The organism is Clostridium vincentii (genome assembly GCF_002995745.1).
Classification (GTDB): domain Bacteria; phylum Bacillota; class Clostridia; order Clostridiales; family Clostridiaceae; genus Clostridium; species Clostridium vincentii.
In genome coordinates this window covers 1-57,671 of record NZ_PVXQ01000020.1, presented here as the reverse complement: position 1 = coordinate 57,671, position 57,671 = coordinate 1, and the positions used below count along the sequence as shown (strand labels likewise).

Here is a 57,671-nt window from a genome sequence, read left to right as displayed (position 1 = left end):
ATGCACTTGGCTATATATTTAAAAAATATTCTCAATCCATTTCCCCCTGCCTCATATAATTTAATTTTTTTATGAATTATTATCCATTAATACAATAATAATGTTATTTTCTTAATTCTATAATTGAATTTTCTTAATATTTCCTTAAAATTCCTTTAAAAATCTATACTTTTATTTTAGTAATAAACCTAGTCATATGATAGTTACCCCAGTCATAAAAAATCCTAAGGCTTTTATATAAACCTTATTAGAAAAACATTGTCATCAAATCTTTAATTGGCTCCCATAACTTCGGATATTCTTCATTAATTAGTTTTTCTACCTGAACAGCTGTAACATTAGCGAAGTTACCATTAGCTGATGTATCTATTATAGTTCTAACACCTTTAGCAGTGCTTCCTATTGCTATATGTCCTCTTGCATAATTACCAATTGCTATATCTGATGCAATTGAACAACCACCAACGGAATACATTCCAATAGACAAACCTCCAATGGTGACTACACCTATTGCTACTCCCCCTATGGCAATAGTACCAATAGCAATTCCTCCTAGAGCAAGTAAAATACCTAGTGCTATACTCGCTATACTTATTAGACCTAATGCTAAAACTCCAAAACTTAACACTCCTAGTGAAACTATACCTAATGATATTAATCCCTTTGAAATATTTCCTATAGCAATAATTCCTCTTGCTGTGTAAAATCCTAATCCAATATTAATATGAACTAATGGAATTCCAAAAGCTTTTCTCTTACTTTCATATTCGTAATGTAGCCTTCTGTTAGTCTCTTTAATTTCATCTGCTCTTTCTACTTTTTCGTCATTTTCTTTTAATAAAAAGTCTAAACTTATTCCATATACTTCACTTAGCATTATTAAATTATTGGTGTCAGGATTTGATTGACCTGATTCCCATTTTGAAACAGCCTGTCTTGATATTCCTAATCTACCAGCTAATTCTTCCTGAGAGAATCCTTTCTCTTTTCTTAATTTACGCAATCTTTCTGAAAAATTCATTACTACCACCTCCATATCCATCCTATAAAAATAGTCTCAATAAGGCTACCAACTCTAGCTTTCTTATTGTCAACTGTTGGTTGCATTTATTAATTTTACTAATATTATACTATATTTTATACGCCAATAACTTTAAGCATCCTCCTTAGGGCCATTGCTGCACCGGCACCAAGTATAAGATATGCAGGCGTTAGTACATCATAAACTCCTATTTTCATATATGTAATAATACCTGCTACGATTAATACCATTGGGTAAAGGCAACATTTAATCAAAATCACCGGTGTTAATATAAGCGCCCAAGGCTTTTTGGACTTTAAATATAACGTAAGTATAAAAAGTGGCGAAATTAAAAATATCAAATCTGTTGCAAAAACTACACCTGTAGGATGTCCTGTTTGAACTATCGCCGTCGGAACTTCTCCTGTAAAAAAATAAGTTGATGCCATTGCTATCCATGCACCTCCAAGTAATATTGCAAAAATATATAAAAATACCCTTACTGATTTAATGCTGGCTTCCGTTTTAACTTTTTCTAAAAAGTTCCCTACATCAATCAAAGTAAGTGCAAAAAACATAGCCAGCACCGACGAAATAATTATTGCAGTATACGGAAGAAAGAATACACTAAATGCTGCACCATATACATAGAAGACATAATTATAGATAAGATACCATAAACATCCGAGCCATATAAGAAAACTCCTTTTTGATTTGCCTCCTTCAGATACTTTTTTCATACTCCAAAACATTAGAGGTACTACGATAAACCCAGTTACAATATCATTTCCCTGCCATATGGCTCTAACAAATTCATTATCATTATATAGATTATTTAAAAAAGTACCTAGCATGCTTACTATTAAGGCAATTGAACCCGCAAAAATTGTAAACAAATTTGCTTTTTTAAATCTCATTTTTTTATCCCCCTTATTTGAAATGTATGATTTCCATTGAATATCAATAAAAATCATAGCTTTTAACTTTTTCTTATACTGCTTGTTCCGCAAGCTCTTCCCTATCTACTATTTCTCCATCAGACTACTAACTTTAGCTTTCTTATTATCAATTATTGGTTACATTTATTAATTTTACTAATATTATACTATATTTTAATAATTAAACAAAATAAAAATACCAAGATATGCTCTAGAGACACTTTTCAGTTCCCTATCCTTATCTTGGTATTTCTATTATTAATTATTTTCTTATGACTTCCACCTTATATCCATCTGGATCAGTTACAAAATAGTATCTTGGCTTTTCGCCTGGTAATCCTTTAAGATCAGTTACCTCATAACCTAATTCTATATTCTTTTCTCTCGTTTTTTCTAAATTTTCTACCTCAATAGCTGTATGACTAAAACCATTTCCTATCTCATAGGGTTTTTCTGTATCATAATTATAGGTAAGTTCAATTTCATATCCACCTATTCTATCTGATAAAAAAACTAAAGCAAATTTATTCTCTGGGAATTCCTTTCTCCTAGTTTCTATTAGACCTATTGCCTCTTTGTAAAATTTTAATGACTTTTCTAAATCCTTAACCCTTATACAGGTATGCAGCATTTTCACTGACATCTAACCACTCCTTAAGTTGCTAATTTGTATTCTTTCTTAATTATACTACTTAAAGTTATACTCAGTAACTATTTTTTCTCTGCCTGTTGTTATATCATTAAAATATTCATAAAGACTAATTCCAAGGAAGCTTCCAGTAATGTTAGCTACATTCTTATAGCCCATATTTTGTAATGCTAATACTGCATTATAACTTCTTTGCCCTGTTCTACAGTGAAGATAAACTGGCACATCCTTTGGTATTTCAGCAGCTCTATCTCTTAGTTCACTAAGAGGTATATTTACAGCAACTTTTAAATGTCCTCTATCAAATTCTACTTTTTCCCTTACATCTACAATATAAGCACCTGATTCAATAAGTTCTCTTACTTTATCCACATTAACTTGTTTAAAATCTCCCCTTAGTAAGTTTGAAGCTACATATCCTGCATAGTTTACAACATCCTTTGCTGTGCTAAAAGGTGGTGCATAGCATAATTCTAAATCTTTTAGGCTATTAACTGTTCCTCCAAATTTTATAGCTGTTGCAATTACATCTATTCTCTTATCAACATTCCCCTTTCCAATAGCTTGGGCCCCTAGAATTTTTCCTGTTGGTACTTCGAATAAGAGTTTAAAATGGATAGGTGAACTATCTGGCATTATTCCTACCTTATCTGATAAAATCACCCTTACTATTTCATAATTAATCTTTAGACCTAATACTTTTATCAAGCTTTCATTTAGTCCTGTTGATGCACCATTATAGTCAAATACCTTAATTGCTGATGAACCAATATATCCTGTGTTTAACACACTTATCCCATTTATATGATCTGCTACAGCACGTGCTTGCTTTAGTGCTGGACCTGCTAAGGATAACTTTGTCATGGAATGAGTTAAAGAATTATATACCTCTACAGCATCCCCAACTGCATATATATCTCTATCATTAGTTCTATAATTTTGATCAACCTTTATAGCCTTTGTTTCACCAAGCTCAATTCCAGCTTCTCTTGCTAAATCTGTTTCTGGAGCTACTCCAATAGCCATAATTACAGCCTTCGCATCTATTTTTTTCCCTGATGCTAATACAACCTTATTCTCTTCAAATCCACTTACCTTATCTCCAAAAATAAGATTTATACCATGATCATAAAGTTCTTTATGCAAAATTTGAACCATATCATAGTCAAAGGGTCTTAATATTTGTTCCATAGCTTCTATTAGTGTTACATTATATCCTGCATCTTTTAGATTTTCAGCTACTTCAATCCCTATAAATCCTCCACCTATTACTGTTACATCCTTAGAATCCATTGACTTTACAAATCTATTTAATCTATCAATATCAACTACATTTCTAACAGTGAAGACATTAACCTTATCAATTCCAGGGAAGTTAGGGACTATTGGTTTTGCTCCTGGAGATAATATTAACTTATCGTAGGATTCTATATAAGTTTTATCAGTTAATATATTTTTAACCATTACTTCTTTTTTATCTCTATTTATTGAGATTACCTCACTATTTATCTTTGCTTCTATTTTATATTGAGCCATAAATTTTTCTGGACTCATAAGAACTAACTTATCAGCAGTCTCTATAATCCCAGATAAGTGATACGGTAGTGAACAATTTGAGAAAGATACATGAGGTCCTTTTTCAAACATTATAATTTGATCTTCCTCACTATGCCTTCTTAATCTTGCTGCAGCAGATGCTCCCCCTGCAACTCCACCAATAATTAAAATCTTTTTCTTCATAATAAAATTACCTTCTTTCTCTATTATTTTTCCTCTAATAATTTCTTTAAATCTTTTATTACTTGTATTTTCCCTCTAGTTCTTTTTATATATCCACTATCTTCAAGTATTTTAAGCTTTCTACTTACAACTTCCCGTGCTGAATCTATTTCAAAGGCTAATTCCCCTTGAGTAGAATAAATAATTTTTGAATCTTTACTTAATAATAACTTTATTAGTCTTTTTTCTACAGATTCATGAACCCTCTCTTCCTTATTATCTAAGATATTTGTAAACTTTTTATATAAATCCTTATAAATCTCCTGTAAAAATCTAGAATCTTCCAGTAAATAATTTTTAACTACCTCCGCTGAAACCATGCCGACTTTGGAATTTTGAAGTGCCTTCCCTAATACATTTAAGGATTCACAATTAAAATAACAGCTTAAAGCCTCATGACAAAGCTCACCACTTCCTATATCATAAATATTAGTCTCTTCACCGTCTTCATTAAGCTTGTGTATTTTAATTTTCCCTTCTATTACAAATAGTAACCCTAAGCAATTTTCTTGAGATGTTTTTAAAAATTCACCTCTATATAACTCCCTAAAGATGGTATTACTTTTTATTACTCCATTATTTTTTATATCTATTTCCTTTAATATAGGATAAGTTTCATAAAGAGCCTCTATATCCATTTCCATATATTCCACCTCTTCTATTTAATATTAAACTTTTTTAATATATTTTTTTGTGACTTAATCACAAAGTTTATCGTATTATGATTATATAATTATATTACAATTAAAAGGGGGTGTTTGCAATTTTAGAAAAAAGAAAAACAAAAAAAGCTTATGTAGATAAAAACTTTTGTGTAGCCTGTGGGGTATGTCAAAAAATTTGTCCTGTACAAGCAATAACTATATTTAATGGGGTATTTGCAAAAGTGGACTTTGACAAATGTGTTGGCTGTGGCAAATGTGCTAAAGCTTGTCCCGCATCAACTATAGAAATTAAATAAATTGGGGTGAATTTTTATGAAAAATAAAAAAAAGTTTTCAGATTATATGTGGATTTTATCTTCTTTATATTTAGCATTAGGAATTTTTAATATTCTTTTTGCTTGGCTTGGGCTTATTTGCTTTATAGTGCCTTTATTAATATCATCAATAAAAGGAAACAAGGTTTATTGTAATAAATACTGTGGTAGAGGACAACTTTTAGATCTTCTTGGGAATAGACTAAAGCTTTCAAGAAATAAGCCTATGCCTAAATTTTTAAAAACTAATTATTTTAGATATGGTTTCTTAATATTCTTTTTAGTAATGTTTATGAATATGGTATTTAATACCTATTTAGTTTTTCAAGGTAAGAATGCTTTAAAGGAAGTTTTAACTATACTTTGGACCTTTAAGCTTCCTTGGAATTTCAGCGAATTATCCTATGCATCTCCCTTTATCTCACAATTTGCCTTTGGATTTTTTAGCCTTATGGTTACCTCTACACTCTTAGGCATAATAACAATGTTTTTATATAAACCAAGAAGTTGGTGTGTATATTGCCCAATGGGAACCATGACTCAAGGAATATGTATAATAAAAGAAGGATCTAACAAGCATTAAGCTTTTTAGATCCTTCTTTTCTAGATACCTTTTATCGTTCCATCTTTTATTTCAATTATTCTATCAGCTTTACTAGCAATTCTATCATCATGGGTAATAACTACTATAGTAGTCTTATCCTCCTTATTAATCTCTGCAAATAATTTATAAATTTCTTCTGCAGTATCTGAATCAAGATTTCCTGTAGGTTCATCTGCCAATAAAATCTTAGGATTATTCATTAAGGCTCTTGCAATCGCTGTTCTTTGTTGCTGTCCACCTGACATTGCATTACCTTTATTATTCAATACCTTTTCTAGTCCTACTCTTTTCATTAAATATATTGCTCTATCACGAGTCTCTTTATTTACCTTATCACCACTAATTAAATATGGCATTAATACATTTTCTAAAGCTGTGAATTCTGGTAGTAAGTGATGAAATTGAAATACGAAACCAACTTTTCTATTCCTAAACTCCGATATATCATCCTTTTTTAAGGTTCCTACCTCAATTTCATCGATAATAACTTCCCCACTACTCTTAACATCTAAAGTTCCAAGGATATTTAGCAATGTACTTTTTCCACTACCACTCTGTCCAATTATCGCATTTAAAGATCCTCTTTCTATCTCTAAATCTAGTCCCTTTAAAACTAAGTTTTCTTTATCATTTCCATAATACTTTTTCAAATTTTTAAGTTTTATTATTGCATCCATATTATCACCTCTAATTATTTCTGATTATTTCAACTGGATTTAACTTTAAGCTTTGTCTTGCTGGAATCAATGACGCTATTATTGATGCCACAATTCCTATTAAAATTGAAATTAAAATGAAGTTATAGTTAATGCCACCTGAGACTATTGACATTCCCTCTGAATCTTTTACAAAGGTTATAAAGCCTTTAAATAATCCAACTCCAAGTATTCCTCCTAATGTACCCCCAAGTACTCCAAAAATAAGTCCCTGTATTAAAAATATTCTTGATGCTGCCTTATCCTTAATTCCCATTGCCTTTAATATACCTAATTGCTTGTTCTTCTGCATTACTGAAACAGCTAATATTCCTGATATACCTACTATTACAGATACCATTACAAAAACTTGTATTGTATAGCTTGAAGCAGATTGACCTGTAAGTCCACTTAATAAAGCTTCATTTTCTACTTTCCAATTAGTTATAGTTATCCCCTCTGGTACTACATTACTTATTTCATTTTGAATAAGATCTGCATTAAAAATATCCTTCATATCTACACTAATCTCTATGGAATTTCCTGTTCCTTGCGGTATTCCAAAAATATTTTGTGCAGTCTCAATGGATCCAACTACCCAGCTTCTATTTATAGCTGCAACCTTTTTATCAAAAGTTCCTACAACCTTAACTTCTTTTATATCACCCTTAGAAGTACTTAAATTAATGGTTTCTCCTAATTTAATATTAAATTTAGCCTTTAGTTCATTTCCAATAATAACTTCTCCTAATCTCTCTGGCATGTTTCCTTCAACTAAAGAATCTTCAAATTTGTATATTTCATTGCTATTTTGAAGATCGCTCCCCCTTACTAAAACGGAAGTATTTTTTTCGTCATCCCCCAAAAGAGCTGGCATATCTAATGTATTAGAAGCCCATTTAATACCATCACTAGAAGATATAACTTTTTGTTTCAATTCATCAATATTATTTATTAACTTATTATCCGTGTCCTTTATTGTTATATGTGAACTTCCTCCTACAGTACTACTAATTAAATCCTTTTGAAGATTTTGTATTAATAATCCTAAAAATATTTGAACCCCTATTCCGATTGCAATTCCTACTGTTATAAGAATTGTTTGTGCCTTATTACTTTTTAAAAATCTATACGCTATTTTTATCAGAAACTTCACAACTTAACCTCCTATAGATAATTATTATTTGTTAAATATTATTATACATTTAACTTTATTTAACATCAATCTTTTTTTATCACAATTAAAACTAAAAATTCTAAAATGAAATACAAATAATTGCCCAACAATATAAACTATATTATTGGGTAATCCTTTTTGTGATTATTTAAACCAGTATAGAGATGTTTACTATACACCCATTGTATTATCCTTCATATTTTTCAGCATAATTCATTTATTCTCCACTACCACCCTGAGGTGCTTGCATACGACTTTCTGTAGGTTCTTCAGTCTGAACTCCATTTAATTCATCCTGTTTGGCTTCTTCAACTATTTTAGCAAGTTCATCTCGATCCTCTTGAGTTACAGCTTCTGGCGTCTCTATGTTGTTTGGAGTCAGTTCTTGGCTTGTATCTTCAGTATTTGATTCTTCTGCCATACTATCATTAATATTTTCTTGTTCTTCAATAGGTTCAACAACACTATTATTAGGTGAGTTATCTATATCAGATTTACTCCCAGTAGTATATTGTTTTACTATAAATGATACTGCTATTATAAGCCCTACACATAATGTAGCTATAATATATACCTTGCCTTTAGTAAAAGTTTTATGCTTATATTTATCTTGTCTTTTTTTCAATATTATCACCTCAAAATTTATATACTTTCATTATAACTTATAATTATATAAATTCTACGTATTATGAATAGTTTCTATTTATAATGGCAAAATAAATACTGACATTAATATGAAAGGAGGTCCATGAAATGAGTGTTGAAGAAAATGATTCTGATCATGATATAGCTAAAAAGATGATTATTGCTGGAGAATCTTTTGATATTATTATGGAAAAAACTCATTTAAGATTAAAAGATTTAAAAAGAATTCAAAAAAATGAAATAGACCCTCATTTTTAAGTGAAAGTCTAAAAGTGAGAGTGCAAAAAGTGAGAATCGAAATTTTATATTTCTTATTTCGAACTTTCTCCTTGGAGCTTTTATATTTGGTAACTCGAACTTTCACACTGTGAATTTAAAACCAAAGAAAAATTACAACTAAAAGGAGAAAATAACTATGAAAAAATCATTTAAAATTTTATCTATATCTTTAGTAGCTTTAACGTTACTAGCTACACCTTTCAGGGCATATGGCGCAGACGATAAAAAAGCTACCCTTGTAGCTCCGATTTTAAAAATGCAACAAAGAAAACTTTGGAGCGATCATGTACTCTGGACAAGAAGTCTTATTGTAAGCGACTTAGCCTCCTTGGAAGATAAAGAAGCAGTTTTACAAAGACTTCTTAAAAACCAAGATGATATTGGAAATTCAATAAAACCTTATTATGGGGAAGAAGCTGGAAGTGCTCTTTCAAAACTCTTAAGAGAACATATTGTAATTGGAGGTCAAGTTATCGATGCCGCTAAAAATGATAAGAAAGATGACTTAGAAAAATATAATAAACTATGGCGTGAAAATGCTGATGCAATTGCTAAGCTATTAAGTGATGCAAATCCAAATTGGCCAAATGCAGCTGTAAAGGATATGTTATATAAACATTTGCAGTTTATTACTGAACAAGTTACTTCAAGAATAAGTAAGGATTGGGAAGCTGATATAGCTGCATATGACAAGGGTGAAGATCACATGCTTATGTTTGCTGATACAGTTTCTGATGGAATAATAAAGCAATTCCCTCAAAAATTTAAATAAATCTAATATAGAGAGAAAAAGGGACTACAGATGGATTTTCAATCTATCTGCAGTCCCTTTTTTTACTTAGATTCTTTTATTTTTACTAATAATTCTCCAGTCTTAACTTGTTGCCCTTCTTCTACAAGTATTGATTCAACAATACCCGCACTTCTAGCAAGTATGCTTGTTTCCATTTTCATTGCTTCTATTACAATTAAGCTTTGATCTTCCTTAACTTCGTCCCCTTCTTTAACAAGAATCTTAATTACTCCACCTGGAATACTTGCTCCTATTTCTAGTTTATTTGAAGGGTCTGCCATTTTAGACTTAGTACCTTCTCCAAAATCTCCTGTATTTCTTTCAGTTTTATCCTTTATTTTTATTTCTCTTCTATTTCCATTAATTTCGAAGTCTAGAGTTCTATATCCTTCTACATCAAGTTTACCAATTTCAATTAACTGAACAATCAAGGTCTTACCTTCTGCTACTTCAATTTCACTTGTTTCACCTTCAGCTAATCCATGGAAGAATACATCACTACCCATACGGCTTATATCACCATATTCAACTACAAACTTTAAGAAGTCTTCAAATACATCTGGATATAATGCATAACTTATCAAGTCCTTCTTTGTTGGAGTATATTTGTATTTTTCTTTTAAATATTCTTCAATCTTATCAAAATCTTCTGGTGGTAATAATTCTCCCGGTCTAATAGTTATAGGTTCTACACCTTTTAGTACAAGTTTTTGAAGTTTTTCTGGGAATCCACCTTCAGGTTGACCCATCATACCTCCAAAATATGAAACTACAGAATCTGGGAAAGCCATATTTTTTGCCTTCTCATTTATATTTTCAGGGGTTAAGTCATTTTGCACCATGAAAATAGCCATATCTCCAACCATCTTAGATGAAGGTGTAACCTTAATAATATCTCCGACCATATCATTAACTTTCTTGTACATGTCCTTAATATCGTTAAATCTATGTCCAAGACCAAAGCTTTCAACTTGTGGTTTTAAATTTGAATATTGTCCGCCTGGTATCTCATATTTATAAATCTCAGCACTTCCTGATTTCAAATCTGACTCAAATTGACTATATACAGGTCTTACAGCACTCCAATAATCAGATAGCTTTTGTATTCCATTTAAATCTATACCTGTATCTCTATTTGTATTTTCAAGAGCTGCTACTATTGAGTTTAATGCAGGTTGACTAGTAAGTCCTGACATACTATTAAAGGTTGTATCAAGAATATCAACACCTGCATCTACTGCCATTAATGCTGTAGCAACACCATTTCCAGTAGTATCATGGGTATGAAGCTGAATTGGTATTGTAATTTCGTTCTTCAATGCCGTAATAAGTTTTTTAGCAGCATAAGGCTTGAGTAATGCTGACATATCCTTTATAGCAAGTATATGTGCTCCCATTTTTTCAATTTCCTTAGCTTTATCTACATAGTACTTAAGACTATATTTATCTCTACTCTCATCTAAAATATCACCAGTATAGCATAATGCAACTTCTGCAAGTTTACCACATTTTAACACTTCATCCAAGGATACTTCTATACCCTTTAGCCAGTTAAGTGAGTCAAATATTCTAAATACATCTATGCCGCTTGTTGCAGATTGTTTTATAAATTCCCTTATTACATTATCAGGATAATTTTTATATCCTACACCATTTGCTCCTCTAATAAGCATTTGGAACATAACATTAGGTACACGCTTTCTTAATTGTTCAAGTCTTTCCCATGGTGATTCCTTCAAGAATCTATAGGCAGTATCAAAAGTAGCTCCGCCCCACATTTCAAGCGAGAATAAATCATTACCATAAGCAGCTGTTGCCTTTGCAATGTTTATCATATCTCGGCTTCTCATTCTTGTAGCAACTAAAGATTGTTGAGCATCTCTCATAGTTGTATCTGTAAGTAATAGCTTATTTTGATTTTTCACCCATTTAATTACTCCATCAGGACCTTCTTCATCTAGTATTTGTTTTGTACCTCTAAGTCCTTCTAAAGTTTCTATATGAGGAATTACTGGGACATCAAAATCTGGTTTTAATCCCTTTGTTTCATTTACTATTTTTTGTCCCGTAAATTTTAAAATCCTATATTCTTCATCTGTTCTTGGTGTTATATCAAATAATTGTGGATTGTCTGATATAAAGTTTGTGTCACATTCACCCTTTTTGAAGGTTTCATTATTTAATACGTTTATTAAGAAGTCTACGTTAGTTTTAACTCCTGTAATAGTTAATTCTTTAATGGCACGTATGGATTTTCTAACTGCATCCTCAAATGTCCTTGAATATGCAGTATTCTTTACGAGTAAACTATCATAATAAGGACTTATTACAGAACCTGCAAATCCACTTCCTCCATCTAGTCTTATACCAAATCCTGCTCCACTTCTATATACATCTATTCTTCCAGTATCTGGTGCAAAATTGTTTGAAGGATCTTCTGTAGTTACTCTACATTGAATTGCATATCCCCTTGGTTGTATATCCTCTTGAGAATATATCCCTATTTCCTTAGAATCTAACTTAAATCCCTCTGCGATTAAAATTTGACTTTGAACTATATCTATTCCAGTAATCATTTCAGTAACAGTATGCTCTACTTGTATTCTTGGGTTCATTTCTATAAAATAATGATTTCCATGCATATCAACTAAGAATTCTAAAGTTCCTGCACTTGTATAATTAACAGACCTTGCTATTTTAAGTGCATCAGCACATATAGCCTCTCTTTTTTCTTCTGTCAAAGATATTGCTGGACAAAATTCAACAACTTTTTGATGTCTTCTTTGAATAGAGCAATCTCTTTCATGAAGATGTACTATGTTTCCATATTTATCTCCAAGAACCTGTATTTCAATATGCTTTGGTCCTTCTATGTATTTTTCTATAAATATATCATCTATACCAAAAGCCTTTTTAGCTTCATTTTTTGCACTTCTAAAAGATTCAATAACTTGGCTTTCATTTCTTACTATTCTCATTCCTCTACCGCCGCCACCTGAAGCAGCTTTAAGCATAACAGGATAGCCACATTCGGAAGCAAGTTTAACAGCTTCTGCTTCTGAATCTATTGATTTTTCAGCCCCGGGTATTACAGGAACTCCAACGCTTTTAGCTGCTATTTTAGATTTGATCTTATCCCCTAGCTTATCCATCATTTTTGAGTCTGGCCCTATAAACTCTATACCAGCTTCTTTACATCTTCTAGCAAACTCAGGGTTTTCAGATAAGAATCCATATCCTGGATGTATTGCATCCACATGTTTTTTTATTGCAAGGTTTATAATTTCTTCAATGTTTAAATAAGCTTCAACTGGACCTTTATTATTTCCAATTAAATATGCTTCATGAGCTTTAGTTCTAAATAAAGAACGCTTATCTTCTTCTGAATAAATAGCAACTGTCCTAATCCCAAGTTCATGACAAGCTCTAAAAATTCTTATTGCTATTTCACCTCTATTGGCTACTAATACTCTTTTAAATTTCTTCCCCAAAAAAATACAACTCCTTTAATATTTTTCCTGTTTGTAATTTAATTTATATCTATTAAATTAGACCTTTTAAAATTATATCATATTTTATCATTTTTCACATCTAGTACTTGTATTATTCGACTTTAATATTAACTATATAAAAAATAATACCAAGTCTATTTGTCAGAGTCAACTCTTAAAATAAACTTAGTAAATAATTTCAATGTCCTATTATAACTTTGGAGATATAATATTATAATTTTTCTTTTATTAGTCCTTTTCTATAAGACATTAACAACTTTTCTAAATCTTCTATTTCTCTTTGTAATTCTACACCAATGTCAGTATCCCTTACTCTTTTTCTTTCTTTTTCCTTCTCTAAAATCGTTGTTGTAGATAGAATATCCGTTTCATTTATTATTGCCTCTTCTGTAGACTTAAAATGATTATGTGCAACTAATTGTAGTCCCATTGAATCATAAATTAAAGTATACCCAGCAATTCCGGTTTTCTCTTGATATGCTCTAGAAAATCCCCCATCGATAACTAGCAATCTACCATTACATTTAATAGGACTCTCGCCTTTTTTTCTTTCTATAGGAACATGCCCATTTATTATGTGTGACTTTCGTGGGTCTAATCCAAACTCTTCAAATATCATATCACACATCTCATCACTTTCTCTTAATCTATAATATGGATTTTTTCTTTCTATGTGGCATTCCTTATCTTCTATGAAATATCTTTCAAAAGTAGCCATTTCTTCTTTGCCAAAAAGAGGAGAGCATGGACCTATCCATAAATACCACATTACATCCATTCCATATAATTTTTCAGTGCTATTACTTTTATTAAAATAACCCTCTCTAACTAAAGTATCAAACCTATCAAAAAGTTTTTTACCACAATAATTTTTTCCCTTTATTAACATATTTCTAAAGCTACCATCCTCATTTAAAGGAATACATCCATGGAATAAAAGGTTTGAATTAAATTTTAAATACATACTTCCCTTTGCAAATAAAAATTCTACATGCTTTTGAAGTTTTTCACTATTTACAAATGAAGCAGATAGCTTGTCTATTAAAATCTCCTCTCCCCTAGTTAATTTATATGGATTTTCAGGATCTATAGTTGGAAAGTTATTGTCCATTAATTTGTAGTTTTTCCCTTTTATATCGATACTGCCTTCTTTAAAATTAATATTATTAAATAGTAACCTATGTTCCATTTCAAATTCAGGTCTTCTATCTATTATTTCTCCTTCAAGCTTAAACTGTATTATTGCTATAGCTTTGTGTATTTTCGCAATTAATTGCTTTTCATTATTGCTATAAACTTTATCATTACAATCTTTAGGTAGAAATAATTCACATGGATCATCTTTATATTGTTCTAAGGCAAAGGTTGCTAGTGGCAAGATACTTATTCCATAAACATCCTCTATTATATCTAAGTTAGAATACCTTGAAGAAATTCTTAATGCATTAGCTACACAAGCTTTAACCCCAGCAGCTGCTGCCATCCATATAACATCATGATTTCCCCATTGTATATCTATTGAATGATATTCCATTAAAGTATCTAATATTATATCTGGCCTACTTCCTCTATCATAAATATCTCCTAATATGTGCAGCCTATCAATAATTAGCCTCTGTATAAGCTTTGATAAAGAAACAATAAATTCTCTAGCTCTATCAGTTTTTATGATGGTATTTATTATGCCATCATAATATTGCTCCTTATCTTCATATAAATTACCATCATGTAAGAGCTCTTCAATAATATACGCAAAATCCTTAGGCAATGCTTTTCTAACCTTTGATCTTGTATATATTGATGAAACATATCTGCAAATTTCAATAAGCCTATATAAAGCTATTTTATACCAATCATCTATATTTTTCTCTTCTTTAAGTATTAAATCTAATTTCTGTTCTGGATAATATATTAATGTAGCAAGACTTTTCTTTTCGCACTCCATTAAAGAATTCTTAAAAAGTTCTTCTACTTTTCTCTTAACTACTCCTGAACCATTCTTCAATACATGAACAAACTGCTCATGCTCCCCATGAACATCGGTCAAAAAGTGTTCAGTTCCCTTCGGCAAATTTAATATAGCTTCTAAATTAATAATTTCAGTACATGCTTCTGCTATTGTTGGATATTGCTTAGACAGTAATCTTATATATTTCAAATCCATTACCTCTCCCCCTACTTCTTTAAGGCTAAAAAATCAGTATTTTATATTTAATTATAGCATCAATTTTAAATATTTCTACTTTTTAATTTTATTTACAAATATATAAAAAAATACCATATTTATCTTAAGTGAAACTTTTTCAAATTAAACTCTTAAAATAAATATGGTACATAACTCTCCTCCACACGTACGGGCACTTAAAGGGAGTCAATTCTCCACTATCAATTCTACAACAGGATATCTTAACACTGTTTTCATTTTTTCAGGTTTTACTTTTCTTGGATCGGATAGATAGCTTTCATGCTTCCTTTTTATAATCTAATTTATCTACTAACATATCCCTTTCGTCCTATTCTATTGGTGTTATTATCTCAGTTATATAATTATGAGGATTTCCTTTAAATATCTTGCCGGGGCCCTTTACATATACTTCTCTTGATGGACTCAAGCATTTCAAGTTATTTTCTTTGGCATAATCAAATATAGCTTTATATGCCTTATTCAAACTTTCATAGGGACCATTATGAATAGTGCAAAGTGCTTTTATCCGTGGTAACTCTCTTGATGTAATCTGAAAATAATCAACAGGGTCAGAAATTGGCACACAAAGTTCTATATCTTCCTCATCTCTAAACTCACTATCATAGTAACAATTAAAAGGAGCACCCTTTACATTGCCTTTAACCTCTTCATATATTTTGCCAATATGCATGCCAACATCACTATGCTTTCCTTTATATCTAATAGATGCCACCATTACTGCTTCAATAGTCTTCATCTCAATTTTATAGCTAATACCATCAGCATATCTTTGATTTGGTTTAATATAAATGTCGATTTTCTTCAATAGGTCTTTTTCTACACGTATTTTATTCTCAATCATTCTTTTCTTTTCTTCTAAAAAATACGCTAAATCCGAAGGAGATTCATAATTGCTAACTATTTCTTTGATTTCAGAAATAGAAAAATTCAAATTGCGAAACAATAGAATTAATTTTGCTTTTTTAAAATCTTTTTCATTATAATATTTACAACCATCCTCTTCATTACAACGAGATGATAGAAGTATATGTTCCTCATCATAATATGCTAAGGTTTTTACTGAAAGATTTGTAATTTTAGAAAATTCACCTATTTTGTACATATCGTCACCTCTATATTTTTATTATAAACTGTACCCTACACTGGAGAGTCAAGCCTAATTTCAAAAATTAAAAGTTGAAAATTAGTTTGAAAACAAAGAAAATCATTCTCCAAACTCTCAACTCTCCATTCTCAGCTTTCAATTATCTCCTATCTATTGTCAACAGTCTCTGGATACATATCATGCTGGAACAGACGGTCTTTAGCCATTCCTTCAAACATTGTATCTGTCTTTCCATAATTACAGTATGGGTCAATGCTTATTCCACCCCTTGGAGTAAACTTACCCCAAACTTCAATATATTTGGGATCCATTAACTTTATCAAATCTTTCATTATTTTATTTACACAATCCTCATGAAAATCTCCATGATTTCTAAAACTAAACAAATATAATTTTAAAGACTTACTCTCAACCATCTTTACACTTGGTATATAGCTTATATAAATAGTTGCAAAATCTGGTTGTCCTGTCATAGGACAAAGACTTGTAAATTCAGGACAGTTAAATTTTACAAAATAATCATTTTCTATATGTTTATTATCAAATACTTCTAAAATGCTTGGATCATATTGAGTTTTATACTTTACTTCTTGATTTCCAAGTAAGCTTACGCCCTTTAACTCATCTTTGCTTCTTCCTTCAAAATGATTTTCCATATAAGAACCTCCTATTTAATCTTTTTAGAATTTAAATAATTATCAAGACCTCTTTTTCTCAATTTACAAGATGGACATTCTCCACAACCATCTCCAATTATCCCATTATAGCAGGTTAATGTTTTCTCTCTAATAAATTCAAGAGCTCCCATCTCATCTGCCATTTTCCAAGTTTCTTCTTTATCTATCCACATTATTGGTGTATGAATTACAAATTGAAAATCCATAGCAAGATTTAAAGTTACATTTAAAGATTTTATAAATACATCCCTACAATCTGGGTATCCACTAAAATCTGTTTCACATACCCCTGTTATCAAATGTCTCGCTCCTACCTGTTTTGCAAATACAGCTGCAAATGTTAAAAACAGCATGTTTCTTCCATCAACAAATGTTGACGGTAATTCTCCCTCTTCCCCCAGCTTTATATCTATATCATTTCTAGTTAACGCATTAGGCGCAAGTTGTCCTAATAACTTCATATCTAAAACATGATTCTCACATCCTAATTCCTTTGCAATTTTTTTTGCACAGTCGAGTTCTGCAACATGTTTCTGATTATAATCAAAAGAAACTGTTATTACCTCTTTAAAATTCTTTTTTGCCCAAAATAAACATGTTGTGGAATCTTGTCCTCCACTAAAAACTACTACCGCTTTACCATTTATCATCTTAAACTCTCCCTTTATATTAGGCACAATCAAAAAAATAACAAAATATATATTGCATCTTTAGTCTGTTATTTTCTTTAATACGCCTTTATTTTCCAACTATTCTATACTTCTCTAGTTTCTGGAGACCAGATTATTTTGTGTAACTGTATTTGCAATCTTATATTATTCATTTTATTTCTTTTCATAAAATCAACAATTAATGCTGGCTCGATGCTTGTAGTTATTGGACTAAAATACACCAAACATTTTTCAGTTAAACTAAACTTCTCTACAATCTCTTTAGCTTTAATTAAATCTTCCATTGTTTCAATTACAAATTTACATACATCTTTTTTAGAAACTACTTTATAATTTTTCATATCCATCTTATTTTCCATTCCGCTACTTGGCAGTTTATAATCTAGGATGAAACTTACATTATCTAAGTTCTCTATTTTTTTAAAGTTGTAAAAAGGAATAGATCCATTAGTTTCTATATGAATTAATAATTCTGAATCCTTAGCCAAAAAGTATATTAATTCTTCAATATCTTCTTGTATTAGAGGTTCCCCTCCTGTAAGAGTAACATTTTTTGTTCCATTATCTTTTATGTATCTATATATATCTTCCTTATTCAAAGTTTGTCCTTTAATTTTGCCATCAATAGAATAAGCAGTGTCACACCATTTGCAGCAAAGATTACAACCACCAAATCTTATAAATGTAGCAATTTCTCCTGCTGTTGGACCTTCTCCATCAATAGATAAAAATTTTTCTATTACATTGTATTCCATCTATTCTTCCTCTCTATAAATACAACTATTAGTAGGAGTTTCAAAAAGCTCTACCTCATAAATATTTATCCCCTTAGCCTTTATTCTATTAAAAATATCCCTAGACATTTCTTCAGCAGTAGGTCTATAAGATACTACTACGTGCTCAAAATTTTGAAGTGTACCTTCCAGACGCTTTATTAAATCTCTTCCAATTTGATCATCCTCTACAACTAACTTATGATCAAACAAATCATGGATATCCTTTAATATTAGCTTTATAAAACCAAAATCTTCAACCATAGCACGATTTGAACCAGTTGATTTTAATTCAGTGCCCTTAACTTTTACTATTAATCTATATCTATGACCATGTATATTCCCACACTTTCCATCATAACCACTTAAATAATGGGACATATCAAATCCAATTTCACTTTTTAAAATAAACATAAAATCCTCCTTATTTTTAATTTTGAAAACAAAAAAAGGGCGTAAAGACACCCTAATTAATATATACAAAAAAATTTAATACACATTTACTAAATTGCCTAGTTTTTTTTAGCGACAGGAAGCTTACAAACTGTCTATTAAGTTCAAGTTAGTTATATCAAATTTTCTTAGAATAATCAATAGTAACTTACTATAAGATTTCTATAATAATATAATTATCATTATATACTTATACAATATTGTACTACAACCACTTAGCAGTATAAATTCATGTTAATCGCTTAAAAAATTTTTATAAAAATTTGATTTTTTAGAAGGATAAAGGTATTTCTTGTAGAATATAAATAAATTGGAATAATTATTAAATTTTACACTAAAAAGGGGTCGAAATTATGAAATGTTCAAATCACTATGAAAGAGATGCTGTGGCTCAATGCCACGATTGCGGTAAAGGGTTATGTCCAGAATGTACTAACAAATTTAGCCTTCCAATCTGCGACAAATGTGCGTTAAATAGAATTAATGTATCTAAGCAACTACTTGTAAAAAATTCTATTATAATGGTAGTGCTATTTGCTTTTGGTTTTTACTTAGCTGATGGACAAGGATTCTTTGGTCGTTTTTTTATGGGATATTTTTTTGCTGGAATAGCTTGGGGATGGAGTTTCTTAAACAAAATCACTCCAAGTATTTTCTTGTTTATGTCTTGGTTTGGTTGGGCAATGTATTTCTTTGTAAAACTTTTTTTATCAATGTTAATAGGAATGTTTATTACACCTTATAAAATTTATAAAGTTGTAAAAGGATTAAAAGAGGGAAAGGCATTACAAATATATACGAACAGCATTTCATTATAAGTAAAATTAAAAACAGGTATTTATTAATACCTGTTTTTTTCATTGCTATTTTCTTCTCTTAGTTATTATATCTGCACTATATTAAAGTTATTATTCTTGTTCAGCTAATGAATCTTTCACATTGACACTATTAAAAACATCTTTATCTAATTCATTAACACTATTTGCAACAGTAACTCCAGCTACCATTGCACCATTTACATTAAGCATTGTACGTCCCATATCTAAAATAGGGTCTATTGCAAGAATTGCTCCTGCAAGTGGAAAATAAGCTCCCATTCCCATACCTGATATTACAACTGAAACTGACATTATTGCAGTTCCTGGCAATCCCGCTATCCCAAGTGAACTTACAACAATTACAACTATTAACATAGCATAAAAACTAAAGTTCATTGGTGTACCAGACATGTTTGCAATTGTAATAGTCATTAATGCAGGATATATAGCAGCACAACCATTCATGCCAATATTAGCTCCTAAACTTCCTGCAAAGCTTGAAATCCCATTTTCAACTCCTACTTTTTCTGTCAAAGTCTTTATAGTAACTGGTAAAGTTCCAAGACTTGACCGTGAAGTAAAAGCTAAAATCAATGGTTCAATAACATTCTTTAAATATTTAATTGGGTTTAATCCATTTAAAGCAATTATTATAAGATGTATAACAAATACTATAGCGATACTTACATAGAGTGCGACTATGAAATTAATTACACTAATTATTGCAGCTATTCCCTTTCCTGCAATTGTACTTGCAAGTAATGGTATTACAGCATAAGGCATAAACTTAATAATTGTCATTGCAACACTTATCATTATTTTATAAAATACTTCTATAAGATCTACAGCAGGTTTAATCAATTCTTCATGTTTCTTATTTAATCTTTTTATAGCAATCCCAAGGAATGCAGCAAATATAACTAAACCAACAACATTAGCCTCTGCCATAGCCTTTATTGCATTAGATGGAATTAATCCTCTTATAGTATCTACAAATGAACTAATGTCCTTTAATTCAACTTCACTTTGAATTACTTCTCCTCCAACGCCAAGTTTAAATAGATTACCTATAATAATAGCAACAACTGAAGCAATTGCTGTGGTTCCAAGCAAAATAGATACTGATCTAAATGTTATCTTGCCTAAACTTTGATTGTCTTTCATATTTATAATAACTTTTAGAATTGAAAGAAAAACTAATGGTACAACTAACAATTTCAATAAATCCATAAATCCATAACCAACTAACCCATACCATTTGGTTACTTCTCCTATCCATTTAACTTCCGTCGTATCACTCGGAAATCCAGCCACTAACTGAATTGCGAGTCCAAGTACTAATCCTAATACTGTTGATAAAATCATACGTTTTGAAAATTTAACCTTTTTTCTATCCAGCTTATTTATAACAAAAAATATTCCTAGCAAACCTATTATAAATAATATTGTTTTGAAATTAGTAATCATTATAAAATCCGTAAAAAATGTACTGTCCATAATTTATCCCCCTCATTTATATATAAAACTTATCTGTTTAATATGTTTAAACAATACCAGCTTTTCTATTATTTTGTCAATGGTAATTTATTCTCAAAACAAAGAAAAAAATTACAGGCACTAGCCCCCACTGCGGCTAGCACCTGTATTAAAATTATATTTTATTTATTTTTCATATCCATTAATAATCACTTGTAATTCACCGGTTTCTGGGGATATAACAAGCCCATGAACAATAACATCCTTAGGTGTTAAGGGATGATTTTTTATCATCTCTACACTATCTTTTATAGACTCTTCTACAGAATCAAAACCTTTTAACCATTTTTTTATATCAATTCCAGAATGAAATAATGTATCTATAACATCTTTTGATATACCTCTATCTAAAAATTTATCTGTCATTTTCTTAGTATTTAAGTTACACATACCACAATTATGATGTCCAATAACTAAAACTTCATCAACTTGAAATTCATATATGGCTACCATAATGCTTCTTGTTATACTACCAAAGGGATGCATTATCGCTGCCCCTGCATTTTTTATAATTTTAGCATATCCATTTTTAAGATTTAATGCCTTTGGAAGTAAATCAGTTAATCTAGTATCCATACAAGATAAAATGACTATTTTTTTATCAGGGTTTTTTGATGTCGCATACTGTTCATAAATTTTATCTTTAACAAATTTATTATTATATTGAAGTATTTCATCTAGTTTTCTCATAAAATATACCTCTCTTAACTTATTATTTTAATTATTATATCACAACAATTTATAATTTAACACAAAAAACTCCAACCTATAAAAGATTGAAGTTTTTCATATTTAATATTTAATAATAACAAACTACCGGAGTACCTTCGTCAATATTGTTAAATAATGTACTTGCCAAGCTATATGGTGCATTTATACAGCCATGTGATCCACTTGATTTATATATACTTCCTCCAAAGGTTGATCTCCAATTTGCATCATGAATTCCGATTCCATTATTAAATGGCATCCAATAACTAACAGGTGTTGCGTAACCATCACCTTTCAGTGTAGCATTTTTTTCTTTATATACTAAATTATAAGTTCCTGATGGGGTTGCTGTTCCATTGCTTACATTTCCTGTAACCACATTTCCTTCTACAATAATAGAACCATTTTTATAAAAAGTTAAATGTTGATTTGATAAACTAATCTCAACATAAGTGTTCCCAATATCATTAGAATTTCTATCTGCCCCAGCTTGACTATATATGGGTTCCTTTGTTATGGTTTGTCCCTCTGTTACCGATGCAATTAAGGCTTGAACTTCTTCTGAACTATCAATAAGCCAGCCATAAGTTCCACCACTTACTTTTATAGTTGTCCCTGAGGATGTCTTGAAGTCTCTTGTAATTCCAACTGTATTATACTTACTTCCTAAAGTATCTACATAATCTTCAATTTTTTCCTCATTTAATATAATACCCATATTTTCATCAACTTGTATCCAATCCTTAATTACAGTACCATCTACAACTTCAGTTCTTTCTCCAAAAGTATAGGTAATTTTTGAAGCTGCATATTTATCAAGATTGTTTTTAGCATCAAGTACTTCTTGAGAACTTGCAATGTATTTTGGATTTTCATAACAATTTATTGATTCTAAGTTTATTGTGGTTTCTCCAGAATAAATTGCATTTACCACATTCTCAACTAAGATGTCTTTATTGATTTTATTCCCATAAACTTCATCTATAATTTTATAACCACTATCGGTGTATTCAAATTTAGGATTTTGTGATTCAATTATTGTACTACTATCAAAATAAGAAAGTTTATCTAAGTATGTTTTTAATAGTTCTTTATCATAAGTCACTATATCAGGTACTTCATTCTCGGCCTTATCAAAAGCAGAAGAAATCCATCCAAATGGACTTTGACTATCTTTTAAAGCTTGTATTTTATCCTCTGAGGCATATTGTAGATTAATATCTTCTGCTTTCATTTCCTCATTTATAGACCCTCGTCCCTCTAACGTTAAGGTGTATGTCTGAATTTCTTCACCTACTTCCTCAACAGTTTTAGTTGAAACATTAATGCTATTTATTTTAGTACTAAAATAAAAATGATTGTTAAAATATATTGATACCCCCAAATATATTATAAATATGATACAAAAAGAAATTATAATACCTTTCTTATTTTTTTTGAATTTATTTTTAATAAGTTTACTTTTTTCAATTTCCATAAATTCTAGCCCCCTTTTTATACTATTATACCAAATATTGTAAATAATGCTCTATTTATTTTTAAAATTTCTGATATTATATATTATGTTTAGCGACTTCTATTTAATCCAATTATTATTAACCTTGCTTCTAATGTATTTTTTGCAACAAAAAAAAGAGCTACAACACTTATTAAAAGTGTTGTAACTCTTTTATTTATTCTCCTAGGATGTTATTCGTAATAGCAAACAACCGGAGTACCTACTTTAATGTTCTCATAAACAACCTTTGCTAATTCGTAAGGTGCATTTATGCAACCATGAGATCCATTTGTTTTATAAATTTCCTTTCCGAATTTGTCTCTCCAAATAGCATCATGAAGACCGATCCCTTGATTAAATGGCATCCAGAATCCAACAGGTGTAGCATAATCTTCTCCTCTTAGAGTAGAATTTTTTTCTTTACTATTTAACACATAAACACCTGTTGGTGTTGCAGTCTTCTTGCTTATATCTCCAGTAACAACATCTCCTTCTGCAATTATAGCTCCATCTTTGTAAAACCATAAATGTTGTTTTGTGAAATTAATTTCTATATAAGTATTTCCAATATCATTAGTACTGTGAGCTATAGTAGTACTACTATATTTGGGTTCTTTTGTTATAACTTGTCCATCTTTTACAGATGCAATTATATCCTGAACTTCTTGATATCTATCTATTATCCATCCATAATTACCACCGCTAATTTTTGTTTGTACTTTCGATGTTGTAACAAAATCTCTTGTTCTTCCAGCAGTATTATACTTACTACCTAATGTATCTACATAATCTGCTACTTTATCTTCATCTATTATAACTTCAAAGTTTTCATCAACACCTAACCATTTATTGATTGTAGAACCATCTAAGAATTCTGATGCCCCACCAATAGTATAAGTTATTTTTGAAGTTAGATATTGGTTTAATGTGTCTTTAGCAGCTATAACTTCTTGAGAATCCTTATTATACATTGGAACTTCATAACTATCTATATCTTCTAAATTCACTATTTTTTCATCATTAATAATTGCATTTACCACATTATCATATAAAATATCTTTATTAACCTTATTTCCATAAACCTCTTCAGATATTTCATAGACTGTATCCCTATATTCTACAGTAGCACTTTTAGGATCAATCACATTATTAATATCAAAACATGAAAGTTTATTAAAAATTTCTTTTAATAAGTCTTCATTATATGAAACTATCTCATCCATCTGAGAAGTCTCTGTTTTAAATAGTTCAAGAATCCATCCGAAAGAATTCTGACTATCTTTTAAGGTTTGAGTTTTACCTTCCGAATCATATTTTAAGTCAATATCAGTTGCTTTAATTTGTTCTTTCACATCTCCTCGCTCTGCTAGTTCAAGTGTATATGAATTAATTGAAGATGCTATTTCTTCATCCGCTTGCTCTACTGTTTTAGCTGAAACATTAATTCCGTTTATTACAGTTCCAAAATAAAAATGATTGCTAAAATATATTGATAAACCTAAATAAATAATTAACAAGGTACAAAAACAAATTATTACGCTTTTTATTATTTTACGATATTTTTTTACTTGAATTTTTATAATAGTCACCGCCCCTTATATTATTATAACAAAATAATTGCTCTTTTTCCATTTTATTATATTTATTTATTCTTTTATTTGTAAATTTTATATTGTTCTACAGCATACCTTAGAATTGCTTAATTACAAAGTTTTTATCCTAATTAAAGGAATACATTCATCTTAAATTTATTTAAAAATTACATATATTTTACAAAATAGATATATTTATTTTGTAAATTATTATATAATATATTCATTAAGAATAGGAAGGAACGATTAACTATGCTTCCAAAATATAAAGTTGTCTATAATGATATTAAAAAGAAAATACAAACTCAAGTTTATAAAACTAATGAAAAGATTCCTGATGGTAATTCCTTAGCTCAAGAGTTCTCCTACAGTAAATTAACTATTACCAAAGCTTTAGACCTCCTTGTCCAAGAAGGGCTGCTAATAAGGCGTCAAGGGTCTGGTACATACGTAAAAGAAAACCTATCCCCAATAGCAACTATCCAATTAGAACATTTTTGCGGTTATTCTAAAAAATTTGGAAAAGAACATATAAAATCTACTGTAATAGAATTTTCTGTCATTACTCCAGATAAAGAAATAGCTGAAAATTTAAATATAACTGATGACTTTGTATATAAAATTATAAGGCTACGCACTATAGACAACCTTCCTAAAGTAATAGAAGAAACCTATATGCCTTTATATGTTATTCCAGGCCTAAAGAAAAAGCATATTGAAGACTCAATATATGACTACATAACAAAGGAATTAGGTCATAAAATTCAAAGTGCACATATTTCTATAAAAGGGGATAAAGCTAATATAAGGGATATTCAATATTTAAATCTTACAGAAAATGATTTTATTATGGAAGTTGAAAAAATATCTTTCTTGGAAAATGGTAAAATATTTGAATATTCCAAAACTCATCACTGTTATGAGGATTTCAAATTTAACACGGTTATCGTGAATACTATATAAACAAAAAGGAAGTATGCTAATTTTCATTAACATACTTCCTTTATGCTTCTTAATTTAATTTTTTTCTAATAAAACTATTTTTTTCTACACTAAATGGGATTTTAACCTTACACATCATCCCAGGATGGGGACATTCTTCTATGGCTTTCCCATTTTCATTAAACAATTCTTCAATAACAAAGGAATCTCCTACTGAATCAGGAGTTAGTATTTCAACCTTATCCCCTAATATAAACTTATTTCTTTGCTTACAAAGAGCAATTTGAGTTTTTTCATTATAATCATGTACAATTGCTACAACATCATATTCTCTAATATGATCATTAGTATTATAAATCATCCCATCTGCTTTAGGTTCATTGAAGAAAAATCCAGTATTATATTCTCTATGACTTACTTTATAAATTTCATTGTATATCTCTTTAGGTAATTCATAATTTTCAGGATTACTATAATATAAATCAATGGCTTTCCTATAAGCATTTACGATTATAGCAACATAATACTCACTCTTATTTCGACCTTCAATTTTTAAAGAAGAAATTCCAGCTTCCATAAGCTCGGGGATATGTTGTATCATACATAAATCTTTTGAATTCATAATATATGTTCCATTAGAATCTTCTTCTATGGGGAAATATTCTCCAGGTCTTTTTTCCTCCATTAATGAATACTTCCATCTACATGACTGTGCACAAGAACCACGATTTGAATCTCTACCCGTCATATAGCTTGAAAGTAAACATCTTCCTGAATAGGACATACACATGGAACCATGAACAAAAACTTCTAACTCTAATTCTTTTGAAATGTTTTTTCTAATCTCTTTAATGTCCTTAAGAGAGCATTCTCTTGCTAAAACAACTCTTTCTGCTCCAAGACCTTCCCACATATTGCAAGCCTCGTAATTTATTGTATTAGCTTGTGTACTAATATGAATTGGAATATTAGTATGTTTCTTTACAGTTGCAAATACCCCAAGGTCTGATACTAAAACAGCATCAATTCCTATTTCCTCAAGTTTTTTAAGAAATTCGCGAAGTTTTTCTATTTCCTCATTTCTTGGCATTATATTTACTGTACAGTACATTTTTTTACCAAGGCTATGAGCTATTTTAATACCTTCTTCCATGTCCTCATAGGAAAAATTTTGAGCTGCTGCTCTTAAAGAAAATGCTTTCCCCCCAAAATATACAGCATCTGCACCATATTGAAAGGCAATTTTCAATTTTTCTAATCCACCTGCTGGTGCTAAAAGTTCCGGTTTATTATACTTTTTTATCATTTTGTTTTCCTCAAATCCTTTATTTTTAATTACAACTAATTTTTTATCACATGTTTTTACAACATTCTGCTATATCATTTGCAGCTTTCATGCCAGTATTTACAGACCCTTCTATCCAGGCATGTACTGGAGAAATATGTTCTCCAGCAAAGTATACTCTATTATCATATTCAGATTTTGCCATAGCATATTGAAACAGCCTGTGTTGTTCAGGCATAAAATAACAAAACCCGCCATAAAATCCCTTTTCGCTGTCCCACTGAACAGTTTTAGATTCTTCTACTATTGAATCAAGGTATCCCTTTTTAAGACCGTGAACCTCTTCAACTTGTCTTTTTATTACTTCAATCCTAGTCCTGTCATCAAGATTTCCTAACCGCAATGCATCTTGATTAAGATTATAGGAGGCTAAAAGAACTCCAGCTTCATCATATAAATCAGATTTTTTATGTTTATTCGAAGCTTTCCTATTTTCTATTTTATCACGATTTAGATAACCAGGATACCATATAGTTTCAATGGACAAATCTGTATGGGAGCCTCCTCCTACTATTTTTTCTTCTGCATCCCCCTTTTCCCAAAAACGTTCATTACACATAAAAATAGTTTTTTGAGATGATACATAGTTAACTTCCTTTATTGCCTGCATTTTTTCATTGCTAAACATAGGATTTACATCTACGTTTCGAAGACTAGAGAATGGAATTGCACAAATAACAAAGTCGAAACTTTCCCGGGAAATCTCTAAAGACTTTTCACTTTTATACTCAAGGGCAACCTTATTTTTTTTATTTCCTTCATATATACCAGTTACTGTTTTTCCATTTTTCCAACATATTTTTCCTAAATCATTTTCTTCAATATTAATGTATTCCTTAGGGCTTTTGCAAATTAGAGATTGGTAAAATGAAAGGGGTAGGTTAACTGTGCCTCCAACTATTTCATACCTGAAAGCAGAATCTACAGTATACTCTTCCTGCATATTTTCGAAGTAACTATTATAATAGAAACCTCCAAGGAATGGTATCAATCCTGATATTAACTCTATAGCCCCCTCACTTAAATTCATTTCTTCCATTACTTTTCGTATACTTAAGCTATCCAAATATTCTATTGTACTTGAGTAATGTTCTTTAACCTGTAGAATTTCTTTTCTTATGGATGGAGGTACTTTTAAAAAAGCAGTTCCTAGTGCATACCCTAAAAGTTTTTGCCAGGGCATATTTTTTTCCCAGTCTTTTAGATCAAATTCAGGATAAATTTTTTCCATTACATTTTTTCCTTCTGAATCATTTCTTACCCGTTTATTCTTTATATAAATAAATGCATTTTTATTTGATTGAATAAATGGTCGTGTTTTTAACTTAAACAGATTAATATAATGCCATGTAGTTTCATGACTTACTGGTATTCGCATAGCTCCAAGCTCACCATAAAATCTTTTATCCTTATCAAAATAATGAGTATAAATTCTACCACCAATTCGTTTCTCTTGAGTTTCAAAGATTGTAATATTAAATCCAAGTTTTCTAAGTTCAAAGGCAGCGGACAATCCTGCTACACCTCCACCTATTATTCCAACTTTAATTCCTTTACCGCTTCCTGGCGCTCCTATAGTTGTAATGTCCTTTGGAGGACTAAGTAGCTTTACTAAATCCTCAAAATCCTCTGGGTGATTTCCTTCTTCTAACGCAATCTTTATCATTTTATATCTTTCTTCATTAGTTGGATTAATAGGCTGTATATATTTATTTTTTTCAGCCAAATAAATTCAACTCCCCTTAGATTAAATAATTTTTCTTAATTATATGATAAATATATTATTCAGCACGCAAAAAAATACTCAAAGAGGTTTTAACCTTTGAGTATCTTCTTTAATTATTACCTTATTATATTTATAACTGTCGCTTTAGGTCTAGACATAGCTTCAATTGAATATTTTATTCCTTGTGTCCCCATACCAGATGCCTTTACTCCCATAAATGGGAAGTGATCAGGACCTCTTTCTGTCTTATTATTAATTTGAACTGTTCCCACTTCTAACTTATCAGCCACATAAAAGGCATCATTAATACTTTCAGTGAAAACTGCACCTTGAAGACCATATTGTGACTTATTAGCAATTTCTATAGCTTCATCCTTATCCTTAACTCTTATTATTGGAAGTACTGGACCAAAAGGCTCCTCCCAAGCAAGTCTCATATCTGTTGTCACATTATCAAAAAGAGTTGGATAAATTAAATTACCTTCTCTTTTGCCCCCTATAACTAGATTTGCACCCCGAGACTTAGTTTCTTCAATTAAATCCCAAACAAAATCTGCTGCTTCAGTGCTAATTAGAGGACTAATATCTACATCCTTATCTATAGGATTTCCTACAATAAGTAATTTAATCTTTTCTTTAATTTTTGCCACTAATTCATCTGCCACTTTATCTACTACTAAAATTCTCTTAACTGCAGTACACCTCTGACCTGAATACGAATATCCACCTGAAACTATATTACTTGCAGCTAATTCTAAATTAGCATTTTCTAAAACTATAGCAGCATCCTTACCACCTAATTCCATTAATAGAGGTACCATACAAGTTATTTTAGAAATTCTAGTTCCAACCTCTGTACTACCAGTGAAGTTTATAAAATCTATTCCTGGATGAGTAGTAATATAATCTCCGATGTTACTACCTCTACCTGTAATTGTATTTAATACTCCCTTTGGAACTCCTGCTTTCTCAAAGATACTTGCCAAATATAGTGCGCAAAGGCTTCCTTGAGTCGCAGGCTTTAATATAACTGAATTACCTGCCATTAATGCTGGCGCTATTTTAGAAGCTGATAAATTTATTGGATAATTAAAAGGGGATATTGCAAGCACAACTCCTAATGGTTCGCGTCTTACAATTGATATCTTATTATTATTAAATCCTGGAAAGCTGTCCCCTTGAAGGCTTTCCCCAGATAAGTTCTTAGCTGTATCTACAGTAAATCTTATAAAATCTGCTGTTCTTGAAACTTCTGAACTTGAACTTTTTCTATCCTTAGCAATTTCCATCATCATAATATGAGCTAATTCATCTGAATGTTCTAATAAAAGATCCGCTGCTTTATATAATATTTTGCCTCTCTCACTTATTGTAGTATCTCTCCACTTCTTCTGAGCTTCTTTGGCATATTTTATTGCACTATCTACCTCTTCTTTAGTCATAGCTGGTACTCTACCTAGCAAGGACTTATCTAAAGGTGATTTTATATCTATAAAGTTTTCACTTATACTACTAACCCATTCTCCATTTATTAAATTTTTAAAAGTATTATTTTCTCCATTTATATAATCAAACATGATATAATCACTCCTTGTATATTTAAAATCTATAGTTATATTATACATATACTTATATTTTAATACTGTGATTAAGATCACATTTTTAAAATTTTATTAATATTCTTAATCTAATTCACTTAATCCTGTATATAGTTCATAATATCTGCCCTTTTGCGCAACAAGTTCATCATGCTCTCCACGCTCTATTATCTCTCCATTTTCTAATACCATAATAGCATTTGAATTCCTTACTGTTGAAAGTCTATGAGCTATTACAAAAGTAGTACGATCCTTCATTAATCTATCCATACCATGCTCTATATGTTTCTCAGTTCTAGTATCAACAGAACTTGTTGCTTCATCAAGAATTAAAATTGGAGCCTTAGATATTGAAGCTCTTGCAATACTAATTAATTGTCTTTGTCCCTGGCTTAAGTTTGACCCATCTCCTACTAGCATTGTATTATATCCATCTGGTAATTTACGGATAAACGAATGGGCACTTGCTGTCTTAGCTGCCTCAATTACCTCTTCATCAGTTGCATCTAAACGTCCATATCTAATATTCTCCATAACAGTTCCTGTGAATAAATGAGTATCCTGTAATACCATTGCAATAGAACTTCTTAAGCTATCTTTTTTGATGCTCATTAAAGGAATATCATCAATAGTAATATTTCCTTCACATATGTCGTAGAATCTTGTAAGAAGATTTGTAATAGTTGTCTTTCCTGCTCCTGTTGATCCTACAAATGCAATCTTTTGTCCTGGATGTGCATAAAGAGAAATATTCTTTAAAATAGTCATATCTTTATTATATCCAAAAGTTACATTTTCAAGGACTACCCTTCCTTTTACATCCTTAAGTTCAACTGCATCTTTGGAATCCTCTACTTCTGGCTCTTTATCCATTGTATTAAATACTCTCTCAGCACCTGCAAGAGCTGAAAATATAATGTTAATTTGATTAGATAATTCATTTATAGGACGCCCAAATTGTCTTGAATAGTTGCAGAATACTGCAATACCACCAATATCAAATCCACTAGTTAAGCATAATAGACCTCCTACACAGGCAACAACCGCATAAGTAATTGTACTTATCTGCGCCATAATAGGCATAATCATACCGCCAAAAAATTGTGCTTTTATTTGTTTTTCTCGTAATTCAACATTCAACTCTTTAAATTCACTTCTAGCAACATCTTCATGGCAAAAAACTTTTACAACTTTTTGTCCTGTAATAGTCTCTTCAACATACCCATTCAATTTACCAATGGATTCTTGTTGTTCTTTAAAATAAGCTCTACTCTTTGAACTTATCTTAGATAAAAGCTTTATCATTATTGGTACAGTAGCAATTGTAATAAGTGCTAGAATCACATTTGTATATAACATTAAAACTACAGTTCCCATTATAGTGATAACACTAGTGAATAGCTGTATAACTATATAACTATATTATTCAACATTTCACCTATGCTATCAACATCATTAGTAAATCTACTCATAATGTCCCCATGATTATTTGTATCAAAAAATCTTACTGGTAGTTTCTGCACTTTATTAAACAAATCTCTACGAATCTCTTTTACTGCTTTTTGAGAAACTCCCATCATAATTCTATTTTGAAAATATGCAGCTATAACTCCCATAAGTAATATTCCACCCATAAGTAAAAGGGCTCCTACTAACCCAGTTAAGCTTGGATTACTTCCATCTATTGGCAGTATATAATTATTTATAATAGGCCTAATCATATATGCACCTAGCAATGTACACATTGTATTAATAATTACAAAAAGCAAAATCAAAATAACTTTAAGCTTATCTATGCAAATATATTCTACTAATCTTTTAATAGTTTCTTTTGTATTCTTAGGTTTACTCCCTGGTTTTTTATCTCCTTTAGATTCCATACTCATAGGTGGTTTTTTATTTCTATTTAAATTACTCATTCTGCAGCCACCTCTTTTTCTTTTTGTGAGTAGTAAATTTCTTGATATTCTTCACTATTAATAATGAGTTCATCATGGGTCCCAATGCCAACTATTTTACCCTCATCAATTATAATAATTTTATCAGCATCCATAACCGATGTTATTCTTTGTGCAATAATAATCTTAGTTGTATCCTTTAAACTTGTCTTTAAAATTAAGCGAATTTTACTTTCTGTGGCAGTATCAACTGCACTTGTACTATCATCAAGAATTAAGATTCTAGGTTTCTTAAGCATTGCCCTTGCTATACAAAGTCTTTGTCTTTGACCTCCAGATAGATTTATACCACCCTGTCCAAGGTCTGTATTATATCCATCTGTAAATCCTTTAATAAAATCATCTGCTTGAGCACTTTTTGCAGCTTCTATTACTTCTTCTTCAGAACAATTTTCATCTCCCCATTTTAGATTGTCCATAATAGTCCCTGAGAAAAGTGTATTTTTCTGAAGAACCATAGAAACTCCATTTCTAAGATTCTGAACCATATAATTCTTCACATTAACATCATCTACAAGTACTTCCCCATAAGTTACGTCATATAACCTTGGAATAAGCTGAACCAGTGAGCTTTTAGCAGAGCCCGTAGCTCCTATTATTCCTATTGTTTGTCCTGGATCTACTGTAAAAGATATATCTTCTAATATATTATCTTCACTTTCTTTACTATATTTAAAGCTAACATTATTAAATTGAATTTTACCTTTTGTTACTTTATAATTCTTATTCATTGATTCTTTACTATCACTTATATCAACATCCTCATTTAAAACTTCTAATATACGTTTAGATGAGGCAGCAGCCCTTGCTCCATTTAAAATAACCATAGAAAGCATCATGAGTGACATAAGTATTTGTGTTATATATGTTGTGAATGCTATTAATTCTGCTACTGTTAAAGTCCCTGCAACCACCTTGTTTCCACCATACCATATCACTGCAATTGTTGTTATATTCATAGCTAACATCATTATTGGCATAGTAAGTATTGCTATTCTTAATGCTTTTAGAGTTGCAGTCATTAATGAAGTATTAGCATTTGCAAACTTTTCTTCTTCATGATTCTGTCGTACGAATGATTTAATTACACGAACATTAGTAAGATTTTCTTGAATTCCTGAATTTATATCGTCCATTTTGACTTGCATCTTTTGAAATCTTGGATAAGCATTTTTAATTATTATATATAATGCAAAAGCTAATACAGGAATTGTAAGAGCTACGATTCCTGCTAATTGAGGATTAATCATAACTGCCATTATTATTGACCCAATTAACATACCTGGCGCTCTTAAAGCTATTCTAAGTCCAAGCATAACGAGATTTTGAATCTGAGTTATATCATTTGTCAAACGAGTTACTAAAGATCCTGTACTAAATTTATCAATATTATTGAATGAAAACTTTTGTATCGTACTAAACACATCTTCTCTTACACCTGCTGAAAAGCTCATAGCAGCTTTAGAAGAAAAATACATACATCCAATACCACAAGCCATAGCAACTAATGCAGTTAATACCATGATTCCACCCATAGTAACTATATATCTAATATCATTTTTAACCACACCATTATCAACTATTAGTGTCATAAATTTCGGCTGAAGAACGTCTCCAACAACTTCTGATAAAATCAGAATTGGTGCTAATATGAAAGCTGATAGATATGGTTTAACATATTTCCAATATTGTTTCATTGTAATCCCCCTTATTATCCATTTTTATTAAATATCTTTATTTTCTTGCGCTTTATTAATATTGTTAGTCATTCTGGTTAAATAATTATCCATTTGTCTTTTTTCATCATCTGTAAAATCCGCAAATAAACTACTATCTATTGTTTCAAAAGTTCTTCTACTTTGAGCTACAATATCTATACCCTTATCTGTTAAAGAAATTTTATTGTATCTTAAATCTTCTTCATCCTGAATTTTTTTAATATATCCGGTCTTCTCTAATTTCTTAATAGCTACAGCTACAGTAGCCGCAGTTATATGTAAACAGTCTGCAATTTCTTTTTGTGTTGCAAAACCTTTCTTATCTGATAAAACCATTAAAATATGATGCTGACCCCTATGAATTCCAAATTTTTCTATTGCCCTCTCAAAATATTTTCGATGGGTCATATTTAAAATTCTAAAACTTTTTGATAGATTCCTTGCATTATTCTCCATTTTAAAATTCCTCTCCTTTTAAAATTAATATTTAAATATCTCCATAATAATTAGCTTACTAATAGTTAGCAAGCTAATTATATATCTATTTCTAAAAAATCTCAAGCAAATTATTAAATAAGTTTTGATTCTTTAATTACTTAATTAAAGAAAAAAATGGCTCTGTTGATAGGTTTGTTTTACTCAAAGCTATCAACAGAGCTATATATTTTATAATATAATAAATTTATTTTTCCCAGTTCTTTTTGCAACATACATTGCATCATCAGCTTTTTTAATTAATTCATCCACATCTTCACTATCATTAGGGTAATTACTAACCCCAATACTTGCAGTTACATACCCTTTATTTTCGCCAATAGAAATAGGTTCTGCAATTTCGGAAATAATTCTATTACAAATAAGGCTTACATCATCTTTTAAAACTATATCTTTAAGAATTATTGTAAATTCATCTCCGCCTATTCTAGAAACTGTATCAGAAGTTTTTACGCATTTTATTAGTCTCTCAGCAACAACTTTTAAAACTATATCTCCACTATCATGGCCAAAAGTATCATTAATCGCTTTGAAACCATCTAAATCAATGAAAATTACATAAAATGAATCTTCTTGTATAGGGCTTGTTCTAATTAAGTTTTTCAAATTGATTTGAAATAGAATTCTATTAGCTAAACCTGTTAAAGCATCATGTGTTGCTATCTGTTCTAATTGCTTTTGAACTTTTTTACGTTCAGATATTTCTTTTTTTAGTTCCCAGGTTCTTTCTTCTACTAATTCTTCAAGATTATTATATAGGTTCGCATTTTCAATAGAAATTGCTAGTTGAGAAGACACTATCTTTAAAATTTCAATTCGTTCACTATTGAATGCACCTGAAATAAGGTTATTTTCTAAATAAAGAATCCCAATGGGTTCACCTTTACTTATTACTGGCATACACATAATTGATTTACATTTCTTAAATATAATGTATGGGTCATTCATATATTTTTCGTCTTCGAATGCAGTATCTAATATAATGCTCTTTTTTGAATGCTCTACAGAATAAATTATCTTTTCAGGAACTCTAGAAGAACGTTCATCTAAGGGCATAGAAATCATTTCTAGATTCTTCCCATTTATCACTCCTTCAGCTTGTATTATATAATTAGCATCTTTTTTTACTAAATAACATACCTTTTGTGCTCCTGCATTTTCAAGTAATATAAATACAAGTTTTTTAAGTAGTTCTTCTAACTTGATTTCTCCAGAAATCGCTTGGGTTGCTTTTATAATTGTTGCAGAATCTAAAATCATTGATGAAGTAACTGGCCTGTTTTCCGATGGCGTTATCGCAACTTTCATTGAATGATTTTGATAGGTTCCAGTTATATTTAGGTAAGAATAGTCTCTTTGGAGTTGCTTCGTCTTAGCGACTGCTCCCCATAAGCTATAACCGTAATTAGCTTCTTCTAAATAAGTTCTTGCTTTTTTAATTTTTCCAGTAGAAATATAAAATTTTGCCGCTAATTCATTAGCAAGTGCCTCTTCTTGAATATATTGATTCTCTGTGGCGAGTTCAATAGCTTTATCATAATAATCCATTGCTTTTAAGTTCTTATTCATCACTCTAGATTTCTCTGCTTCAACTAAATTATATTTGTTCAAAAAATTCATTGGAGCATAATGCGCCATTTTCTTTAATTTCTTTTGATTTAAGTTAACCTTTATAATTAGCTTTTTTTGTTTGATAAAATCTAGTTTATTAAACTTAGTAAGTAAAGCAAGAGACTCATAAAAATAAAAAATAGCAATAGAAAATGTCGCATTTGCACCCTCTATATATCGCTTTGCCAAAAGTGCATTTTCATTTGCTTCATAATATTCACCAAAAATATAGCAAAGCATTAGCTTATTTAAATATATATCCCAAAGGGTTCCTATTTCCTTTCCTTCTATATGATAGGGTATTTTTTCAAATTCATTATATACACTTCCATTTAAATTAGATATACCATCGTCAGTACCCAAAAGATTTAACACTGTTTGATGAAAAACCAAGTGCGGGTATAACCATTCCTTGGAATTATATTTATTCATTACATCAGTATAATAAGACATTTCATTAGCTAAAACTGATAATTCTTTCCCTGCATAATACGAAGTATAACAATATATATGTGTGGCTGCAGTTGCGTAATTTAAATCTCCCATTTCAAGCCCTAGTATATGGGAGTCTATTAGAATTTTTAATAATTCTCTTACAGGTTTTTTCCTAAATCCAATAAAATTAGCATATATAACAAATGTGGCTATTGAAGATTCATTAGCATCTAATTTATTAATAAGTTTTAAAGCTAATTCACCGAATTCATATCCAGACTTAACCTCACCAAGGGTGCATTTAAGCATGCTATAAGCAATAAAAAAAACTGAGGAATTACTTGGAAGACCATACTTCCAACATAATTTAAGTGATTTAAATATCATTAATAGAAACAGATTTGGATATATCATAAAAGTTGGCGTTGAAATTTTAACCATGTTGTTTATAGCTAAAATCGCGGTTGCATTAGTCATTTCAGGTAGCTCTATAAAATCATTATGTCCTTTTCCAAGAAACATTATCTTTGTTTTTATTAATTGAAATAAAACATGCACTAAAGAAGGATTTTTAGGAAAGTGTATTCCTAAGAGCTTAAGAACTAACAATGAAGTATCAATTGCTTCAATCTTCCTATTTTGAGCAGTATACGATAGAATCTTCACTTCAAGTACAGTTACTTTTTCACTTACAGTTTCACTATGTTCTAATGCAATTTCAGTGTACTTTTCGAGAGTCTTATAGTCTCCTGTTAACGATGCAAGTTCAGCTCCTTGGACGTAAAGTGACAGTGTTAAAGCATGTTCGTTTTCCCACCCCTTCTCCTCCATAAGTCTTATTCCACTGGAGAAGCAATCATACGCTACCTGATATGCAGTTGCCTTTTTTGCTCTCATACCAGCTATAAGCTCCATATTTGCAATATTTTTCTTTTCCTCATAATTATTTATTAAATCTATTCCCTTATTTAATTGATTCATAACATCCAATATTTTTTCATCCTTATTAGATGAAATCATTTCAGCTAACATAATTCTTCCAATTTTCAAATGTAGTTCACGTTTATTTTCTTCATCAATTATTGAGTAGACAGATTGTTGTATTCTATCATGTAAAAAATCACAAATTAGGTTTACCTCTTCATCACCAAGAATAAAGGAAAATAAATCTCCGTTTACTAATATCAAATCTTCTTGCAATGCTTCACATAGAATCTCATAGGTTTCCATGGTAGATTTTTTAAAAACCTTGGATAATGTTTTAATATCAAATTGAATTCCAATACAAGAGGCTAGTTTCAATACTTCTTGGGCATTAGAAGATAATCCTAGAATTCTATATGTAATTAATTCAACAATATTATTTGCAATACCTGAACTCTGAATTTCATACAAATCCCATTTCCATACCCTAAGCAAGTTATCAAATATAATTAAATTCTCTCTATATAATGAAAATAAGAATTGTTTTAAAAACAATGGATTACCTTCTGTCTTTTCATAACTTAATTCCGCTAATGTAGCAACATCTTCAATTTCACAATTAAATGTTTTTGCCATCATTTCAATTGTATCTATTAGTGTTAAAGGTTGTAAAAAGATCGTATTTATTTCTAATCTTTGTTTTGAAATATTATTAAGTGTACTTAGCAATGGATGATTTTCCAACACTTCATTATCCCTATAAGCCATAATTAGTACTAAGTACTTAATTGGGGAACTTCCCATAAAATTTTCTATAAGTTTAAGAGTAGTGGCATCAGTCCATTGCATATCATCAATGAATATCACCAAGGGATGCTTTTCTTCACAAAAAACTTTTATAGAATTTTCAAATACTAAATTAAATCTATTTTTAGTTTCTTCTGTAGGAAGCTCAATAATTTGGGGTTGTTTGCCAATGATTTTTTCCACTTCAGGTATTATATCAATAATTATCTGTCCATTTTTTCCCAATGATTTGTTTAGCTTATTTCCCCAAATTTGAATTTCCTCTTTACTTTCTGTTAATACCTGCTCAACTAGTGCTTTAAAAGCCTTTACTAGAGGTGAATGAGCATTCCCATGCTTAAATTGATCGAATTTTCCCCAAATAAAACGTCCATGTTTTTTAGAAATCAGTCCATTTATCTCATTTATAAGCGCTGATTTACCTACTCCTGAATGTCCCTTAACTACTACTATTTCTTTTTCTCCTTTGCTAGCTCTATCAAAGACAGAAAGTAACACTTCTATTTCATTGTCCCTACCATATAACTCATCTGTTATTTTAAATCTTTCAGAAATATCCTCCTGAGCTAATTTAAAATACTCTATACTTCCATCAGACTTAACAGAATTAAAACATCGTTCAAGGTCATGTTTTAAACCATATGCGCTTTGGTAACGATCTTCAGTGTTTTTTTTCATTAGCTTCATTATAATATCTGAAAGAACTCTAGGTATCAGTTTATTTAGTTCATTAGGTGGCTCTGGTCTAATAGCAAGATGACTATGGATTAATCCAATTTTATCAGATGCTACAAAAGGTAGAACACCAGTAATTATCTCATAGAAGGAAACTCCTAAAGAATACAAATCAGATCTATAATCAGTAGGGCAGTTCATTCTACCTGTTTGCTCTGGAGAAATATAACTTAGTGTCCCTCCAAAACTATTATCCACTACGCATTGATTTTGTTTTGAAAACATTGAAGACAATGCAAACCCTGTTATTTTAACTGTATTTATTTCTAAGTCTACAATTATATTACTAGGATTTATATCATTATGAACCATATTGCATTTATGTATATCCTTTAGTGCATCCGTTGTTTTATTTGCTATGTTTAAGAATTCAATTATATTAAAATTTCTACTCTTTAAAATCTTCTCAAGAGAATTACCACCAAAATCTTCTTCAAATAAAATAGGTATATTATTTATTAGTTCCCTCCCATATATTTTAACAATTTTATTGCTATTTATTATATTATTTATTTCATACTCATGTTTTAACGTAGATATAACCGATAAATTAGGATAATCAGAAACAGGCTTCTTTATTATTATAGGGATATTATCAGAATTACGAATTGCTCTATATATAACATTATTCTTACCTTCATTTATACACTCAACTATCTTATATCCCCAAATATTAAGCATGTTTAAATCTCCTCAAAAAAATAATTGCATCAGCGTAAGCCAACACAATTATATTATAATCTTTATTATTGTAAAATTTTATGAAAAATTAAAAAAATTCTTTATATATCCACAAATGATTTTATTTACCAATTAATAGTTTTTCATTTACTCTATAGTTATATATTGCACCAATAATATTAGCATCATTATTGAAAGTGCACTGCACCACCTTTGGATGGACATTATTTCTTGGGCTGCTATTGTGAATTTTTTCAATATTATCAACAATATATTTAATTAATAGCGGTTGTTCACTTATTCCTCCACCAATTGCTACCTTTTCAGGATCTAGTATATTTTGCAGATTAAGAATTTGTAGCGCAATTCCTTCGCAATACTTATCCAATACTTCTAATACTTCCTCATCACCTTCATTAGCCATTTCAAAGACTTTAACTCCATCTAATTCTCTAGCTTGTACATTTTTCTTTCTAGCTACGCCAGAAATTAATGAATTAACTCCATTTTCAGCTCCAAAGAAATTATGATAATCACTTCTCTTTTCACTGTTTGTTCTTATAAATGAAAATTCCCCAGCTGAAAAATTATTTCCCTTAACTAACTCACCATTAGAAATAATTCCTCCACCAATACCTGTTCCTAATACCATAACAATACCGTCATTGCATCCTTTTAAACTTCCCTTCCAAAACTCACCTAATGCAGCACATTTCCCGTCATTTTCTAGATGAATTTTAGTAGGACACCTTCTCTGTAGTATTTCAATTATATTACAATTTCTAATATAACTTAAAGAACCTCCATGGACAGCAAATCCCTTTTTAGAATCAATAACGCCTGGCATTGAAATTGCTATTCCTTCAATTCTATCTGCAAATGCATCAAATATTTTTCCTATAACTTCCACAAAACTTTCTATAGTGTCCATAGGTGTCTTTTCTTTCCCCTTACACATTAGTTTAATATCTTCATCAACTACTGCATACTTAATAGCTGATCCGCCTATGTCTAATGCTAAATATTTTTTCATATACTACTCCTCACCCATTTATGTATTCTGTTTATATTATATTAAATAACTTCCTGTTTTCCAAATTGACTATTATATAGATTTTCATAGAACCCGCCCTTTTTCATTAGCTCATTATGATTTCCTTGTTCTATAATATTACCTTCATCTATAACTAATATTAAATCTGCGTTGCGAATAGTTGAAAGCCTATGTGCAATAACAAAACTAGTTCTTCCTTTCATAATATTCCTCATAGCCTTTTGGAGTAATAACTCTAATCTAGTATCAACAGAGCTGGTTGCTTCATCTAATATCAATATTGCTGGATCTGATATTATAGCCCTAGCTATTGTCAAAAGTTGTTTTTCTCCTTGAGATATGTTAGATGCCTCTTCATTTAAAAACATGTTATACCCATCTGGAAGAGTTTTAATAAAGTGATCTACATTAGCTATTTTGGCAGCTTCTATAATTTCTTCCGTGCTCGCACCAAACCTTCCATATTCAATGTTTTCATGAATTGTTCCGTTATATAACCAAGTGTCCTGAAGAACCATACCAAATAAAGAGCGTAAATCTTCACGTTTCATATCTCGAGTATCCACTCCATCTATTTTTATAGCTCCACCTTTAATATCATAAAATCTCATTAATAAATTTATCAATGTAGTTTTGCCCGCTCCAGTTGGTCCGACTATAGCAACCATCTGACCACTTTTTATCTCTGCACTTAAATCCTCTATTAAAATTCTATCATCATTATACCCAAATCTAACATGTTCAAAAGTAACATTTCCACTTGGTTTTTCTAGTTTTGTCGAATCAACCTTGTCTGGAACCTCTTCCTCTTCATTTAATATTTCAAATACACGTTCAAGTGCTGCAAAAGCTGCTTGTATCGAAGCGGATAATTGAGTTACTTGGGAAAGAGGTTGATTTATTTGCCAAATATACCGTATAAGTGCTTGAAGATTACCCACTGTGATTATTCCACTTATAACATATACAGCTCCAAGAACTCCAATAACTGCAACACTTAGATAACTTATTAATGAAACTAATGGAGACATTATACTTGATATAAATTGTGCCTTAAATCCAGTATTAAAAAGTTCTTCATTTATGTTTTGAAAATCTTTTATAGCATCCTCTTGCTTTCCATATAGTTTTATTTCATTAAAGCCAGTATATATTTCTTGAACTTTACCGTTCATTTCCCCTAAAGCCTTTTGCTGTTTATGAAATAGTTTTTGTGATTTGCTAACTATAAACTTAGATACTAAATAGCTTAAAGGTATTATAAGAAGGGCTAATAATGCCAGCTTTATATTAATTGTAAACATCATTCCAAGGGCTAAAGTCAGTGTTAGTATTGAATTTATCACCTGGCTAAAGCTCTGTTGGAGAGAATTTGAAATAGTCTCTATATCATTTGTTATACGACTTAGTACATCACCATAGCTATTTTTATCAAAATAACTTATAGGTAATTTTTTAATTTTCTCTTGAAGAGCATTTCTTAATGCTTTCATGGTATTTTGAATAGAATTAGTTAATAATACACTTGCTAAGTATGTTGTTATTGTTGTTATTAAATATATACAAGCCAATACTACTAATACTCTTAAAATATATTCAAAGTTAACGAAAGCTCCCTTAGTACCTGTCCCCACACCTATAATATCTTTTGTGAGACTAGTTATTATTAAGCCCTCTATTTTTGGAGAGATAGCAGTAAGACTAGTGGATATTACTATAAACACCATGGCTCCCATAAATGCTATTCTATACGGCCTTACAAAGGGAGAAATTCTCATTATAGTATCTTTTAATTTTTTCATTATGCAAGTTCCTCCTCTGTAAGTTGAGATGATGCAATTTCGTGGTAGATTCCACAGGATTTTAATAATTCTTTATGAGTACCTATCCCTACAATTTCTCCCTCATTCAATACTATAATTTTATCAGCATCAATTATGGACCCTATCCTTTGAGCAACTATTAAAACTACTGATTCCTTAGTTTCTTCCTTTAATTTTTTTCTAAGATTTGCATCTGTTTTAAAATCTAGGGCAGAAAAACTATCATCAAAAATATAAATTTCAGTCCTCCTAACTAACGCTCTTGCAATAGCTAATCTTTGCTTCTGTCCTCCTGACATATTAGATCCACCCTCACTTATTGGTTCATCGAATTTCTTAGGTTTACGCTTTATAAAATCATAAGCTTGGGCTACTTTAGCAGAATGTTCAATTTGACCTTTATCTGCATCCCTTTTACCAAATTTGATATTGGTGGCTATACTGCCTGTAAATAATAAGGCCTTCTGAGGTATAAATCCAATCTTTTTACGTAATGCCTTTAGATCATACTCTTGTACATCAACCCCATCTATTTTTATGCTACCTTCTGTAACATCATAAAATCTTGGAATTAGATTAATCAAGGTGCTTTTCCCACTACCTGTACTTCCTATAAATGCTACTGTTTCTCCTTTTTTTGCAGTGAAAGAGATATCATTTAAAACTGGTACTTCTCCATGAGGGTAAGTAAAAGTTACATTATTAAATTCTATCATACCCTTTATTTCTGTGTCTTTAACACCCTTTTTAGGATTTTTAATAATAGGATCTTCGTCTAATATCTCTTGAATTCTATCAGCTGAAACCTGCGCCTTTGGATACATAATAAAGACCATTGAAAAAAGCATAATAGAAAACATAGCATGGAATAAATATTCTATAAATGCTACTAATTGCCCAACTTGTAGAGTTCCTAAATTTATCATTTTGCTTGAAATCCAAAATATACCTAAAATAGCTACATTTATCAATAAAAAGAACATTGGTTGAGAAATTGCCATAAGCTTATATAATTTCTTGGATATACTTGTATAATCATTGTTAATTTCTTCAAACCTTTGTTTTTCATGGTCATTGTTTCCAAAAGCCCTAATTACCCTTATACCTGTTAAATTTTCTCTTGAAATCCTATTTAATTCATCTAATTTTTTTTGTTGTTTTTCTGACATAGGATGAGCTATCTTAGCAATAACCACTACGCCAAGAACTATGAATGGTACAACTATAGCTAATACTACAGATAATCTTAAGCTGGTCCTAATAATCATTATTAAACTCACCGTAGCCATAACCGGTGTAAGTAATGCCATCCTTAACAATGTATTTATAAATTGTAGCAATTGAAAAACATCATTGCTTGTTCTTGTAATCATTGATGATATTCCAAACTTATCATATTCACTATGGGAAAATTCCTGAGATTTTTTAAAAATGTCATTCCTTATATCTCTAGCTATACTATTCGAAATTTTTGAAGAACAGTATCCTAATAATATTGTCCCCATAACCCCAACTATTGAAATTGCCACAATTATAACGCCCATACGTTTTATATACTCTATATCATTATTAGCTATTCCATCATCAATAACTTTAGCTATTATCGTTGGAATTCCTAATTCAACTAATGCAAATCCAAAAACTGATACTATATTTAACATTAGAATTAGTTTATAATTTTTTAGATATTTTAATATTAATTTCATTACTTATATTTGCTCCTTTTTATCTATTGTTGAAATATTGTCAAAACAATACTATTATATAATCATAAAGTATACTGTTACTGTATAGTCAAGAGGAGAAGTTAGCAATGAATGAATACTTAAATAAATATTTTACTACCGGAGAATTTGCAAAACTATGTAATGTAAAAAAACAAACGCTTTTTCATTATGATGCTATTGGTATTTTTTCTCCTGAACTAAAAGATGATAAGGGGTATCGATATTATTCCTATCAACAATTTGATATCTTTAATGTTATTACTAGCTTAAAAGAAATAAACATGCCCCTTAAGGAAATTAAAGATTACCTTGATAATAGGACCCCAAACACACTTGTGGAATTGTTTGAAAATAAAATAATTCAAGTGGATAATGAAATTGAAAATCTAAAGAGAATACGCAAACTTATGAAAACAAAAATTGCTATAACAGAAAAAGCTTGTAGCATAGATTATCATAATATTAGTTTAGAATTTTTAGATGAGGAGTATTTAATTCTTAGTAAATCAATTGAAAATAAAAGCCATCAGGATTATTCAAGAATTGTATCTGAGCATATGAATTACTGCAATTTAAACCACTTAAATTCTGGTCATTCTATCGGTGCAATGATTAGTAAGGATAATATATTGAAAGGTGTAGATGAAAATTACTCCTATTTATATACAAGGCTAGATACCTCTAATAATGTTCCTTTTCCTTTTACAAAGCCAAAAGGACTTTACTGTATAGCCTATCATAGAGGAGACTATAGACTTATCAACAAAACCTATAAAATAATACTGAACTTTTTAAAAGATTCTAATTTAAATATAGGAAGATACTCTTATGAAGAATTTCTTTTAGATGAAACATCAGTAAAAGGCTACGACAAATACATAACTCAAATTTTAATTGAAGTACAAAAGAATAACTAATTCAAAAGGGAATTTTTGAAGTTTACAAACTCTTCAAAAATTCCCTTCTCATAATTACATTCTATTATTTTTAAAGTAATATTTTTTATCATTCTCAGAAATTTCTCTAATAACTTTGCAAGGATTACCCACCGCAATTACGCCTGCTGGTATATCTTTAGTTACTACACTTCCAGCACCTATTACAACATTATCGCCGATTGTCACTCCAGGAGTAACAATAACTCCTCCGCCTATCCAAACATTATTACCTATTGTAATTGGAAATGCATATTCAACTCCGCTGTTTCTTATTTCTGCATCTATAGGATGACCTGCCGTAAAAAGACTTACATTTGGTGCAAACAAAACGTTATCTCCAATAGTAACCTTAGCACAATCTAGTATAATACAATTATAATTCGAATAGAAATTTTTACCAACAGAGATATTGTATCCATAATCACAACGAAAAGGAGGCTCAATAAAAAATTCCTTCCCTATTTCCCCAAAAAGTTTTGTTATAATCTCCTTACCTTCCTCAATTTTTGTTGGACGTAAAGTATTGAAGTCAAATATTAATTCCTTTGCATCTTGACGTTCTTTTAATAGTTCCTCCCCAAAGGATAGATATAATTCACCATTTATCATCTTTTCTTTTTCAGTCATTCTTTAGCTCTCCTCTCATTAATAACTACTATAACTATAGTGTTAATTTCCATAATTCTCTAAGTATTATTATAACCTATAATTGAGAAGTTTCTTAATAAAGATAATAGTTTATGCTAAAAAAGCCACCTTAGATTTATATCTAAAGTGGCTAATTTTTCTTTTTTAATTCTATCTAATAAAGTTCATAAATGTTTTATCTTCTCTCTCAGGTGCTTTAACATGATCTCGTCCAAAATCAATAATATTCATTAACCAGGCCATATTTTTACCTAAAACACTCATGATTTGCATTCCTTCTTTATCTTGAGTTGCCTCACCTTGGCCCGTACCATAAACTACATTCCAATAATTTGATGTAGGCATTACCATTTCTGAATAATTAATATAATTATTTAGTTGATCAAATACTGGAATACCTCCCGCTCTTCTTACGGCTACAACACTGGCACCAACTTTATGTCTAAGCATTCCTTTATTTGTAGATGTTACTAAAAATGCTCTATCTAAAAATGATTTCATAGTTCCTCCTATAGCTGCATAATGTACAGGGGAGCCTAATATAATTCCATCAGCTTCTTTCATTTTTTGAATCCATCCATTAACTTCATCATTTTCAATAACACATTTTTCATTCATATTTCTACTGCATCCACCACAAGCCAAACATCCACTAATCACTTTATTTCCTACATGAATTATTTCAACCTGAATATTCTCTTTTTCTAACTCTTTTGCTACAGCTTTTATCGCCTCAGAAGTATTACCATTCTTTCTAGGACTTCCATTAAACGCAACCACTTTCATAATACATACCTCCATATAATTTTTTAATCATAGGATCATTGTATAGCCACATAATTTAATTAACAAGTAGGCACTTTTTAGTAAGATGACTTACCTTTAAGTAAGATTTAACGGCCTGTCTATGTTTACCTTATGATAGTAATTTGTTATTATTAAATTACTTAGTCTAAAAATACACTATTAATGTAGTAATCCTATTCTTATACAAATAGCTAAAGGTGGTTTAACTAATGATACACTGCAATGGAAAAGAATATATATGTCTATTAGATTTCGGAATGGACTTTATACGAGGGAAATGGAAGGCTGTTTTGTTATGTCATTTATATGATGAGCCTAAAAGATTCTTGGAGCTTCAAAGAATAACTACAGGAATAAGTCAAAAGGTACTTAATGAAAAGCTTAAAGAATTGCAAAATGCTGAATTAATAAATAAGGTAATCTATCCACAAACTCCACCTAAAGTTGAATATTACCTTACTGATAAGGGGAAAGACCTTACTAAAATCATTAAGGAAATTGAAGCTTGGTCTTTTAAATATTATAATCACCTAAACAATGAATAAAAAAGACCCTATGGAATGGACTTTTCGCTTGTCCACTCTATAGGGTCTCTTTTAACTATTTAACAATTTTTATTTCCAAGATATATCTGCTTCTTTTCTTGGTGTTGTTCTTAAATATTTTACTTTAGGATATCCTATTATCATACATGTTACAATTTGCTTTCCTTCTTGAAGTCCAATAAATTCAGCAATCTTTTTATCTTTCTGTGCAGCCATTACGAAGAATCCACTAAAGAATATTCCAAGGCCTAATGCATTAGTCATAAGCTCCATATTTGAAGAAGCCAAGGCTCCATTCACCTGTGAATTAGCTGTAACTATTATTACTTCTGGAGCATTAAAGAATAATCCATCGTTTTCCTTAGGATTTTCTTCATGTTTTCCATACATTTTTATCCACATTTGTGCGTATCTCTTATATACCATAGTCTCAGGAGTTAAATTAGCTAGCATATGTTCTCCTAGTTCCTTTAAACTTTTTAATGTTAAGGATTTAAGCTCTTCAATTCCATCTTTTACTACTATATAAGATACATCCTGCATATTGCTACCAGTTTGAGTAAATCTGCCTGCTTCTATAATCTTAGAAGTTTTCTCGGATTCAACTTCTTTATCCTTAAATTGTCTTACAGTTCTTCTAAATTTAATGAAATTAAGTAAATTATCAGAGTCCACTGTAAACTCTTCTTTATTATAATTCTTTACTTCTTCCATGTTGTACTCATCTGTTGATACTGCATCTTTAGGACATATAGCAATACAATGTCCACATTTAAAGCAGGTTATATTCTTAATCTTAGCTTTATCATCAACCATTTCTATGTCCCTTGCAAAACAATCCTTAACGCATTGTCCACAGCCTATACATTTTTCAGTATTTACATTCATCATATAATAATATTCTCCTTGCAATTTGATCTTATTTTTAATAAATTTTGACATATACATGAATAATATTTATAATACTTTTATATATATTTATCCTTGTACCCTATGATTATACAGTCAAATAATTAATTTTGTCCAATTGATATTATTCATATTACCATAACTAAAAGTTATATATAAGGAGTTTATTTATGAATTTACAACAATTAGAGTATTTTAAGAAAATATCTGAAACTGAAAATTTCACTCTTGCTGCCGCTTTAGCCTCAGTAACTCAACCAGCTTTAAGTAAAGCAATTTCCAAATTAGAATCTGAATTAAATGTACCTTTATTTGAAAGAAATAACCGCAGTGTTACCCTTACGTCCTTTGGAAAATCATTTTTAAAGCATTCCAATATAGCTCTCCTTGAAATTGATAAAGGAATTCGCGAGTTACAAAATATGGCTAATCCTGAAAAAGGAATTATATCTATTGCATCCACCTATTGCATAAGTACATATTTCATGCCTTTTATAATTAGTGATTTTTTAACTTCCTGCCCTGATACTAAGTTTCAATTTAATTATGAATCTATTCCAATAATATTAAATGACTTAAAGGATGGGAAAATTGATATAGGTTTTTATGATAACGTGGATCAACTTCATGCACATACTGAAATTACATCAGTACCAGTAAAAAAAGAAAAGTATGTTTTGATTGTCTCTAAAAACCATCCTCTTTCTAATGAGACAGATGTTTCTTTAAAAGACTTAAAAGATGAGTCTTTTATTGTATTTTGTGAAGGAGATAAAGATAAGTTGCTTTCTTACTCTAAATTTATAAACTATACTCCTAAGATTTTTCTACAACCTAATCAAGCTAGTATGCTAGGAGGCTTAGTAGCTGCTGGTGCTGGTATTACAATAGTTCCTTACAATCCTCTTATTAATACAAACACCCTCTCTATTGTCAAAATAAAAGAAGACATTGGATATAAGACTATTTATATGGGTTGGCTTAAGGATTCCTACATGTCTCCTATTACCAAGAAATTTAGAGATTATATCATTTCAACTACATTGTTAAAATAATATTGTTAAAAACCTTATATTATGTGACAATTAAACCCATAAAGACTGTACAGGGAGTGATTTTGTGTCTAAAACAAATTTTATTAATAAATCCTATAAAGATAAACTCAGAGCAACCTATACTTTGCTTGTATTTATGCTTTTAATTTTATTAAGTGTTTTTTTGTATTTCCAAATGAATACTTATGTTAAGCCAATTATTCGTGATATAGGTAGTCATGTTGTTGATAGCCAAGCACAATATTTAGGTGAGAGGTTTCATAATCAAAACAAAATGCTAGAGATACTTGCTAGTACAGAAACATTTAAAAGTGGGGACATCGATGCTATTAAACAAGAGCTTGATAATCAAATGCTTAAAGATGGGAATTTAATATTATCAATTAAGTATAAATCTATAACAGGTGAAGAATACGAAAATAATCCATATAACATTAACTCATCAGATGTTTATGAGAAGGATTTATTAACTGGGAACAGCCCTAAAGCTAAAACTCAAGCAATTTTCAATGAAACGCTTGGTGAATATATAGTTTTTACTGGTGCAAAAATCACAGATAATACTGGAACAGTAAATGGAGTACTACTTATTAACGTAGGTGTTAAAGAAGTGGCTAACTCATTAAGTAAAACAAAAATGGGTCTAGTAAATGAACTATGGATTTTTGATTCTCTTGGTAATGCAATTGTAAATCCAAATGAAGAACAAACATCTATATTGGATACTGAAAGCTTTATAAAAGATGTTGATACTAAGCCTTTCGGAGAAATAAATACTATAAATTCAAAAGATAGTTTAAATGATTTAGTTTACTGCCAAATACCTAATACTGAAAATCTATATTTAGCCATGCCTATAGAACATGGAGATTTCTCAAAAGCAGTAAAACTTTTATTTCTTATATTTTTATGTAGTGCAATTATTATTTCTTTTTTGATTTTTATATTTGCAAATAAAATGACAAATTTCGTTGCAAAACCTTTGACCCGTATGGTGAAAATCATTGAAGGTTCTAATGGTATAAATTCTATTCAAATTCCAAATGATCTTAAGTCAAGTAAAGATGAAATTGGAGTACTTGCAAATACTATTGATACAATGGCTACGAATATCCGTAATAATGTAGATACACTTAATTGTGAGATTAAAGAACGTAGAAAAGCTCAAAAACATCTAACTGTTTTAAACGACGACCTTGAGTGTCGTGTACAGGAGAGAACCAAGGCTTTAACTAAGGTTACAGAAAATCTAACTATTTCAGAAGATAGATTCAGAATCTCTATGGAGGCTTCAAATATTGGTTTATATGATTCAGATTGCATCAATAATATATTAGTGGTTAATGATATTTTTCTTAAATTAATTAATGCACCAGAGTATAAACAGAGGTTTTTAAAAGAAAGTGATTGGACTCAGTTTAATGGACAATTTGATGATTATATATACGAAGATGATGTATTAATTACTACACAATTTAGTGAAGATAATTTAACCATGGTAGGAAAAGACTTCTATACGGAATTTAGGCTAAAGGAAGATCCAACTATTTGGCTTTCATTTGTTGGCCAATCAATTAATAAAGATGAATTTGGAAAAGCTAAAAGGTTTATTGGAGTATTGCAGAATATAACTGAAAGGAAAAAGACTGAAGTTGAGATTAAGGTTGCTAAGGAACAAGCAGAAGAAGCAAACTTAGCCAAAAGTTGATTCCTAGCAAATATGAGCCATGAAATTAGAACACCAATGAATGCAATTATGGGCCTTGCTCACATAATCAGTCAATCTGATTTAAATGACCTTCAGAAAAATTACATTTCCAAAATAGAACAGTCATCTAAAATATTACTTAGAATTATTAATGATATTTTAGATTTTTCAAAGATAGAAGCTAAAAAACTAGAAATAGAAAATATTAATTTTAACTTGGATACGGTGTTTGATAATATAACTACTCTATATACACCTTCAGCAACTGCTAAAGGCATTGATATTAACTTTGATATTTACAAAGGCGTACCAAATGTACTGAAAGGAGATCCCCTCCGATTGGAACAAATCATATCTAATTTGACTACAAATGCTATTAAGTTCACAAGTCAAGGTGAAGTGAATGTTTTGGTTAGAATTGCCGATGAAACTGAAAATAAAGTCAGTTTGAATTTTAGTGTTACAGATACAGGAATAGGCTTAACAAAAGAGCAAATAGAAAGACTATTTACTGCATTTACCCAGGCTGATAATTCTACCACTAGGAAATATGGTGGAACTGGTCTTGGGTTAACAATAACAAAGCAACTGGTTGATCTAATGGATGGTTCAATCTGGATAGAGAGTAAATTAGGTGAAGGCTCTACCTTCCAATTTATTATCCAGTTTGATAAAGTCCCAACTATACTAATATTAAAGGACGAAGAATATAATGGAGAAAGTCTTAAAAAGTTTCAAAGAGCACTTAAAGATAAGCAAATACTACTTGTTGAAGATAATGATATTAATCAATTAGTCGCAAAGAGCATTTTAGAACAGGCTGGCATTTGTGTAAGTATTGCCAGCAATGGTGAAGAGGCAATCAAACATATTCGCGCCAATAAATTTGATGCAGTTCTTATGGATGTGCAAATGCCAATCATGGATGGGTACAAAGCTACAGAAATACTAAGGGAAACCTATTCACGTTTAGAGCTACCTATTATATCAATGACTGCTAATGCACTTAATGGTGATAGGGAGAGAAGTATTAAGTCTGGTATGAATGATTATATTTCAAAACCAATTAATCCAGATATTTTATTTCGAACTCTTGTAAAATGGCTCCCAGATACTAGTCCTAAAGTTATAGAAAACCCTTTACCAAAAATCTCAAATGAAAATGTTGAAATTTTAGATTTTAATAGAACTTTACTTCGACTAGGGAATAAAAAAGTTTTTTATTATGATTTATTAAATAGATACTGTTCTACTTATAGTAACCTGGTAAATGAGTTCTCTGATATGAGGATTAACAAGCAATATACTGAAGCCAAACGATTTATTCATAGTCTTAAAGGTGTCACCGGAAACATAGGAGCCATAGAACTCAACAGATTTATTATTCAGTTTGAAGAACAATATGAATCCTATGATGATGATAGTCTAAATAAAGAGCTTGTGGCCCTTTCTGCTTTAAATGGAGATCTTATAGATAGTATTAAAAAAGTTGTACCAAAAAAGGTTCTAGAGAAAAAACAGTTAAGTTCCAATTTTAATATTCAGGAAGCTTTAAATAAATTATTGGAAGCTTTACAAAAAGCTCGTGCTAAAGAAATAAAAGAAAATATGAGCTATTTAAGTTCAAATACTGAAGATACAAATTTCATAGTACAAATTAACGAAATAAAAATTCTTGTAGGCCGCTATCGTTTTAAAGAAGCTAAATCTGTAGTTGAAGACCTAATAACTATTGTAAAGGAGTCAGATAATGATTAGACAAAAAACTATAATGATAGTTGATGATACAGAAATTAATATTGTTATTCTAGTGGAGGCCCTTCAGGATAATTATGAATTAATCATTGCTATTAATGGTGTTGAGGCCATTGAATTACTTGAAGAGCAAAAACCTGATTTAATTCTTTTAGATATTATGATGCCTGAGCTTGATGGATATGAGGTTTTGAAAAAGTTGAAGAAAAATCCAACTTTAGAGCATATACCTGTTATTTTACTATCAGCAATTACTGATAGTGATTCAAAAAGCAAAGGTTTTTCCTTAGGTGCAGTAGATTATGTTACTAAGCCATTTGAAATTATTGAAGTTAAGGCCCGAGTTACCACTCAGCTTAGACTTGAAGAAGCCCGTCTAGTATTGGAAAGTCAGAATATTATTTTAGAAGAAAAGGTTAAAGAAAGAACCCAGCTTATTGAAAGAACTAACTCCGCTGCTATCTATTGCCTATCTGCTTTAGCTGAGACAAGGGATCCAGAAACCGGAGCTCATATAAAAAGGACACAAAAATATATCAAAGAATTGGCACTTGAATTACGCAAGAATCAGGAATACAAAGATATACTCACAAATGAATATATTGAGCTCCTTTATAAATCAGCACCCTTACATGATATTGGTAAAGTAGGGGTAAGGGACAGTATTCTACTAAAGCCAGGGCGATTGACTGCAGAAGAATTTGAAGAAATGAAAAAGCATACAATTTATGGAGGAGAATCATTAATGGTGGGTATAAATGAATTAGGTGAAGATTCATTCTTGACCCTAGCTAAGGAAATTGCATTAACTCATCACGAAAAATGGGATGGCTCCGGATATCCAGTGGGTCTGTCAGGAAAAGATATTCCTATATCAGGGCGGCTTATGGCACTTAGCGATGTGTACGATGCACTTATCAGCAAAAGAATTTATAAAGCAGCCTTTACACATGATGAGGCTAAGAATATCATTTTAGAAAGTAAAGGAACGCATTTTGACCCTGATATTGTTGATGCATTTATAAATATAGAGCATAAATTCATTAAGATTATGGAGGAATTTAGATACGCTTAAATTCAGACAGGTTATCATCATTTTTCTTAGAGAATTATTTTTTAAGGAGGAGGCCTTTATAGGCCTCCTCCTTCGAACTCTATGGATGTTATATAATCCAATCAAGTATAAATTCTTGTTCAAATTCTTTAGGTTTACTATTTTTAAATTTAAGCTCTGGATTTTGAACACTAACTCTTGTATCCTCTGGAACTGATTTTGTAATAAAAGCATTTCCACCTATAATTGAATTTTTTCCAATAACAGTTTCTCCCCCTAAAATAGAAGCTCCTGAATATATAGTTACATTATCTTCTATTGTTGGATGTCTTTTTACTCCTTGAAGAGTTTGTCCTCCTCTAGTTGATAAAGCACCTAATGTCACTCCTTGATATATTTTTACATTCTCTCCAATAACACAAGTTTCTCCAATAACAACACCTGTACCATGGTCTATAAAAAAGCTTTTTCCAATTTCAGCTCCTGAGTTAATATCAATTCCAGTTTCATTATGTGCATATTCTGTCATTATTCTTGGAATATATGGTACTGATAATTTATAAAGTTCATGAGCTATTCTATAAATACTAATTGCAAATATACCGGGATATGAAAATATTATTTGTTCTATATCGCTTGCAGCCGGGTCTCCATCATATGCAGCTTGAACATCTATAGTAATACGAGCTTGTATTTCAGGTAATAACTTCAAAAATATTGAACATATTTCATTTGTTTTTTCTTCTAAATATGAATCCTCAGATTCATTATTGAGATGATTCTTATATAATAATACACATTTTATCTGCCTGTGTAATTTTTCCTCAACACTAATTAGAAGATCTCCTATATAATATTCTATTGTATCATTTGATAATCTCTTCTTTTCAAAAAAGCCTGGAAAAATCAATTGTCTCAACTCATGTAAAATTTCTATAATTTCATCTTTATTAGCTAAATTACAAGAATCATATAATGAAAAAATAAAATTCTGCCTATAATTCGTTGCAAGTTGCGATACCAATTGAACCATATTTTTATCGAATTCTCTACTCATCTTTTCCTCCCTACCGTAAGTTATAATGTGTTTATTTGTTATATTATACTTCAAGCTTTTAATGTAATCAATAGTACCCATATAGGCAAAAAAAGACTTTCCTATACGCAAAGCAAGGAAAGTCTTGCATCTAACTAGTTGAATCCAGGAGTAAATAACCCCTATGTCTTAACATATTCTAGGTATAAGATCTTCTTCAATCATATCTAAGGTCCTTGTACCATTAATCTCAGTTTTCAAATATACTTTTCCACCCTTATCTTTTACTATTTCACCCACTACAGCAGCATTTTTTCCTAGAGGATTATTTCTCATAGTTTGTATAACTTTATTTGCATTATCCTCCGAAACTATTAAAACAAGCTTGCCCTCATTTGCTATATATAAAGGATCAAATCCCAATATTTCACAAATAGCACTTACATCTTCTCTTATTGGAATATCTTTCTTATGTAAGACTATACTCATTTCTTTTCCTTGCATTATTTCTTTAAGGGTTGTACTTAGTCCACCTCTGGTAATATCTCTAATAAATTTCACGTCTTTACTAGTTTTCAATATATCCTTAATTAATAAATGTAGTGAATTACAGTCACTTTTTATTTGAGATTCAAAATTTAATTCTTCTCTTTCACATAGTATAGTTATTCCATGATCTCCTAAAGTACCACTTACAATAATTTTATCTCCCACCTTTATCCTTACCCCTGTTAAGTCCAAATCATTTTCAAATACTCCTATGCCAGTAGTATTGATGTAAATCTTATCGCCCTTACCTCTCTCGACTACCTTTGTATCCCCAGCAATTATTTTAACTCCACATCTTTCTGCTGCTTCTGCCATGGATATAACAATTCTCTCAAGGTCTTTAATTTCTAAACCCTCTTCCATTATGAAACCTACTGTAATATACAAAGGGATCGCTCCACTAACGGCCAAATCATTTACCGTTCCACATATTGATAGCTTTCCTATATCTCCCCCTGGAAAAAATATTGGGTTAATTACATATGAATCTGTTGTTACAGCAATTTTTCCACCTATATTCTCAATTATACTTGAATCTCCTTGCTGCATAAGTATTTCATTATTAAAATGTCTATAAAATATTTTATTAATAAGGTCATGAGTCTTTTTGCCTCCACTTCCATGAGCTAATGTGATAATATCCATAAAAAGCCCCTTTCTTACCCTTGATTTAAATATTTATAATGTATTCCACAAGCTCCTTCTCCGGATACCATGCAAACGCCTATAGGATTATATGGGGTACATTCCTTTCCAAAAAATCTACAATCTACTGGAGTTTTCTCACCTCTTAATATATCTCCGCAGATGCATCCTTTTAAATAAGGACTATCCTCCATTTTTATATTAAACTTCATTTCCGCATCATATTGACTATATTTGTTGCTAACTTTCAATCCACTACTTTTAATTAATCCTATGCCTCTCCACTTACTATTAGAGGACTGAAAAACCCTTTGCATTAGTTCCTTAGCCTTTTTATTTCCTTCGTATTTAACACAGCTGCCATATATGTTCTTTATATCAAATTGATTTTCTCTTATCATATCTACCAACAAATAAATTGCTGCCTTGACGTCCTTATCCTCGAACCCTGCTATCACTGCTGGTATATGGAACTTATTACTAATAAAACTAAAAGATTTTTCTCCAATTATAGTACTTACATGTCCTGGGCAAATAATACCATCTATTTTTACATTTTTATTATTAATTAGCATTTTAATGACTTCTGGCATAGTTTTTAAAGCGCTAAACACGCTGAAATTTTCTATTCTACCTTTATAACATTTCTCTATGGCAAGAGCAATTGTTGGAGCTGTTGTTTCAAAGCCTATCCCTAAAAAAACTATTTCCTTATGAGGGTTTTTTTTAGCAATATTCACTGCTTCTAAGGGTGAGTATACTACTCGTATATCATTACCCAGCGCCCTCTGAATCTTTAAAGAACTACTAGTTGCTGGAATATTAATCATATCTCCAAAAGTTGTTATTATTATATTTTCTCTTTCACTTAATTCAATACAGGCATCTATATAGCCTTAATTAGTTACACATACAGGACATCCTGGCCCACTAATTAGTTTTACATTCTTAGGTAAAAGTTCCTTTATTCCACTTCTTAAAATTGACATGGTATGTGTCCCACAAATCTCCATTATTCTTATTTCTTTATCTATTTCTAATGATTTCATATCTCACCTTCATCTCTAGAATAAAATAATTCATCAAATAATATTTGGGTCTTTTCCCCTTCTTCTCGATCCAATTTTTCTATGGCGCAGCCTGCATGAACTAAAACATAGTCCCCCAATGTAACATCCTCTAAAAGAAGTATATTCACCTTCATCTTCACCCCTTTATAATGTACCAAGGCCTCCTCATCATATAGCTCTATAACCTTAAGAGGAATTGCAATACACATCTTCTAACTCATCTCCCTTTCATTTGCTATTACCAATTGTCCTAATGAAATAC

At 30.4% G+C, this 57,671-nt stretch carries 47 protein-coding genes and 2 pseudogenes (1 of these 49 running past the window's edge); 12 read left to right on the top strand and 37 right to left on the bottom strand.

Going from position 1 to position 57,671, the window contains the following annotated elements:
• The 6 genes from CLVI_RS10105 to CLVI_RS10080 all read right to left on the bottom strand — a co-directional run.
• Window positions 1–35 carry the 5' portion of an ABC transporter permease gene (locus CLVI_RS10105; RefSeq protein WP_106060006.1) on the bottom strand. The gene continues 2,461 nt to the left of window position 1, outside the view, so the window shows 35 of its 2,496 coding nt (coding positions 1–35); the start codon lies at window positions 33–35; the stop codon falls past the left edge of the window.
• A gap of 212 nt (window positions 36–247) precedes the next feature.
• Entirely contained in the window at window positions 248–1,021 is a 774-nt protein-coding gene (locus tag CLVI_RS10100; protein ID WP_106060005.1) for a helix-turn-helix domain-containing protein, read from the bottom strand.
• A gap of 116 nt (window positions 1,022–1,137) precedes the next feature.
• On the bottom strand, window positions 1,138–1,938 hold the full coding sequence (locus CLVI_RS10095; RefSeq protein WP_106060004.1) for a hypothetical protein: 801 nt from the start codon (window positions 1,936–1,938) through the stop codon (window positions 1,138–1,140).
• A 283-nt stretch (window positions 1,939–2,221) separates the two neighbouring features.
• Complete coding sequence (gene gloA / locus CLVI_RS10090) at window positions 2,222–2,602, bottom strand: lactoylglutathione lyase (RefSeq protein ID WP_106060003.1); 381 nt, start codon at window positions 2,600–2,602, stop codon at window positions 2,222–2,224.
• A 45-nt stretch (window positions 2,603–2,647) separates the two neighbouring features.
• Window positions 2,648–4,348 carry an FAD-dependent oxidoreductase gene (locus CLVI_RS10085; RefSeq protein WP_106060002.1) on the bottom strand — a complete coding sequence of 567 codons (1,701 nt, stop codon included), beginning with the start codon at window positions 4,346–4,348 and terminating at the stop codon, window positions 2,648–2,650.
• A 23-nt stretch (window positions 4,349–4,371) separates the two neighbouring features.
• Window positions 4,372–5,031: a Crp/Fnr family transcriptional regulator gene (locus CLVI_RS10080; RefSeq protein ID WP_106060001.1), complete on the bottom strand. Its 660-nt coding sequence runs from the start codon at window positions 5,029–5,031 to the stop codon at window positions 4,372–4,374.
• 110 nt (window positions 5,032–5,141) lie between these two features.
• Between CLVI_RS10080 and CLVI_RS10075 the strand changes: the two genes are divergently transcribed.
• Complete coding sequence (locus tag CLVI_RS10075; protein WP_341458752.1) at window positions 5,142–5,348, top strand: 4Fe-4S binding protein; 207 nt, start codon at window positions 5,142–5,144, stop codon at window positions 5,346–5,348.
• Between the two features lie 16 nt (window positions 5,349–5,364).
• Window positions 5,365–5,949: a 4Fe-4S binding protein gene (locus CLVI_RS10070; RefSeq protein WP_106060000.1), complete on the top strand. Its 585-nt coding sequence runs from the start codon at window positions 5,365–5,367 to the stop codon at window positions 5,947–5,949.
• A gap of 20 nt (window positions 5,950–5,969) precedes the next feature.
• Here the strand turns inward: CLVI_RS10070 and CLVI_RS10065 are convergent, their stop codons facing one another.
• The 3 genes from CLVI_RS10065 to CLVI_RS10055 all read right to left on the bottom strand — a co-directional run bounded on the left by CLVI_RS10065 (window position 5,970) and on the right by CLVI_RS10055 (window position 8,467).
• Window positions 5,970–6,647 carry an ABC transporter ATP-binding protein gene (locus CLVI_RS10065; protein ID WP_106059999.1) on the bottom strand — a complete coding sequence of 226 codons (678 nt, stop codon included), beginning with the start codon at window positions 6,645–6,647 and terminating at the stop codon, window positions 5,970–5,972.
• A 10-nt stretch (window positions 6,648–6,657) separates the two neighbouring features.
• Window positions 6,658–7,821 (bottom strand): ABC transporter permease, encoded by a 1,164-nt coding sequence (locus CLVI_RS10060; protein WP_106059998.1) that lies wholly within the window; start codon window positions 7,819–7,821, stop codon window positions 6,658–6,660.
• 238 nt (window positions 7,822–8,059) lie between these two features.
• Entirely contained in the window at window positions 8,060–8,467 is a 408-nt protein-coding gene (locus CLVI_RS10055) for a hypothetical protein (RefSeq protein WP_106059997.1), read from the bottom strand.
• 128 nt (window positions 8,468–8,595) lie between these two features.
• Here CLVI_RS10055 and CLVI_RS17465 point away from each other — a divergent pair, with 128 nt between their 5' ends.
• Both CLVI_RS17465 and CLVI_RS10050 read left to right on the top strand, forming a co-directional pair.
• Window positions 8,596–8,745 carry a hypothetical protein gene (locus tag CLVI_RS17465; protein WP_170065639.1) on the top strand — a complete coding sequence of 50 codons (150 nt, stop codon included), beginning with the start codon at window positions 8,596–8,598 and terminating at the stop codon, window positions 8,743–8,745.
• A gap of 157 nt (window positions 8,746–8,902) precedes the next feature.
• Window positions 8,903–9,538 (top strand): glycosyltransferase, encoded by a 636-nt coding sequence (locus CLVI_RS10050; protein ID WP_106059996.1) that lies wholly within the window; start codon window positions 8,903–8,905, stop codon window positions 9,536–9,538.
• Window positions 9,539–9,600: 62 nt separating this feature from the next.
• On the opposite strand, the gene CLVI_RS10045 is transcribed toward CLVI_RS10050, so the two are convergent.
• From CLVI_RS10045 to CLVI_RS10010, 7 genes are all read right to left on the bottom strand, one after another.
• Window positions 9,601–13,050: a pyruvate carboxylase gene (locus CLVI_RS10045; RefSeq protein WP_106059995.1), complete on the bottom strand. Its 3,450-nt coding sequence runs from the start codon at window positions 13,048–13,050 to the stop codon at window positions 9,601–9,603.
• Window positions 13,051–13,282: 232 nt separating this feature from the next.
• A complete protein-coding gene (locus CLVI_RS10040) occupies window positions 13,283–15,235 on the bottom strand; it encodes a fructose-1,6-bisphosphatase (RefSeq protein ID WP_106059994.1) in 1,953 nt (650 codons plus the stop codon).
• A 349-nt stretch (window positions 15,236–15,584) separates the two neighbouring features.
• The gene (locus tag CLVI_RS10030; RefSeq protein WP_106059993.1) at window positions 15,585–16,379 is read right to left on the bottom strand and encodes a MerR family transcriptional regulator; all 795 of its coding nucleotides are present in this window, start codon (window positions 16,377–16,379) and stop codon (window positions 15,585–15,587) included.
• 149 nt (window positions 16,380–16,528) lie between these two features.
• Window positions 16,529–17,038, bottom strand: coding sequence for a preQ(1) synthase (gene queF / locus CLVI_RS10025; RefSeq protein ID WP_106059992.1), 510 nt, complete (start codon window positions 17,036–17,038; stop codon window positions 16,529–16,531).
• An 11-nt stretch (window positions 17,039–17,049) separates the two neighbouring features.
• Window positions 17,050–17,706 (bottom strand): 7-cyano-7-deazaguanine synthase QueC, encoded by a 657-nt coding sequence (gene queC, locus CLVI_RS10020; protein ID WP_106060014.1) that lies wholly within the window; start codon window positions 17,704–17,706, stop codon window positions 17,050–17,052.
• A 107-nt stretch (window positions 17,707–17,813) separates the two neighbouring features.
• The gene (queE, locus tag CLVI_RS10015) at window positions 17,814–18,485 is read right to left on the bottom strand and encodes a putative 7-carboxy-7-deazaguanine synthase QueE (RefSeq protein ID WP_106059991.1); all 672 of its coding nucleotides are present in this window, start codon (window positions 18,483–18,485) and stop codon (window positions 17,814–17,816) included.
• Window positions 18,486–18,917: a 6-pyruvoyl trahydropterin synthase family protein gene (locus tag CLVI_RS10010; RefSeq protein ID WP_106059990.1), complete on the bottom strand. Its 432-nt coding sequence runs from the start codon at window positions 18,915–18,917 to the stop codon at window positions 18,486–18,488.
• A gap of 392 nt (window positions 18,918–19,309) precedes the next feature.
• On the opposite strand from CLVI_RS10010, the gene CLVI_RS10005 reads away from it, so the two are divergent.
• Window positions 19,310–19,774, top strand: coding sequence for a B-box zinc finger protein (locus tag CLVI_RS10005; protein ID WP_106059989.1), 465 nt, complete (start codon window positions 19,310–19,312; stop codon window positions 19,772–19,774).
• A gap of 90 nt (window positions 19,775–19,864) precedes the next feature.
• Here CLVI_RS10005 and CLVI_RS10000 read toward each other — a convergent pair whose 3' ends face one another.
• The 4 genes from CLVI_RS10000 to CLVI_RS09985 form a co-directional block, all read right to left on the bottom strand.
• Window positions 19,865–21,271 carry a cation:dicarboxylate symporter family transporter gene (locus CLVI_RS10000; RefSeq protein WP_106059988.1) on the bottom strand — a complete coding sequence of 469 codons (1,407 nt, stop codon included), beginning with the start codon at window positions 21,269–21,271 and terminating at the stop codon, window positions 19,865–19,867.
• A 165-nt stretch (window positions 21,272–21,436) separates the two neighbouring features.
• Entirely contained in the window at window positions 21,437–22,000 is a 564-nt protein-coding gene (locus CLVI_RS09995) for a beta-class carbonic anhydrase (RefSeq protein WP_106059987.1), read from the bottom strand.
• Between the two features lie 109 nt (window positions 22,001–22,109).
• The gene (locus CLVI_RS09990; protein ID WP_106059986.1) at window positions 22,110–23,498 is read right to left on the bottom strand and encodes a L,D-transpeptidase family protein; all 1,389 of its coding nucleotides are present in this window, start codon (window positions 23,496–23,498) and stop codon (window positions 22,110–22,112) included.
• A gap of 212 nt (window positions 23,499–23,710) precedes the next feature.
• Window positions 23,711–25,108, bottom strand: a complete 1,398-nt coding sequence (locus CLVI_RS09985) for a L,D-transpeptidase family protein (RefSeq protein ID WP_341458751.1) — start codon at window positions 25,106–25,108, stop codon at window positions 23,711–23,713.
• 255 nt (window positions 25,109–25,363) lie between these two features.
• On the opposite strand from CLVI_RS09985, the gene CLVI_RS09980 reads away from it, so the two are divergent.
• On the top strand, window positions 25,364–26,074 hold the full coding sequence (locus CLVI_RS09980; protein WP_106059985.1) for a GntR family transcriptional regulator: 711 nt from the start codon (window positions 25,364–25,366) through the stop codon (window positions 26,072–26,074).
• Window positions 26,075–26,123: 49 nt separating this feature from the next.
• Here the strand turns inward: CLVI_RS09980 and CLVI_RS09975 are convergent, their stop codons facing one another.
• The 10 genes and pseudogenes from CLVI_RS09975 to CLVI_RS09930 all read right to left on the bottom strand — a co-directional run bounded on the left by CLVI_RS09975 (window position 26,124) and on the right by CLVI_RS09930 (window position 44,669).
• Window positions 26,124–27,359 carry a peptidase U32 family protein gene (locus tag CLVI_RS09975; RefSeq protein ID WP_106059984.1) on the bottom strand — a complete coding sequence of 412 codons (1,236 nt, stop codon included), beginning with the start codon at window positions 27,357–27,359 and terminating at the stop codon, window positions 26,124–26,126.
• Between the two features lie 46 nt (window positions 27,360–27,405).
• Window positions 27,406–29,124: a flavin monoamine oxidase family protein gene (locus tag CLVI_RS09970; RefSeq protein WP_242980648.1), complete on the bottom strand. Its 1,719-nt coding sequence runs from the start codon at window positions 29,122–29,124 to the stop codon at window positions 27,406–27,408.
• 116 nt (window positions 29,125–29,240) lie between these two features.
• Complete coding sequence (locus tag CLVI_RS09965; RefSeq protein ID WP_106059983.1) at window positions 29,241–30,701, bottom strand: NADP-dependent glyceraldehyde-3-phosphate dehydrogenase; 1,461 nt, start codon at window positions 30,699–30,701, stop codon at window positions 29,241–29,243.
• A gap of 105 nt (window positions 30,702–30,806) precedes the next feature.
• Window positions 30,807–32,608: pseudogene (locus CLVI_RS09960) on the bottom strand (ABC transporter ATP-binding protein).
• A gap of 29 nt (window positions 32,609–32,637) precedes the next feature.
• Window positions 32,638–34,377, bottom strand: coding sequence for an ABC transporter ATP-binding protein (locus CLVI_RS09955; protein WP_106059982.1), 1,740 nt, complete (start codon window positions 34,375–34,377; stop codon window positions 32,638–32,640).
• Window positions 34,378–34,404: 27 nt separating this feature from the next.
• Complete coding sequence (locus CLVI_RS09950) at window positions 34,405–34,854, bottom strand: MarR family winged helix-turn-helix transcriptional regulator (protein WP_106059981.1); 450 nt, start codon at window positions 34,852–34,854, stop codon at window positions 34,405–34,407.
• Window positions 34,855–35,064: 210 nt separating this feature from the next.
• Entirely contained in the window at window positions 35,065–40,086 is a 5,022-nt protein-coding gene (locus tag CLVI_RS09945; protein ID WP_106059980.1) for a diguanylate cyclase domain-containing protein, read from the bottom strand.
• A 121-nt stretch (window positions 40,087–40,207) separates the two neighbouring features.
• Window positions 40,208–41,119, bottom strand: coding sequence for an ROK family protein (locus CLVI_RS09940; RefSeq protein WP_106059979.1), 912 nt, complete (start codon window positions 41,117–41,119; stop codon window positions 40,208–40,210).
• Between the two features lie 41 nt (window positions 41,120–41,160).
• Window positions 41,161–42,942: an ABC transporter ATP-binding protein gene (locus tag CLVI_RS09935; protein ID WP_106059978.1), complete on the bottom strand. Its 1,782-nt coding sequence runs from the start codon at window positions 42,940–42,942 to the stop codon at window positions 41,161–41,163.
• Window positions 42,942–44,669, bottom strand: coding sequence for an ABC transporter ATP-binding protein (locus CLVI_RS09930; protein ID WP_106059977.1), 1,728 nt, complete (start codon window positions 44,667–44,669; stop codon window positions 42,942–42,944). The genes CLVI_RS09935 and CLVI_RS09930 overlap by 1 nt, the downstream gene beginning before the upstream one ends.
• Window positions 44,670–44,776: 107 nt before the next feature.
• Here CLVI_RS09930 and CLVI_RS09925 point away from each other — a divergent pair, with 107 nt between their 5' ends.
• On the top strand, window positions 44,777–45,607 hold the full coding sequence (locus tag CLVI_RS09925) for a MerR family transcriptional regulator (RefSeq protein ID WP_106059976.1): 831 nt from the start codon (window positions 44,777–44,779) through the stop codon (window positions 45,605–45,607).
• Between the two features lie 54 nt (window positions 45,608–45,661).
• Here the strand turns inward: CLVI_RS09925 and CLVI_RS09920 are convergent, their stop codons facing one another.
• Both CLVI_RS09920 and CLVI_RS09915 read right to left on the bottom strand, forming a co-directional pair.
• Window positions 45,662–46,255 carry a sugar O-acetyltransferase gene (locus tag CLVI_RS09920; RefSeq protein WP_106059975.1) on the bottom strand — a complete coding sequence of 198 codons (594 nt, stop codon included), beginning with the start codon at window positions 46,253–46,255 and terminating at the stop codon, window positions 45,662–45,664.
• 171 nt (window positions 46,256–46,426) lie between these two features.
• Window positions 46,427–47,062: a flavodoxin family protein gene (locus CLVI_RS09915; RefSeq protein WP_106059974.1), complete on the bottom strand. Its 636-nt coding sequence runs from the start codon at window positions 47,060–47,062 to the stop codon at window positions 46,427–46,429.
• 230 nt (window positions 47,063–47,292) lie between these two features.
• Here CLVI_RS09915 and CLVI_RS09910 point away from each other — a divergent pair, with 230 nt between their 5' ends.
• On the top strand, window positions 47,293–47,628 hold the full coding sequence (locus CLVI_RS09910; RefSeq protein WP_106059973.1) for a winged helix-turn-helix transcriptional regulator: 336 nt from the start codon (window positions 47,293–47,295) through the stop codon (window positions 47,626–47,628).
• A gap of 69 nt (window positions 47,629–47,697) precedes the next feature.
• On the opposite strand, the gene CLVI_RS09905 is transcribed toward CLVI_RS09910, so the two are convergent.
• A complete protein-coding gene (locus CLVI_RS09905; RefSeq protein ID WP_106059972.1) occupies window positions 47,698–48,519 on the bottom strand; it encodes a nitroreductase family protein in 822 nt (273 codons plus the stop codon).
• A 188-nt stretch (window positions 48,520–48,707) separates the two neighbouring features.
• Here CLVI_RS09905 and CLVI_RS09900 point away from each other — a divergent pair, with 188 nt between their 5' ends.
• From CLVI_RS09900 to CLVI_RS09890, 4 genes are all read left to right on the top strand, one after another.
• Window positions 48,708–49,592 carry a LysR family transcriptional regulator gene (locus CLVI_RS09900; protein ID WP_106059971.1) on the top strand — a complete coding sequence of 295 codons (885 nt, stop codon included), beginning with the start codon at window positions 48,708–48,710 and terminating at the stop codon, window positions 49,590–49,592.
• A 64-nt stretch (window positions 49,593–49,656) separates the two neighbouring features.
• Window positions 49,657–51,300: a hypothetical protein gene (locus tag CLVI_RS17860; RefSeq protein ID WP_242980645.1), complete on the top strand. Its 1,644-nt coding sequence runs from the start codon at window positions 49,657–49,659 to the stop codon at window positions 51,298–51,300.
• Between the two features lie 12 nt (window positions 51,301–51,312).
• Window positions 51,313–53,058: an ATP-binding protein gene (locus CLVI_RS17855; RefSeq protein ID WP_242980644.1), complete on the top strand. Its 1,746-nt coding sequence runs from the start codon at window positions 51,313–51,315 to the stop codon at window positions 53,056–53,058.
• Window positions 53,051–54,130, top strand: a complete 1,080-nt coding sequence (locus CLVI_RS09890; protein ID WP_106059970.1) for an HD-GYP domain-containing protein — start codon at window positions 53,051–53,053, stop codon at window positions 54,128–54,130. The genes CLVI_RS17855 and CLVI_RS09890 overlap by 8 nt, the downstream gene beginning before the upstream one ends.
• A gap of 88 nt (window positions 54,131–54,218) precedes the next feature.
• Here the strand turns inward: CLVI_RS09890 and epsC are convergent, their stop codons facing one another.
• The 4 genes and pseudogenes from epsC to CLVI_RS09870 all read right to left on the bottom strand — a co-directional run bounded on the left by epsC (window position 54,219) and on the right by CLVI_RS09870 (window position 57,618).
• Window positions 54,219–55,166 carry a serine O-acetyltransferase EpsC gene (gene epsC / locus CLVI_RS09885; protein WP_106059969.1) on the bottom strand — a complete coding sequence of 316 codons (948 nt, stop codon included), beginning with the start codon at window positions 55,164–55,166 and terminating at the stop codon, window positions 54,219–54,221.
• Window positions 55,167–55,334: 168 nt separating this feature from the next.
• On the bottom strand, window positions 55,335–56,339 hold the full coding sequence (gene hypE, locus CLVI_RS09880) for a hydrogenase expression/formation protein HypE (RefSeq protein WP_106059968.1): 1,005 nt from the start codon (window positions 56,337–56,339) through the stop codon (window positions 55,335–55,337).
• Window positions 56,340–56,353: 14 nt separating this feature from the next.
• Window positions 56,354–57,388: pseudogene (gene hypD, locus CLVI_RS09875) on the bottom strand (hydrogenase formation protein HypD).
• The gene (locus CLVI_RS09870; protein WP_106059967.1) at window positions 57,385–57,618 is read right to left on the bottom strand and encodes a HypC/HybG/HupF family hydrogenase formation chaperone; all 234 of its coding nucleotides are present in this window, start codon (window positions 57,616–57,618) and stop codon (window positions 57,385–57,387) included. The pseudogene hypD and the gene CLVI_RS09870 overlap by 4 nt, the downstream one beginning before the upstream one ends.
• Between the last annotated feature and the right edge of the window lie 53 nt (window positions 57,619–57,671).

Excerpts from the sequence above, each read along its gene's own strand:
- CLVI_RS10100 (WP_106060005.1), bottom strand. The coding sequence starts at position 1,021 with ATGAATTTTTCAGAAAGATTGCGTAAATTAAGAAAAGAGAAAGGATTC.
- CLVI_RS10095 (WP_106060004.1), bottom strand. The coding sequence starts at position 1,938 with ATGAGATTTAAAAAAGCAAATTTGTTTACAATTTTTGCGGGTTCAATT.
- gloA (WP_106060003.1), bottom strand. The coding sequence starts at position 2,602 with ATGTCAGTGAAAATGCTGCATACCTGTATAAGGGTTAAGGATTTAGAA.
- CLVI_RS10085 (WP_106060002.1), bottom strand. The coding sequence starts at position 4,348 with ATGAAGAAAAAGATTTTAATTATTGGTGGAGTTGCAGGGGGAGCATCT.
- CLVI_RS10080 (WP_106060001.1), bottom strand. The coding sequence starts at position 5,031 with ATGGAAATGGATATAGAGGCTCTTTATGAAACTTATCCTATATTAAAG.
- CLVI_RS10070 (WP_106060000.1), top strand. The coding sequence starts at position 5,365 with ATGAAAAATAAAAAAAAGTTTTCAGATTATATGTGGATTTTATCTTCT.
- CLVI_RS10065 (WP_106059999.1), bottom strand. The coding sequence starts at position 6,647 with ATGGATGCAATAATAAAACTTAAAAATTTGAAAAAGTATTATGGAAAT.
- CLVI_RS17465 (WP_170065639.1), top strand. The coding sequence starts at position 8,596 with ATGAGTGTTGAAGAAAATGATTCTGATCATGATATAGCTAAAAAGATG.
- CLVI_RS10050 (WP_106059996.1), top strand. The coding sequence starts at position 8,903 with ATGAAAAAATCATTTAAAATTTTATCTATATCTTTAGTAGCTTTAACG.
- CLVI_RS10040 (WP_106059994.1), bottom strand. The coding sequence starts at position 15,235 with ATGGATTTGAAATATATAAGATTACTGTCTAAGCAATATCCAACAATA.
- CLVI_RS10030 (WP_106059993.1), bottom strand. The coding sequence starts at position 16,379 with ATGTACAAAATAGGTGAATTTTCTAAAATTACAAATCTTTCAGTAAAA.
- queF (WP_106059992.1), bottom strand. The coding sequence starts at position 17,038 with ATGGAAAATCATTTTGAAGGAAGAAGCAAAGATGAGTTAAAGGGCGTA.
- queE (WP_106059991.1), bottom strand. The coding sequence starts at position 18,485 with ATGGAATACAATGTAATAGAAAAATTTTTATCTATTGATGGAGAAGGT.
- CLVI_RS10010 (WP_106059990.1), bottom strand. The coding sequence starts at position 18,917 with ATGTTTATTTTAAAAAGTGAAATTGGATTTGATATGTCCCATTATTTA.
- CLVI_RS10005 (WP_106059989.1), top strand. The coding sequence starts at position 19,310 with ATGAAATGTTCAAATCACTATGAAAGAGATGCTGTGGCTCAATGCCAC.
- CLVI_RS10000 (WP_106059988.1), bottom strand. The coding sequence starts at position 21,271 with ATGGACAGTACATTTTTTACGGATTTTATAATGATTACTAATTTCAAA.
- CLVI_RS09995 (WP_106059987.1), bottom strand. The coding sequence starts at position 22,000 with ATGAGAAAACTAGATGAAATACTTCAATATAATAATAAATTTGTTAAA.
- CLVI_RS09990 (WP_106059986.1), bottom strand. The coding sequence starts at position 23,498 with ATGGAAATTGAAAAAAGTAAACTTATTAAAAATAAATTCAAAAAAAAT.
- CLVI_RS09980 (WP_106059985.1), top strand. The coding sequence starts at position 25,364 with ATGCTTCCAAAATATAAAGTTGTCTATAATGATATTAAAAAGAAAATA.
- CLVI_RS09975 (WP_106059984.1), bottom strand. The coding sequence starts at position 27,359 with ATGATAAAAAAGTATAATAAACCGGAACTTTTAGCACCAGCAGGTGGA.
- CLVI_RS09965 (WP_106059983.1), bottom strand. The coding sequence starts at position 30,701 with ATGTTTGATTATATAAATGGAGAAAATAATACTTTTAAAAATTTAATA.
- CLVI_RS09955 (WP_106059982.1), bottom strand. The coding sequence starts at position 34,377 with ATGAAACAATATTGGAAATATGTTAAACCATATCTATCAGCTTTCATA.
- CLVI_RS09950 (WP_106059981.1), bottom strand. The coding sequence starts at position 34,854 with ATGGAGAATAATGCAAGGAATCTATCAAAAAGTTTTAGAATTTTAAAT.
- CLVI_RS09945 (WP_106059980.1), bottom strand. The coding sequence starts at position 40,086 with ATGCTTAATATTTGGGGATATAAGATAGTTGAGTGTATAAATGAAGGT.
- CLVI_RS09940 (WP_106059979.1), bottom strand. The coding sequence starts at position 41,119 with ATGAAAAAATATTTAGCATTAGACATAGGCGGATCAGCTATTAAGTAT.
- CLVI_RS09935 (WP_106059978.1), bottom strand. The coding sequence starts at position 42,942 with ATGAAAAAATTAAAAGATACTATAATGAGAATTTCTCCCTTTGTAAGG.
- CLVI_RS09930 (WP_106059977.1), bottom strand. The coding sequence starts at position 44,669 with ATGAAATTAATATTAAAATATCTAAAAAATTATAAACTAATTCTAATG.
- CLVI_RS09925 (WP_106059976.1), top strand. The coding sequence starts at position 44,777 with ATGAATGAATACTTAAATAAATATTTTACTACCGGAGAATTTGCAAAA.
- CLVI_RS09920 (WP_106059975.1), bottom strand. The coding sequence starts at position 46,255 with ATGACTGAAAAAGAAAAGATGATAAATGGTGAATTATATCTATCCTTT.
- CLVI_RS09915 (WP_106059974.1), bottom strand. The coding sequence starts at position 47,062 with ATGAAAGTGGTTGCGTTTAATGGAAGTCCTAGAAAGAATGGTAATACT.
- CLVI_RS09910 (WP_106059973.1), top strand. The coding sequence starts at position 47,293 with ATGATACACTGCAATGGAAAAGAATATATATGTCTATTAGATTTCGGA.
- CLVI_RS09905 (WP_106059972.1), bottom strand. The coding sequence starts at position 48,519 with ATGATGAATGTAAATACTGAAAAATGTATAGGCTGTGGACAATGCGTT.
- CLVI_RS09900 (WP_106059971.1), top strand. The coding sequence starts at position 48,708 with ATGAATTTACAACAATTAGAGTATTTTAAGAAAATATCTGAAACTGAA.
- CLVI_RS17855 (WP_242980644.1), top strand. The coding sequence starts at position 51,313 with ATGAGCCATGAAATTAGAACACCAATGAATGCAATTATGGGCCTTGCT.
- CLVI_RS09890 (WP_106059970.1), top strand. The coding sequence starts at position 53,051 with ATGATTAGACAAAAAACTATAATGATAGTTGATGATACAGAAATTAAT.
- epsC (WP_106059969.1), bottom strand. The coding sequence starts at position 55,166 with ATGAGTAGAGAATTCGATAAAAATATGGTTCAATTGGTATCGCAACTT.
- hypE (WP_106059968.1), bottom strand. The coding sequence starts at position 56,339 with ATGGATATTATCACATTAGCTCATGGAAGTGGAGGCAAAAAGACTCAT.
- CLVI_RS09870 (WP_106059967.1), bottom strand. The coding sequence starts at position 57,618 with ATGTGTATTGCAATTCCTCTTAAGGTTATAGAGCTATATGATGAGGAG.